Origin of the sequence: Halobellus sp. Atlit-38R (assembly GCF_003665925.1) — an archaeon.
GTDB classification, from domain to species: domain Archaea; phylum Halobacteriota; class Halobacteria; order Halobacteriales; family Haloferacaceae; genus Haloquadratum; species Haloquadratum inordinatus.
On the sequence record NZ_QXIJ01000001.1, the window covers coordinates 277,755 to 333,157 of the forward strand.

The window sequence follows — 55,403 nt, forward strand, 5'->3', positions numbered from 1 at the left end:
CGCCGCGGGCGTCGTACTTCCCCATCGACGCGACCACGACGAGCGGCGCGTGGCCGACGGCGTCGACGATCGCGTCGGGATCGGTCTCCGTCACGACGGCCGCGTCGCCGACGTCGTCGCTTCCGTCCGGAGCGACGACCGTCACGTCGACCGCGAGTTCGGCCGCGAGTCGAGCGAGCGACCGGGCGACGGGCGAGTCGCCGACGATGAGGAGATCGGGCGTCGTGTTCACCGGCTCGATGAACAGTTCGAGGACGCCTTCGCTGTGACAGTGCATCGGGAAGGCCTCGAGCCCCGGGCGGGCGATCTCCTCGGGGTCGGGCGCGATGCCGACCAGCCGTGGCTCGCCGTCCTCGATCGCGGCCGCCGACTCGCTGATCGCCGTCGTCTGCGCGCAGGCCGCGCCGCCGATCCAGCCGTGGAGCTCGCCGTCGGCTGTCACGACCGCGCGGTCGCCGACGTTCGCCGACACCGGCGGCTCGCGGCGAACGATCGTCACGCGAGCGTACGTCTCCCCGCGCGCTGTGAGTTGTGCTTCCAGTTCGGCGACGTCGCCGTCGGTGACGTCGACCGGGCGCGCGCCCTCGTCGTTCGCTCCTGTCTGGTCGTTTTCGTTCCGTGTCATCTGTCGGTGTGTGATTCGCGGCGGCGACCCCGCAGCGCCCCGCCGCGCTGACAGCCCGTCTCAGTCGTCGGCTGGTTCGTCACTCTGTCCGCCCTCGAAGTCGAAACTGACGTTCTGGCTCGGGTCGAGGGCCAAGCCGGCCTCGTTCAGCGACTCCCATACTCGGTCCGGCGTCATCGGCATCTCGACGTGCGTGACGCTCGCGTGCGACATCGCGTCGACTACTGCGTTGACGATCGCCGGCGGCGACCCGACCGTGGGCGACTCACCGACGCCTTTCGCGCCGATCGGGTGGTGCGGCGACGGCGTGACGGTGTGTCCCGTCTCGAAGTTGGGGATCTCGTTGGCCGTCGGCAGCAGGTAGTTCATGAAGTCCCCGCCGGTGACGTTCCCGTTGTCGTCGTAGGTGACGTGTTCCAGCATCGCCGTCCCGATGCCCTGCGCGAGGCCGCCGTGGATCTGGCCCTCGATGATCATCGGGTTGATTCGGTTGCCGCAGTCGTCGACGGCGACGAACTTCTCGAAGTCGACTTCGCCGGTCTCGCGGTCGACCTCGACGACGACGATGTACGATCCGAACGGGTACGTCATCTCCGGCGGATCGTAGTAGTTCGTCGCCTCGAGCCCCGGTTCTTCGCTGCCGGGGTGGTTCATATACGCCCCCGCGGCGATCTCCGTGATGGTGATCGAGCGGTCGGGTGCGCCGGCGACGTGGAACTCGCCGGACTGGCGGTCCCACTGGATGTCTTCCTCGGCCGCTTCGAGTTCGTTGGCGGCGATCGACTTCGCTTTGTCCCGGACCTTCCGGGCGGCGACGGCGGCCGCGGCGCCTGCAACGGGCGTCGATCGAGAGCCGTAGGTCCCGAGCCCGTACGGCTCGGTGTCGGTGTCGCCGTGTTCGACGACGATGTTGTCGACGTCCATCCCGAGTTCCTCGGCGACGATCTGTGCGAAGGTCGTCTCGTGACCCTGGCCCTGGGTCTGGACGCCGACCCGCAAGACGGCGTTGCCGGTCGGGTTCACGCGGAGGTCCGCGGAGTCGAACATCTCGATGCCGGCGATGTCGCACTGCTTGCCCGGCCCTGCACCGACGATTTCGGTGAACGAGGAGATGCCGATCCCCAGCAGTTTGTCGGCGTCCTCCTCGATCCGGCGCTTTTGTTCCTCGCGGTAGGACTCGTAGTCGGCCATCTCGAGGGCCTTGTCGAGAGCCTTCTCGTAGTCCCCGGAGTCGTAGTTCCAACCGGTCGCGCTCTCGTAGGGGAACGCGTCGGACGGAATGAAGTTGCGGCGGCGGATCTCGGCGGGGTCGACGCCGAGTTCGTCCGCGAGCACTTTCACCATTCGCTCGATCAGGTAGACGGCCTCGGTGACGCGGAACGAACACCGGTAGGCGACGCCGCCCGGTGCGGTGTTCGTGAACACGCCGGTCAGCGACCCGTAGGCCGCCTCGATGTCGTACGAGCCGGTGAAGATGTTGAAGAACCCAGCCGGGAACTTCGAGGGCTGGGCGGCCGCGTTGTACGCGCCGTGGTTCGCGAGCACGTCGACCTTCACGCCCTGGATCACGCCGTCCTCGGTGGCGGCGATCTCGCCCGTCATATCGTAGTCGCGGGCGAATCCCGTCGTCTGAATGTTCTCAGAACGCTCTTCGATCCACTTCACGGGCCGTTCGAGGACGTAGGACGCGGCGGCCGCGACGACGTAGCCCGGGTAGATCGGCACCTTGTTCCCGAAGCCACCGCCGACGTCCGGGCTCACGATGCGGACCTTGTGTTCGGGGATGCCCGACACCTGCGAGAACAGGGTTCGGTGGGCGTGCGGCGCCTGCGACGTCATATGCACCGTCATCTTGTCGTTGCCGGGGTCCCAGTCGGCGACGGCCCCGCAGGTCTCGATCGGGGCCGGGTGGAGCCGCTGGTACTCCATCTGCTCTGTGACGGTGACGTCGGCCTCCGCGAAGGCCTCCTCGGTCGCCTCCTTGTCGCCGGTGTCCCAGTCGAAGATGTGGTTGTCTTCCTGGTCGTCGAGTTCCTCGCGGATGAGCGGAGCGTCGTCTTCGAGTGCCTCCGCGGCGTCGACGACGGGGTCGAGCACCTCGTAGTCGACTTTGACCTTCTCGGCCCCGTCCTTCGCCGTGTAGCGGTCCTCGGCGATGACGGCGGCGACCTCCTGGGACTGGAACTTCACCTTCTCGTTGACGAGCACGTCCTGGGTGTCGTCCATCAGCGTCGGCATCGTCGCCAGGTCGTGTTCGAGCAGATCGTCGGCCGTCAGTACGGCCACGACGCCGTCGAGGTCCATCGCCCGGGAGCCGTCGATGTTCTCGACGCGGGCGTGGGCGTGGGGACTCCGAACGATCTCACAGTGGAGCATCCCCGGTTTCTTGATGTCGTCGACGTAGTTGCCGCGGCCGGTGATGAACCGCTTGTCCTCTTTGCGGGCGACTTCCTCGCCCATCCCGCCGCGCCCGTGGCCGCAGTGCTTCTCCGGTTGGGGGCCGCCGTCGTCGTCGTGTTGGTACTCCTTCGGTTCGGTCGTGAACTCCGAGTCACTGCTCATTCGCTCTCACTTCCCTGGGTGACGTCGTCGAACTGCGGATCCGCGCCCTCGACGTGGGGCGTCGGCGTCTCCCCCGATGGGCCGCCACAGCAGTTCTCGACGCCGCAGTCGAATCCGTCGCCGTCGCCGCCCTCGGCGACGACTCCACCGTCGGCGCCTTCCGTGACGACCCCGCCGTCGGCCGCCGCCTGTTCGTCGAGTTTCTCGGCGGCGTACTCGATCGAACTGACGATGTTCTGATAGCCGGTGCACCGACAGAGGTTACCGCTGATCGCGTCGCGGATCTCGGCCTCGTCGGGGTCTGGGTTCTCGTCGAGGAGCGCTTTCCCCGACATCAACATTCCGGGCGTGCAGTAGCCACACTGCAGGCCGTGCTCCTTGTGGAAGCCCTCCTGCAGCGGGTGGAGGTCCTCGCCCGCCGCGGGGAGCTCCTCCATCCCTTCGACGGTCATAATCTCGCTGCCGTCGGCCTGTGTGGCGAACATCATACAGGACTTGATCGGCTCGCCGTCACGCAGAACAGTGCAGGCCCCACAGTTGCCGGTGTCGCAGCCGATGTGGGTGCCCGTCATATCCAGATCCTCGCGGATCGCGTGGACGAGCAGTCGCCGCGGTTCGACCTCGATGGTTCGTTCGGTGCCGTTGACCGTCAGTGTGATCTCTCGTTGGTCCGTCACGGTGTTGCCCTCCGTTTGACGACCCCCGCACGCTCGGCGGCGTCACCGAGCGCCCGCTGGGTCAGTACGTTTACCATCCGCTCTTTGTACGACGCGTCGCCGTGCTCGTCGGACTCGGGGTTCGACTGTTCGGCGGCGAGTTCGCCCGCTTTCTGGAACAGTTCGGCGCTCGGGCGCTCGCCCTCCAGATGCGCTTCTGCGTCTGCTGCGCGTGCGTTCGTGATGTCGACGGCCGTCATCCCGATTCCGGCGTCCGCGATGGTGCCGTCGTCGTCGAAGCGCAACCGGGCCGCGACGCCGGCCATCGCGTAGTCGCCGGTCTTGCGCTTCAGTTTGTGATAGGCGCTCCCCTCTCGCTCGGCTGGGGTCGGCAGGCGCGCCTCCGTGATGAGTTCGTTCTCGTCGAGCGAGGTGTCGTAGGGGAGCAAGAACAGTTCGTCGACCGGGATGACGCGTTCTCCCTCAGGGCCTTCGGCGACGACCTCGCCGTCGTGGGCGATGAGGACCGACCCCCAATCGCCCTTCGGGTCGGCCTGCGCGATGGACCCGACGATCGTCCCGCGGTTTCTGATCTGTGGGTCGGCGACGAGCGGTGCCGCGTCGGCGAAGCTCCCGTAGTCCTCTGTGACGACGTCTGACTCCTCGATGTCGGCGTGGCGCGCGAGCGCGCCGATCTTGAGGTAGCCGTCGGATTCGTCGAGGTAGTCCAGTTCGTCGATGCCGTTGATGTCGACGACGGTGTCCGGGCGGGCGAGTCGGAACCGAAGCATCGGGACCAGACTCTGCCCGCCTGCGAGGATCGTCGGGTTGTCGAGACTCTCCAGCAGGCTCACCGCCTTGCTGAGTGACGTCGGCTCGTGGTGTTCGAACGGTGCAGCTTTCATAGCATATTACGGAGTCTGTCGGTGACGCCGGTGTTGGTCTCCTCGTCGACGTCTGTCATCTGCTGCTCGATGCTTCCGAAGAAGTTGTTCACGATCTTGTTGGCGACCGGGTTGATGACGCGCGATCCGAGTTGGGCGATCCGCCCCGAAATGTCGGCTTCCGTCCACCACTCGATCCGCGACCCCTCGCCGCCGTCGAGTTCGTGGATCTTCATCCCCGAGTTCATACTGAAACTACTGCCGGACGCGTCGCCACCGCCGGAGGCGAGCATCTCGAACCCCTCGTCGTCACGTTCGTCGATCGTGACTGTCGTCTCGAATCGAGGTTTCACGCTCCCGACGCCGACCTGCATCAGCGCCGCGTACTTCTGGCCGGCGACGAACGCCCGGTCGGCGACGACCTCCGGATCCGCATCCGGAAGCATCTCGACGTCTTCTTCGGCCTCGTACTCGTCGAAGTTGAAGTCGTCGTCCATCGGGGTGATATACTGACACCCCTTCAGCGAATCGCGGACGGCCATCGGATCGGACAGGACGATCCAGGCTTTCTCGGGTGGTACGCCGTCTAACTCGAATTCTCCATCAAATTCCATATTCCTGCGGTCTCGTTGTGTCTGGTCGGTCTCCTGCTGCACGCCGCCACCTTTTAAGTACCCTCGCTATGTGCACACTATTATCACGGTTTATGCAATCAAACAGCACTCCAATAAATGTTTGTGTTAATTCGACGGGCAGCCGAGTACGGAAGCAACTCCCGGGCCGACGCCTATGAGGAGCCGATCCGAGCACGACCACGACGATATGATCGGGTGGGACGAGGGGGCCGAGCGGGTCCGGGCGCTTCGGGACGCCTGGCTCGGTGCCGCCGGAGTCGAAACCGTCTCGATCGACCGGATCGGCGGCCGGACGCTCGCCGAACCGCTCGACGCACCGGTCGACGTACCCGCACAGAGCCACGCGACGATGGACGGCTTCGCATTCGACGCGACCGACGAGTATCCGCTCGACGTCGTCGACGCCGACGTGTTTCCGGAGGACGAGCCGCCGACCTTAGAGGCCGGGCAGGCCGTCCGGATCGCGACCGGCGCACCGCTCCCGCCCGCGGCGAACGCGGTGCTCAAGCGCGAGGAAGCGACGGTCGAAGACGGTCGGCTGACCGGAACCGACCTCGAACCGGGGACGTACGTCTACCAGCGCGGCAGCAACGTCGCCGAGGGCGAGCGTCTCTTCGAGGCCGGCGAGCGGCTCGGCCCGAAGGACGCGCTGCTCTTCGGCGACCTGGGCGTCGAAACCGTCGCGGTCCGCGAACCGCTCTCTGTCGGCCTCCTCGCGACGGGCACGGAGATCCACGAGGGCAAGCATCGCGACCTCGACTCGCCGATGCTCGCCGGCCTCGTGCGCTCGTGGGGCCACGACGCGACCTACGAGGGCAGCGTGCCGGACGACTACGACCGCGTCGAAGCCGAGGTCGGGGCGCTCGCGCGCGACCACGACGTCGTCGTGACGACCGGCGGGACCAGTGTCGGCGACAAAGACTACGTGATCCGGGCGCTCGACGCCCTCGGCGACGTGCTGTTCCACCGGGTTCGCCTCCGCCCCGGGAAGCCCATCGCCGTCGCCGAGTTGCCCGACCACGACGCGGTCGCGTTCGCAATCCCCGGCAAGCCCGTCGGCGCCCACGCGGTGACGACGCTGGTCGCCCGGCCGTTTTTCACCGGGGAGACGTCGCTCCCGGCGGTCGCTGCGCGGATGGCCCGCGACGTCGACATCGCCACGCCCGGGTTCGCGTACGCGATTCCGGTCACGCTCGATGACGGCGTCGCGATGCCGCTCGGCCACGCGGACTCGCCGCTCGCCGTCTACGAGGACGCCTTCGACCCGAGCGTGCTCTCGTCGAGCACCCGGGCGACCCGCGCGGACGGCTTCGTTCTCACGGAGTCCGCCGTCGCCCGCGACGACCGCGTCGACGTCGTCCCCTACTCGGTCGTCGAGTGATGCCGTCGAGAGAGCCGCCGCTCGTCGAACCGCCGTTCGAGACGGGCGACGACACCGTGTCCGGCCGGTCTGACCAGACCGACCAGTCTTCTGGACAGACCCTCCAGTCCACTGGCGGACCCGACCAGCCCGAACGGCCCGCCCGCGGCAGCGCGCGGATCGCCGGCGTCCTCCTCGCAGCGGGGACGAGCGACCGCTTCGGCGAGCGAAACAAACTGCTGGCGTCACACGACGGCGCCCCGCTCGTCAGACACGCGGCGGCGACGCTTGTGGCTTCTACCGTCGATCCGGTCGTGGTTGTCGTCGGCTACGAATCCGAGCGCGTGGTCGACGCGCTCGACGGCCTCGACGTGGAGATCGTCCACAATCCGAGGTATGCGAACGGCCAGGCCTCGTCGGTGCGGGCCGGCATCCGAGCACTCCGCGACCGGCCGGAGCAGGTCGATGCGGCCGTCGTCGCGCTGGGAGATATGCCCTTCGTCGACGTCGCGACGATCGAGACGCTCTGTGACGCCTACGAGGCGGGTGTCGGCGACGCGCTCGCGGCAGCCTACGAGGGCGCCCGGGGGAACCCGGTGCTTTTCGACCGGCGGTTCTTCGACGACTTGGTCGACGTCGCGGGCGACGTCGGCGGGCGCGAGATCCTCCTCGACAGCGACGACAGCGCGCGGGTGGCCGTTCCGGACAGCGGGGTCCGGCGTGACGTGGACGAACCGTCGGACCTCTCCTGAGTTTCGACGTCGACGGCGGTTACTCGCCGTCGGGGTCGTGCTTTTCGACGATGATCCGTCCGTCTTCGACGTGCCACTCGACGCGGTCGCCCGCGCCGACGTCGAGGAAGTTTCGGACCGGCTTGGGGACTGTAGTCAGGTTCTTCTGCGACACCTTCGTGTTCGATAGCGCGCCCATAGGCTACGTTCTCTCGTGGTATTTACATAGGTTACGCTAGGCGGCGTTCGAACCGACTCGTAGGGGTTCTCGTACGTCACCATAGATGTCTCGCCGGACGGTACGGCGAGACTCTCCGCACAGTGACGATACTCCCTATCAGACCGAGGACTTCCAGCGGTGGGCGCCGCCGTCGGAGGCCCTGTCGAAATCGAGATCGTACCGATCGGAGTTCAGGAGGACCTCACCGGGGAGATAGAGATCGTCGTCGACCTTGTTCAGGACGCCGCGTTCGTCCATCGTCGAGAGGACGTCGCCGACGGTCCGTTCCCGACCGGCGACGAGGTTCGCCTCCTCGATGACGGACTCCGTGTCGACCTGCCCTTCGAGTATCGCGAGACGGATCGCCGCCACCCAGGTCGGTTCCCGTTTCAACTCTCGACACATTCCGATAGCCGGTACCGCTCCAACCGAATTAGAGTTTGCGGAGGTGACATCACGTGCGCTGTCCCCCCCACCGACGCCGACACTACTGGTGATCGGTCGTCTCCGCTCGACACTCAGGCCAGATCGAACAACGCTGCGGCCTGTTCCATATCCTTGTCCCCGCGCCCGCTCAGATTGACCAGGATCGTGTCGTGGTCGTCTGCGATCTCCTTTGCGAGCGCGACGGCGTGGCTCGATTCCAGCGCCGGGATGATGCCCTCCTCCTCGGAGAGTTCTCTGAATGCCGCCTTCGCGGCCTCGTCGTCGACCGCGCGGTAGTCACAGCGCCCGACCTCGCGGAACATCGCGTGCTCGGGGCCGACGCCCGGGTAGTCGAGTCCGGCGGACACCGAGTGGACCTCGGTGTCGTCGTGGATAACTCGGGTCTTCATCCCGTGGATGACGTCGTCTTCGCCCTCGGCCAGCGGCGCCGCGTGGCGTTTCGAGCCCGCGCCCTCGCCGCCGCCCTCCGCGCCGTAGAATGCGACCTCGTCGTCGTTGCGGAACGCGTGGAAGAGACCCATCGCGTTGCTGCCGCCGCCGACACAGGCGACCGCCGCGTCCGGAAGCTCGCCCGTGCGCTCTCGGAACTGCTCGCGGGCCTCCTCGCCGATGACGGCCTGGAAGTCCCGGACCATCCGCGGGAAGGGGTCGGGGCCGACGACCGACCCGACGAGGTAGTGCGTGTCGTCGATGTTCTTCGCGAAGTCTTCGAGCGCGGCGTCGACGGCGTCCGAGAGGCCCGCGCCGCCGCGCGTGACTTCGTTGACTTCCGCGCCCATCAGGCGCATCCGGAAGACGTTCATCTGCTGGCGCTCGACGTCTTTCTCGCCCATATAGATCTCCGTGTCGAGGTCGAGCAGCGCGCCGACCATCGCGGTCGCCGTCCCGTGCTGGCCCGCGCCGGTCTCGGCGATGAGCCGCGACTTCCCCGCCTGCTTCGCGAGCAGGGCCTGGCCGAGCGCGTTGTTGATCTTGTGTGCGCCGCCGTGCAGCAGGTCCTCGCGCTTGAAATAGATCTCAGCGCCGTAGCGCTCGCTGAGCCCTTCGGCATGATACAGCGCCGTCGGTCGTCCGGCGTAGTCTCTGAGCAGTTTGTCGAGTTCTGCTTGGAACGCGTCGGTGTCTTTGATATCGTCGTACGCGTTCGCCAACTGTTCGAGCGGTTCCTCCAGCGGCTCGGGGACGTGCCGTCCGCCGTAGCCCTCGAAATCACCTTCTGACATACGGTTTCACCAATTCCTTCCCGGGATATAAACGGTACTCTGGCCGGGGGCGGGCCGCCGGCGGCGCTGGGCGCAGGTGTCGGTCGGGCCAAACCCTTACATCGTCTGCGGAACTCTAGGACTGCGGATACGATCTCGAACGAGTATGAAAAACCGAGCACTCGCCGCGGTCGTCGGCGTCGCCCTCTTTGTGGCGAGCCTCTGGGCGCTCCTCGACCTCGCAAACCTGGTCTCTGTCAGCACCCTGGGGTCACCCGAGGTCCTGCTGATGCTCGTCCCCAGCGGTCTCGCCATCGGGTTCGCCCTGCTGGTGTGGCTGTACTGGTGACGGGTCGCATCGGTCCGTGCGTCCGGAGCGGCCGCGCCCGAATCGCTGCGCCCCCGAATCTCTTTGTGGCTCGCCCGACAGGAAGCGAGCGATGGCAGCGCCCACAATCCGAACGACCCACGTCGGGAGTCTCCCCCGATCCGATCGACTCCGCGCCCTCCTGACTGAGTCCGGGGACCGCGACGAGCAGGCATTCGAGGCGGCCGTCACCGAGTCGATTCGCGCGGTGGTGCGCCGGCAGGCCGAGGTCGGCATCGACGTCGGAAACGACGGCGAACAGAGCCGTATCGCCTACTCGGTGGACGTCACGAACCGACTCTCGGGCTTCGGCGAGGGGACCGTCGAGCGCGCGTGGCCCGCCGACCTCGACGATTTCCCGACGTACGCCGAAGAACTCCTCGGCGACACGGAGAACATCGGCGGGCCGGTCGCCACGGGACCGATCGAGTACGTGGGCGAGGAGGCACTCCAGCAGGATCTCGCGCGGTTCGACGAGGCGGTCGACGCCGAGGGCGTGTCATTCCCCGCGCGGTTCCACACCGCGCCGTCACCCGGTGCAGTCCTCCGATTCACTGAAACCGAGCATCACGACTCTCTCTCGGAGTACATATTCGATCTCGCGGGGGCACTCCAAACCGAGTACGAACTGATCGCCGAGACGGGGGCGATCCTCCAGATCGACGCCCCGGACCTCCTCGCCGGCTTCACGTTGACGTACAAAGACGACTCGGTCGCCGACTTCCGGGACCGGGCGCGAACGCACGTCGAAGCGCTCAACGAGGCCGTCGCCAACGTCCCCGACGAGCAGATCCGACTACACGCCTGCTGGGGGAACTACCCGGGGCCACATCACCACGACGTCGCGCTCGAAGACGTGATCGACGTCTTCTACGAAGCCGACATCGGGGGATTGGTCGTCGAGGGTGCGAACCCACGACACCAACACGAGTACCGAACGTTCGAGGAGCATCCGCTCCCCGACGGCTGGCGGCTGATCCCGGGCGTGATCGACGTGAAGACGAACGTCGTCGAACATCCCGAAGCCGTCGCCGACCGCCTCGAACGATTCGCCGACGCGGTCGGCGATCCCGAGCGGATCGTCGCGGGCGCTGACTGCGGCTTCGAGACGGTCGTCGAGGGCGCGAACGCGGTCCACCCCTCGATCGCCTGGCAGAAACTCGAAGCCCTCGTCGACGGTGCGGAACTGGCGTCCGAGCGGTTGGCCTGACTTCGGCGGCCCGACTGACCAGAAAAAATGACATCTAATGTACTATTCTCCCCATTGCGGTTTCAGTAAATCGGGACGCGAGGCCCCGAACCCCTCGTCACCCCAAGAAGTCGACCACCCAGTTCGCGGCGCTAAGCACGACTAACGCCCCGCCTTCCAGACGCGAGAGGGCCTCGTTCGACCAGAAGAACGCGGTCGCGATGACCGTGAGTCCGAACAGCCACAGCGTCGTGTCGACGGCCGTCCCGACGACCGATAGCGGGCGGACGATCGCTGCCAGACCGAGCACCCCGAGGAGGTTGAAGATGGAACTGCCGACGAGGTTGCCGGCCGAGAGGCCGGCCTGTCCGCGTCGTGCCGCCGCGACCGACGTCGCGAACTCGGGGGCCGACGTGCCGGCGGCGACGATCGTCACGCCGATCACCCACTCGGAGACGCCGGCGAACCGCGCCAGCGCAGCGGCCGAAGAGACGAGAACGTGCGCCGAGACGATGATGCCGGCGAGGCCGGCGACCGCACGGAGGGGATCGAGCCACCAGGACCCACTCGCGTCGCTCGCAGTGCTCTGTTTCAGCTGCTCGCTTCCGGTGCGTACGAGCACTGCGAGGTACCCCCCGAGAAGAACCACGAGAAGCACACCTTCGAGTTGCGAGAGCCGAAGGTCGCTGAGCAACACCAAAGCGAGCCCCGTCGCCCCGATCAACGAGAGGCCGTCCCGACGAACGAGCGCCGTCGAGACCGGCAGGGCGCGGATGAGCGCGACCCCGCCGAGGATGAATCCGAGGTTGAAGATGTTCGATCCGACGACGTTGCCGACAGAGATGTTCGACTTCGACGTGAGCGCCGCGTCGAGCGTGACGGCGAACTCGGGTGCGGAGGTCCCGAATGCGACGACAGTGAGCCCCACCAGCAGGCCCGAGAGACCCAGGCGGCGAGCCACGCCGCCCGCGCCCGCGACGAACTGACCTGCACTGACGGCTAATCCGACGACGGCGACCGCGACGAGGACGGCGTTCGTTGCAGCCGATGCGAGAGCCATCACTGGGAGGTGGTCGGACGGAGGGAAATATCCGTAGGTCTTGCTGCTCGCCGCAACCGTCCCCCGACGACGTGTGATCGTCCATCTCCGCTGTCACAGATGCGCACACAGCAGGACGCTTATTTGACGCAGGAGTGACTATCGGCGTATGTCAGACGAAAAGCGCTGTCCGGACTGTGAGGAACCGCTCACGCAGATGAAACTGCAAGGTTCCAACGCGGTGGGAACGCCGACCATCGTCTCGCAAGAGCCGACAGAGGGGTTCCTCAGCAGCATTCGGTCGGACGAGATCCTCACGCCGGTTCCGTACGTCTGCCCCCAGTGTCGCCGGACGCTGTTCTACGCCGAGGAGTAACCGCCGCAACTCTCAAGCCGAGAGTTCCACACGCCGCGTACTGCACGTCGCGGGCCGAACCGCCACACGCCGCTTACTGCACGTCGGCGTCGTCGAGCGGCCGAACGTCGATCCCGTCGGGGTCCGCACGGACCTGCACCTCGTGGTACTGGAACGACACGTGTGCGCGAGTGTCGTCTCTATCTGCGCTGTCCACGCTCGGGTCGAGAATGCGGTTCAACGCGTCGGGATCGACGACTTCGTGCAGCGGCGGCATCTCGGATATCTCGGAGTCCGTCACCGTGGCGACGGCGTCGACGATCGCCGCACTCGGTCGGCCGTCCTGATCCCACTCGAAGTGGACTGCCTCGTCCTCCGAGATCGACGAGTCGGGTGGCCGTGAATCGTTACTGACCATCAGAAGCACGAGCCCTTGCTACGACACGATCGCGGACAGTCCCAAAACCCGTCGTCTGATCCCCACTGTTGCCCGTCACTACCCGATCAACAACAGTATTGCACATAATTGTTTGTGTATCTCTCAAAGTTTCACAGCGGATTTCGCGTGTGGCGTACCCCGTTTTCGTCAGTTCGACGGCGTGTCGGTGGCCGTCTGTGTCGTCACCTGATCTTTGGCTTGCTGGAACGTCTCTGCCGGCAGCAGGCCGTTCACCATCTCGAACGAGAGCGCGTCGATGAGTGCCGTCGCGGGGCCGGAGACGAGGAGGACGCTGAACTGCTCGATCGAGTCTTCGATCGTCAGTCCCGATTCAGCGGCCTGCTCTTCGAAGGAACTCACCGCCGCCGAGCGGAGTTCGGACTGTGCCGTGCGGAACTGCTCCTGTGCCTCCGTCTGAGAGATGTTGCCCGATTCGAGCTGCGATCGGATCTCGTCTTCCCGCTGCTGCAGTTGTTCTTGGTCCGGCTGGACCGCGACGGTAACCGTCGCACCGTTCGACCCGGTGGTCTCGGTCGTCTCGCCGTCTGTCTGCTGCGCGTTACACCCCGCCAGAGAGAGCGCGGCACCGGTTCCTGCGATTTCGAGGAATCGGCGGCGGCCAGTGTCGAATTCCATTCCCCTAGATGTTTGCGGAGATTCTGATAACCGTGGCGAAGTCCCACCGGCGACGCGGGAGCGTGAACGAATCACACTCTCGGGTCACCTTTCACTCGCTAGTTGGGCGTCGTCACTCCCTCCTCGGGGCCACCGGCAGACAAGTGGTCGAACTCACCCGTCGGAATCGTGCCGTCGGTCCAGGCCAGCCGATCCTCCGTCTCGACGTCGAGTCCGTCGTACGCGCCGAAGCGCTCGGACTCGGCGTCGACGAACGCGGCCAGTTCGCCGCTTTCGGCGGTTGCGGCGTCGACGTAGGTGTTCGCGAACGTCAGGTGGGTCGTCTCTTGGCCGAACCGCCACGCTTTGAGCTGGCCGGTGATGTCGTCCGCTCGGAAGCCCCGCCTCGTCGACCCGTCCGTCGCCTCCGGGAAGCACCACAGCGCGTGGGGGGCGTCGACGGTGCTGAACATCGACGCGACGTACTCGTTGCCGTCGGCGTACTGGCTCGTCTCCGACGTCGTCGCGTCGATGATCGCCTTTGCGTAGTCGATGCCGTCGCCCTCCAGCATTGGCGACACCGACAGAAACGCGTCCGACGAGGCGGCGTAGCCGTAGTCCGTGCCGTAGAGGTCGAATCCCTTGTAGCGCTCCGGCTCCGGCCAGGGCGTCGCTGTCGCCGTCGTCGGTGTGCGCGTCGTCGCTGAAGTCGCCGACGAGTCGTCACTGGTGATCCGCTCGCCGACGGCCTCCGGGTCGAACGATCCGAGGGCCAACTCCATCACGTGGTCGATCTGGACTGTCGCCACGATGTCGGCGGCGTCGACGAACTCGCCGGAGACGGGCTGCAGCATCTGCCCTTCGAGTCGATCGTAGGCGTTTGGGTGGATGGCGTCCCGATACGAACGAATCGCTGCCACGTCGAAGTATCGCACGCCGTACCCATCCGGCAGCGGAGTCGTCGTCGGGTCCGGCAGCCACTGTCTGAACTCCTTCCGAGCCTCACCGGACTGCGTCGCTGCCGGGGTCGACGTCGTGGTCGCGGCCTCGTCAGGACTCGTTTCCGTGGATGTCGGCTGTCCGCCGAGACATCCGGCAGTCGACGCGAGCGTCCCGCTACCGAGTGCGACTCCGAGGGTCTTGAGGAGGGTGCGTCGTGATCGGGGCACACCTGTGCTCGTCGGAGAACCGGAATAAGCTTTGTTCAGTCCGCTCACAGGAACGACGGGGCGCTACGCGGTTGTTAGACGACGGACCAGACGCTCGCGGTCCCTGGTCACGACGGAGGAATACGAATGGACTCGCCGGGATTTGAACCCGGGGCCTCTCCCATGCCAAGGGAGTGATCTACCCCTGATCTACGAGCCCTCGAACGCATCTTTCCGTATTCCGCTTTCGTTCTTAAGGGCTTCGACTTGCGGGGCATCGACGCCGGGTCGCAATCCTTTTGTCGCCGACACGGATGAGTTCAGACGGGAACAGCACGGCCGCAAATCTGACTCGCCGCGCTCGTCGCGGCTTGGGATTGCGGAAGTGCGACGCTGCCGACATCGTCGGCACGTCACATCGCGTATTCTGCGGTCTGTGCCGTTCCAACCAGATAACAATGGCACGAATGCACACCCGCCGCCGTGGCTCGTCCGGTTCGGACAAGCCGGTGGCAGACGAACCCCCGGAGTGGAGTGACGTCGACGCCGAAGACGTCGAAGCGCGCGTCGTCGAACTTGCAGAGCAGGGTCACGAACCCAGCCAGATCGGTCTCAAACTCCGCGACGAAGGCGTCAAGGGCGTTCCGATCCCCGACGTCAAGCTCGCGACCGGCAAGAAGGTCACTACGATCCTCGACGAGAACGACGCGGCCCCGGAGCTCCCCGAGGACCTCCGGAACCTGATGGAGCGCGCCGTGCGCCTCCGTCGCCACGTCAACGAGAACCAGCAGGACATGCAGAACAAGCGTGCCCTGCAGAACACCGAGTCCAAGATCCGTCGGCTCGTCGACTACTACCGTGGCGACGCGCTCGACGAGGACTTCACGTACACCTTCGACGTCGCCGTCGAACTCCTCGAAGAGTAACCCACACACACCGCACCGATGGCCTCCCGATCCGACGCCGGCACGTCCGCGGACGCCCCCACCGAGAGCGTGGCGTCTGCGCTGTCGGCGGCGGCGTTCGTCCGCGTCGTCTGTCACGCCGACGGCGACGCGCTCGCGGCCGCTGGCCTCCTCGCTCGCGGCCTCCGAAGCGCCGACGTACCGTTCCAGGTGCGCGTGGCGTCGCTCGACGCCGCCGCGCCGACAGCAGACGACGGCGTCTTCGTCGCTGTCGGGACGGAACACCCCGACGCGGACGTGACGATTATGCCGGCCGATGGTCCCGTCAGTCGCCGCGCGTACGACGTCGCACTCGCGCTCGGTCGTGACGACGGCGCCCGCGACGACGCGGTCGCGTCCGACGTGACGCTGGCGCTTGCCGGCGTCGCTGCCGCCGGGGCGCATCCCGGCTCGGTCGCCGGATCGCTCGTCGAGGCCGCCGACGGAATGGGCGCGATCGAGCGACGCCCCGGCGTGGCGATCCCCGTCGACGACGTCGTCGACGGCCTGACCCACTCGGCGCTGCTCCGCGCGCCGTTCTCCGGCGACGCGGACGCCGTCGAATCGGCGCTCGCCTCGCTGGCGGATCCGGCAGCGCCCGACGCAGAGACGCGGCGGTCGATCGCCTCGCTCGTCGCATTTGCGGTCGCGGGCGACGACGCCGCGACGCCGCGAGCCGCGACAGCAGTCGAACGGCCGCTTCGCCCGTACGCGACGCCCGACGGCCCGATGGCGACGCTCGGCGGCTTCGCCGACGTGTTGCACGCCGTCGCCGTCGAGCGCCCCGGGACCGGCGTCGCGCTCGCCCTCGGACACGGCGGCCGCGAGGCCGCGCTCGACGCGTGGCGCACGCACGGCACAGCCGTTCACCGAGCGATCGACGACGGCCACACCGGCCGCTACGACGGCGTGTTCGTCGTCCGCGGCGACGTCGGCAGCGATCCCGACGCCCGCGACGACAGCACGACGCCGGGCCGACTGGCGACGGTCGCGCGACTCGTTCGCGACTTCCGGTCGCCGGAGCCGCTCGTCGTCGCGCTCGACGACGGGGTGGCCGCGCTGTCGGCTCGTGAGACGGGTGCCGCGGACGCTGCTGCGGCGCTCGCGTCGGAGTTCACCTCGGCGGACGCGGCGTGGACCGGCGACGCGACGCGCGCGACCGCTCGTTTCGACGCGGACGCGGCAGACGCAGACGTTATCGCCGCGATCAGGGAGGCAGTGCGATGAGTAGCGACGTGGACCGCTCCACGGGGGAGGCACCGAGATGACGAACGCAAACGATTCGGACGCGGCGCGCGAGTGTGCGTCGCGGACGGCCCGCCTGCGGACGACGCACGCCGACGCCGAGACGGTGGCGGCGGCGATCCGTCCGGACAACACCGACTCGATGGAGGTGGTCGTCGAGGGCGAGACGCTCGTGACGACGATCACCCGCGAGACGACCGGCGGGCTGCAGTCCACGGTGGACGACACCGTGGTCAACCTGACGGTGGCAGACGCCATCGTCGACACGACCCAGACATACTATGAGTGAACGATCAGTTTCGAAGCAGAAGCGCGGAAAGCGATGGTACACCCTCATCGCGCCGGAGCAGTTCGACCGCACCGAACTCGGCTCGACCTTCGCGGACGAGCCCGAGAAGGTCTACGGACGGACCGTCGAGGTGACCCTCGGCGACATCACCGGCGATCAGGGTGAAAACAACACGAAGCTCACCTTCAAGGTGAACGACGTCTCCAGCGACGCGGCCTACACCGAGTTCATCAAGCACGAACTCGCACGCGACTACGTTCGCAGCCTCGTTCGCCGCGGCGCCTCGAAGGTCGACGTCGCGATCACGGTGCTGACGACGGACGACTACCGCGTCCAGCTCCAGCCCGTCGCCTTCACGACGAAGAAGGCCGACCGCAGCCAGGAGAAGGCGATTCGGCGCGTGATGATCGACCTCGTCGAGGAAGCCGCCTCCGAACGGACCTTCGCCGAACTCATCGACAGCGTCATCGAAGGACGGCTGTCCTCTGCGATCTACGGCGACGCGAAGACCATCTACCCGCTCCGCCGGGTCGAGGTCCAGAAGCTCACCCTCGAAGCGCGACCCGAAGAGGTCGCCGCCGAGGAAGAGGCCGCCGTCGACGTCGACGAAGAAGACGTCGCAGTCGACGAGTAACGCGGTTTTCAGGCGACTTTCCGTTTCTTTTTCGCCCGCGAGCCGCCGGCTCGCGCGTCGGTCACGGCCTCGGAAAACCTCCCAGATGCCTACTCTTCGACGGTGATGGTCCCGACCATCCCCGCCTGCTCGTGTGGGATGCAGAAGTACAGGTACTCGCCGGGCACCTCGAACGTGTGGGACCACGCCTCGCCGCTGTCGATGACGCCGCCGAACTCCTCGCGGAACCCTTTCTCGGCCGCCTTCGTCGTCTCGTAGTCTCCGCTGGCGAAGAACTCGGCGTCCTCGGGAATCCGGTCGTCGTAGGCGGTGACCGTGTGCCCGCGCGAACTCGTGTTTTGCCAGACGACGGTGTCGCCGGGCGAGATGGTGAACGTCGGCGGGTCGAACGCGACCGCGGTCATTCCGATGTCGTACTCGCCCGCTGCGCCCGCAGCACATCCCGCGAGGCTCGTCGCCGCTGCCGCGCCGAGTCCGGCGAGCACGCGCCGACGGGAGACGCCCTCGTCCCCCGGCGCTCTCGTTCCTCTCATACTCCGGTTTCAGGGAGCGAGCGCTAAATGTGGCCCGGTCCGGACGGATGTGGCCGCAACCGCGCGGACGTTCCTGTCTCCGAACGGATACGACCGGATCCGGATGTAAAGAGGTAAACCGATCCTCCGAGTCGGCCGAGGTATGAAGCCGCGGTTCGTCGGTCGACTGGGCCTCGCCGACGCGGTGACGGTCTCGAACGCCGCGCTCGGGTTCGTCGCCGCCGTCGCGACGACAGTCGACGTCGAACTCGCGGCCCGGATTCTCTTGCTCGCTGCCATCGCCGACGCACTGGACGGCGTCGTCGCCCGTCGCCGCGGCGGGACGGCAGTCGGCCCGTATCTCGACTCGCTGGCAGACGTCGCGTCCTTCGGCGTCGCGCCCGCGCTCTTGGTCGCGATGACGGTGGCGGGGTCGTGGGGGCTCGGCGAGCCAAGGGGGCTCCTCGCGCTCGTCGGAACGGCGCTCTTCGTCGCGGCCGCGGTGACGCGGCTGGGACTCTACACCGCCTACGACAGCGACGCAGCAGAGACCGAAGGCGTCCAGACGACGCTCGCGGCGACGATTCTCGGAGCGACCGTCCTCGCCGGGTTCACGAGTCCGATCGTGCTCGTGCCGATGGTCTATCTGCTCGCGGCGCTGATGCTCGCGCCGATCACGTATCCCGACCTGCACGCGCAGGATGCGCTCGTGATGGGCGTCGTGCAGGCGGCAGCGATTCTGCTCTGTGGGCCGACGGGGCGGCGATTCGTCGGGTCCCTCGGCGAGGGGTTCGCCTATGGATTACTGTTCCTCTCGCTCGCCTACTTGGTGCTCGGGCCGCGGTTCTACTGGCGGCGTGACTGACCCTGCGACAGTCGGCGACTCGGTTCGAGTCGGTTCACATCCCCATATCGTCGGCGTCGTCGGGGACCGGAAGGTCGTGCGGCGAGACGCCGAGTAGCTCTGCGGCGTGATCGAGCGCCATATCGAACCCGTAGTAGCGTTCGAGTTCGTCGCCGTCCGCGCTGGGACGGACTTTCAGCATCGCGTAGCCCTCGATGTTCTGTGCGATCGCGGCCGTCTTGCCACCGGATTCGAACGTCAGCACTCGCTCGGTCTCGGTCTCGCGGTAGCGCGCGGTGATGCCGTTCGCCGTCGCCTCCGTAGTCGACATACCCGCCCTTGGGAGGCGGGGGAGTCGAACCTACCGGTTCGGGTCCGCCTGTCCGTGGACGGACGGTCCAGACGAGAGGGAAGTGCCTTGGTGGGTGGTGAATCCGGTAGCTTGGAAACGAAAGTGTCGTGTGCGCGCGAACCGATCTGCCGACGATGTCGAGGTGGCTCCAGAGCGGGCGACGACGAGACCTGTGTGCGCTGCTCTACGAAGCGGGGACGCTCCGCGGACAGAAACTGAAGACGACGCTCGAACGACACTACGACGTGCGGCTCGATCCGCAGTCGTTCTACGGGACGCTCGACGCGCTCGTCGATCGAGGGCTCATCGAGCGCGAAACGCAGGGGATTCACGACGTCTATCGTCTCACCGACGCCGGCGTCGAGGGCGTCGAATCGCACTTCGCCTGGCTCTCGGCCCGGGTCGACGGGCATTCGGACACGGCTCGCAACTGTGACTCCGGGGAGTGATTTTATCACAGCCGTCGTCCGAGTAGCTATCAGATGTCCGGCGATAGTTCAGTCTCCAGCGGCTCTCAGGTTCTCGACGGAATGCTCGGTGGGGGATACCCGACGAATCGATCGACACTTCTCACTGGTGGTCCCGGAAGCGGCAAATCGACGCTCTCGATGCAGTTTCTCCAGGCTGGCCTCGACGCCGGCGAGGACTGCCTCTTCATCAGTACCGAACAGACCATCGGCGAACTGCGCCAGTCCTTCGCGGACTTCGAGTTCGACCTCCACCACGAGAACCTCTCGATCACGTCGATTCACGCCGGCGCGGGCCGGACGATCGAGGGCGGAGAAGACGATCTGACGCTGCAGACGCTGACCGAAGACGAGGACGGCGAGATCCTCTCACAGGGGTTCAATCCACCGTTCACCGGCGAGTACATCCGGCAGTATCTCGAACGGTTCGCGCCGGTCGACCGCGTCGTCCTCGACAGCGTCTCCGGGCTCTCGGTCATCACCGACAGCCCCCAGCGCTTCCGGCGCTCCGTGCTGGATCTGATCCGCTTTTTCTCCGACGAGTTCCAGGCGACGAGCCTGTTCACCGCCGAGCGCACCGGCGACAACGAGGCGACGAACGCGCTCCGATTCACCACGCACGGCGTCGTCGAACTCACTCAGCGGAACGTCGAGGACGACCCGCATCACTTCCTCCGCATCGCGAAGATGCGCGGTGTCGACTACGACCGCCGGGAGATGGAAGTCGAGTTCGGGTCGGCGGGTCTGCGAATCGCGCCGAAGCGCCGGTCGCAACCGCCCGAGCTGAAAGATCACAGGCACCGCCCGATCGGCATCGGCGGCCTCGACGCACTCGCCGGCGGCGGCCTCGTCCGCGGGACCGGCGTCCTGCTCGAACACGACGGGCGTGCGAACCTGACGGCGCTCTTCAGCGTGCTCCTGAAGCACGGCCTCGAAACCGACGACCGAGTCGTTCTCGTACCGACGATCGAACTCCGGGAGAACCGGACCGCCCAGTTGCTCGACGGGCAGGGCTACGACATCGAGAACGTACTCGAGACGGGACGGCTCGCAGTCGTCGACCTCGTCGGCACGTGGAACGACGACCGGCCGAACGTCTTCACACCCGAGCACGACCACGAGACGGTGATGAACCTCCTCGCCCGACTCTACGACGACGTCGAGGGGACGATCTACTCGCTCGTGAACGCCGACGCGATGGTCCACACTCTCGGCCCGGCGGACGCGCGACGGGTCCGCTACTTCGAGGAGTCCGAACTCCTCGATCCCGACAGTGCGCTGTGTCACGTGCTGAATCCGAACACCGTCGAGGACCGCATCGCCGCCTTCTACCGCGACTCCGCGGAACAGACACTGGATACGTGGGTCGGCGACGCTGGCCTGCAGTACATCGCGCTCCGGAAGTCACCGTGCGGCTTCGTCGGCACCACGTCGCTCGTCGAGTACGTCGAGGAGCCACCGTACGTCCGTGTGCAACACCCGCCGCAGACGCGTGAGAACCCCTACGCCGAGGCGAATCCGTACGCTGCCGGTGACGACCGGATGGAGTAACGGCGGCATACCGTTCGGTAAATCCGAATCTATTCTCACCGCCCACCGAACAGTGGTCAATTCGCTTACAGTAGCTCGTAAGAGGGCCGAACAGCCTGCTCGCGTGCGACTCGTCCACAGAGTCCTCTGTTTCTCTCGTATCGCACAATACTCCGATCGACCCCACGAAGCTTTTTATGCCGCCCTCCGTAGGAGTTGACACTCCGAATGTCTCAGCAGGATGAACGCCCCCGAGTCGACCAAGCCGACCTCCAGTGGTGTCACGAGTCGGTCCAAGGGGTTTCTCGCACCTTCGCGCTCACGGTGGACGTGCTCGATGAACCGATGTCCTCGTACATCTGTCTCGGGTACCTCGTCTGCCGGATCGCAGACACCGTCGAAGACGCCTCGCACATCCCACCGGCCGAACAGGCGACGCTGCTCCGCACGTACGACGCCGTCCTCGACCCCGAGGACGAGACGACGGCGGAGTCGTTCGTCGATTCCGTCGAGCCCCACCTCCCCGAGGAGGACGCGATGACCGACGACTGGGCAGTCGTTCGCGACTCCCCCCGCGTCCTCCGCACGTTCCAGAGCCTCCCCGAAGACGTCCAGCGGGCGATCGTCCCGCCGGCGAGAGAACTCGTCCAGGGGATGGTCGAGTTCGTCGAGCGCTACGAGGACGACGGCGGCCTCCGCATCCAGACTCGCAGCGAACTCGAAGAGTACTGTTACTACGCCGCCGGCACCGTCGGGAACCTCATCACGAACCTCGTGACGCGGCACGACGTCGCCGCCGACCGCCGCCGTCGGCTGTACGACACCGCCGAGGAGTTCGGTCTGCTCCTCCAGCTCGTCAACATCTCGAAAGACGTCTACGACGACTACACGGCCGAGGACAACGTCTACCTCCCGGCGGAGTGGCTCCAGGACGCCGGCGTCCCCCAGGAGGAGGTCTTAGACGACGAGCACGAGGCGAGCGCGGCGTCAGTCGTCCGCCGAACCGCCGAGTTCGCGGGTTCGTTCCTAGACGACGCTCAGACGTACCTCGAAACGGTGCCGCTCCGCGACGGCAACACTCTCGAAGCGTGGGCCATTCCGTTCTTGCTCGCCGTCGGTACCCTCAGAGAACTCCTCGCGCGTCCCGAAGACGCGCTCTCGGCGACCGGCGTGAAGATCTCCAGACAGGAGGTTCTCGCCGTCGTCACCGAGATGAGCAGTGGAGGGGACCGCGAGGCACTCGGCGAACTTCGCGAGGACATCTCGGCGGGTCCGTACCACCGCACGCCGTCGAGCGCCGACTGACGGAGCGACCCCGTCAGATACAGTCGCCTGCTCGCCGCGGTCACGATCACGCGTCGCAACCGGCGAAGACCGCGGGGTTTCGAGCGCGGCCGGCGCCGGCTGAGGCAAATATCGTCGTATGTTTTGGGAGGGTTTTTAGTCGTCGGATCGAAACCCACGCCTATGGGTACCGAAGAAGCACACGACGACCACGGACACCACCTCCCTGCGGTCGAGGACTGGCCCCGTGGGTTTGGTGAAGCGAGCTGGTGGCCGTTCGTCACCGCGGTCGGAGGAGCAGGCGTCTACGTCGCGGCCGCGCTGTACATCCTCGGTCGCGGCGACGGCGCTATCGTCAGCCCGCTCGCCGGCCCGATGGCGCTCGTCGCGACGGTCGGCGTGTTCCTCGTTGGACTGTACGGCTGGGTGTATCACGCGTTCGTGGTGAAGTTCTGGTCACGCGAAGCGAGTTCACAGAGCGCGAACAAACTCCGCTGGGGAATGCTCGCGTTCCTCGGCTCCGAACTGGCGACGTTCGGCGCGCTGTTCGGATACTACTTCTACATCCGCGCCGGCGACTGGGCGTCGATCTTCACGGGCGTCCCGAACCTGACAGGATCGCTCATCCTGATCAACACGACGATCCTGGTCGTCTCGTCGATCACGCTGCACTACGCACACGTCGCGATCCGGAACGGCGACCGGCAGAACTTCCTCATCGGCCTCGCGATGACGCTGCTCTTGGGCGTGATCTTCATCGGCGGCCAGATCTACGAGTACTACGAGTTCATCGTCCACGCGGACTTCACCCTCACGTCCGGGTTCTTCGCGTCGGCGTTCTTCGGCCTCACCGGACTTCACGGACTCCACGTCAGCCTCGGCGCGGTCCTCCTCGGGATCGTCTTCGTCCGCGCGCTGATGGGTCAGTACTCCGCTGAACGCCACGTGTCGGTCAGTACGGCCTCGATGTACTGGCACTTCGTCGACGTCGTCTGGATCTTCCTCGTCGTCGTCCTGTACGTCGGCGCGGAAGTCGGCGTCTGATCGAACGGTCGTCCGGACGCGTCGGACGCTCCGTCTCGGGCCCGGATGGGCCCGACACTTTTTGTGGCGATGCACTGACGTACAGCCGTGACGAACAGTCGCGTCGCCGACACACTGATGCGCTACGCCGCACACGCCGGACCAGCGGGCGCGCTCGTCGCGATTACTGCGATCCTCGCGGCCACGTGGCGGTCCGCGACCTTCTCTTGGGCGGGAAGTGCGCTCTCGGATCTCGGAACCGCGTCCGGGACAGCACTACTGTTCAACGGCGGCCTCATCGCCGGCGGCGCCGTCGGTATCGCGTACGCACTCGCGCTCCGGCGCTCCTCGATCGCGGTCGCGAGTAGCTACGCGCTGTCGATCGTCTCGATGAGTCTCGTTCTTCCTGCTCGCGACGGCGACGGTGTCCGTGGACGGGTGGTTGCGGCGGGCGACCACGGCCGGCCGACTCGGCCTCGCGCTCGCTGTGAGCCACCTGCTCGGCTGGCTCGTCTGGCTTCTCGGCATCCGCCCGGGTCCGGGCCTGGCGCTCCCAGAACTGGGCGGCGTCGTGATGTTCGGCGGCTGGGTCGTCTTTCTCGCCCCGCCCGTCCGAAGCGGAGGCTAACGGAACCTCACTGCCGACCCCGAAACCGGATCAGTTTTCACACCTGTCGATCGAGTGTCGGGTATGACCGAGGAAGAGACGGACGAACCGACGGTCCCGATCGTCTGTGAGGAGTGCGGAACGACGTCGCGGGTGGCGCTCTCGCAACTCCGAACGTCCCTGGAGAAACACAACGAGCACCGGCACGACGGCGAGGAGATCGCGCAGGTAGATCCGGTGATCGCCGACGAACTGGCCAACGCCGTCGCTGACGACCTCGGGTTGCTGGACGAGGAGTAAGCGAGCGTCGGGGCTCGATGGCCGTCGAGCGGCGCGGCTCAGGACGGATGGAACGACGACGTTCCGAGCAGGCCGATGACCAGTCGACCGCCGGATCGTCGTTCGAACAAACCAAGGCGCTGACAGCGCCAGATGGTGATTCAGCAGCATCGATAAAAAGAGTACCGCCGAACCGACCGCATTCCACCGCCTGGACGGACATTCACGCTGTTTATACGCGCCGCCCGCCCAGACGAGGTATGCTCACCTTCATCGGCCTCGGACTGTACGACGAGCGCTCGATCACCGTCGAGGGCCGAGAGGCGCTCGCCGACGCCGACCGGGCGGTCGCCGAGTTCTACACGAGCCACCTCGTGGGGGCGACTGTCGGCGAACTGTCGGCCTACCACGATATCGACATCGACGTCCGGGACCGCGCGGGCGTCGAGCAACATCCCGAAGGCGTTCTCGACGCTGCCGAAGACGAACACGTCGCGTTCCTCACCGCCGGCGACACGATGATCTCGACGACGCACGTCGACCTGCGACTCCGCGCGATCGAGCGCGGTATCGACACCCGCGTGATCCACGGCGTTACCGCACAGACGGCCGCGAGCGGACTCACAGGACTCCAGAACTACCGCTTCGGAAAGGCCGTCACGCTGCCGTTCCCGTACGCGCACGGCGCCGACGGCGTCCCCCAGAGCGTCGTCGACTCGATCGAGGCGAACCGCGAGCGCGGCCTCCACACCGTGGTCTATCTCGACATCAAGGCCGAGCGCGAGGAGTACATGACCGCCGACGTCGCCGCGGAGATGCTCGCTGCGGACTGGCAGGACGTGCTCGGCGTCGTCGTCGCTCGCGCCGGGAGCCCAGAGCCGACGGTCGTCGCCGACCGACTCTCGGAGCTGGCCACGGAGGATTTCGGCGACCCGCTTCACCTGCTCGTGATCCCCGGCGACCTCCACCACGTCGAGTCCGACGCGCTCGCGACGCTCGGCGGGGCGCCGGCCGACGTGCTCGAAGCAAACGAAGTGTAGCGGGCCCGACTCTTCTGAGTTCGCTCGCCGATCAGGCCCCTGACCGCTCCAGTCCGAGTTCGGATTCGAGGTCGTACTCGTCGCCGGTCAGCATAAACAGGACGTCCTCGATGACCGTCAGGAGTTCCGGGAGTTCGCGGACGACCAGATAGGTGATTCCGACGAGGACGACGACCGCGAGGACCTGGCTGATGATCCGATCGGAGATGAAAAACGAGACCATATACGGGTCCGACGAACCGAACAGGAACATAATCTCGTCGACGAACCACTGCATGTACTGCTTGCCGAAGGCGATCGTGATGAACGTCGTCCGCAGGAGGTTCAGCGCGTAGATGATCGGCACGGCGATGGCCATCGCGCGAAGCTTTCGGCGCAACGGGGCCTTCACCGCGGCGATCAGGCCGGCGAAGATGGCGATGCTCCCGAGCCCCGTACACGCGAGGACGACCGCCACAGTCAGCCGATGGGAGCCGTCGAAGAACAGGAACGTGTTCAGATAGCCCTGTTCGCCGACGATCATCTCGGGGTGGTAGCCGAGCGCGTTCACGAGAAAGCCGGTCTGTGCGGCGACGGTCTCCATCAGGACGCCGCGCGGGGCCGGGACCGCGACACCGAGCAGCGAGAACGCGGGGATCGTCTCGAAGGGCAGGTAGATCAGCCCCATCACTGCGACCGCTCGCGAGAGCACGTACAGCGAGTCGCGGCCGTTCCACAGCAGGTAGCCGGCGTACAGCGACGCCGGGACGGCCGCGACCGCGAGCACGCCCTCGACGTAGCTCTTGTGGACGAACGCGAAGTGTGGCACCAACTGGAGCCAGAAGACGGCGAAGCCGACCCACGCGGCGACGGTCGCATAGCGCGCGAGCCGCTGATTTCGGTCTTCCGAGAGCACTCCGACGGCGAACGTCAGGATCACGACCCACGCGAGCGCGTCGGAGAGCAACCCGGGCATATGGGGTTGAACGGATCTGACGAATAAATCCCTTGTCGTTCCGTGTGGCGATTGCGTCCGACCGACGCTTCGGCTTAGGGTTCGAGAATCTCGATCTCGTGGCCGTCCTGATCCGTCGTGAACGCGTAGCGGTCCTCACAGGAGGCGGGGTCGCGGTAGTCCTCGGCCCCGCGCTCCATCAGCGTGTCCCAGTAGCCGTGGAGGTCGTCCGCGCGCACGCAGAGGTGGCCCCAGGCGTCGCCCATCGTGTACGACCGCCCGTCGTAGTTGTACGTGAGTTCGACCGACATCGCGGCGTCGGCGGCGCCCTCGGGCTTCATAAAGTAGTTCGCGAAGGTATCCGACTCCCAGCGACCAGTGTGCTCGTACTCGAATTTCCGCGTCCAGAAGCCGAGCGCCTCGTCGGCGTCCTCGACGCGGATCATCGTGTGGTCGAGACTCCACTTCGCGCCCTGATCGGGATCGCGCTGGACGATTTCGACTTCGTGGCCGTCGGGGTCCTTCACGAACGCGTAGCGGCCACCACAGGACTCGGGGTCGCGGTAGTCCTCGACGCCCTCGTCCATCAGCTGTTCGTAGTGGGCTTCGAGTTCGCCCTCGGGGACGCGAACGGCGATGTGGCCCCAGGCGTCGCCCATCTCGTAGGTCCGGTCGTCGTGGTTGTAGGTGAGTTCGAGCATCGCACCTTCCTCGTGCATCTCCTCGGGGCCGAGGTAGACGTTGGTGAAGGTGTCGGCCTCCCAGCGACCCTTCTCCTCGTAGTTCAGGTGCGTCGTGTACCAATCGAGAGACTCCTCGAGGTCTTCGACGCGCATCATCACGTGGTCGAGTACTCCGGACATACGCGAACGAACGGACGCCGCGGGCAAAAAGGGTGCTGAAGCGGCCCCCAGCGGGCTCGGGGACGTCGATTCGACAGAGCCCGCCCCGTTCACGAGGCGTCGAACTGCCGCCGCAGTCGCGCCTGGACCCGCGACCAGTAACACCACCACACGACGACGAGGAGCGCCGCCGTGCCGGTCGGCCACGCGGTCCGCGTCGGCTGGACGGAGAACCCCCACGCGAGTCGGAGTTGCGCGATCGCGGCCACGACGAGGAGGCCCGCAGTGACCCGCGGGTCCTCGTGACCGGTCCGCCAGCCGATCACGGCGCTCACGAGCGCGAGCGCGTACAACACGACCGACAGCGGCCACGCGAGGATGTACTCCGGCAGGCCTTGCGTGTACACGAACAGGAAGTCGGGCAGCGTCGTCACCGAGAGGGGGTTCGTGTTGAACAGCCCCCACGCGAAGAGGAACGTGGCGTCGCGGCCGCTGAAGACCTGCACCGACCACGGGACGAAGAGGAGCGCGAGGAGGACGGCGACGGTTCGTGCGGTGGTGCGAGACACGGCTCTACTCCGTACCGTATCCGCAAGAAGGACACGGTCAGCGTCCGCCTACGGGGTTGGACAGGCACTCTCGTTGTCGACTGTTCGGGGCGGACGCTCGACGGAGTTCGAACCGTACGTGAAGTCGTAGACGATGCGCTCCTCGATCGATGGCCGCCCGAATCCACTACGATCGCGGTGGACGACGACGCGGCGCGGCAGGTGCGTCTCCGGTGAGAGATACAGCATCGCGCGGAGTTCGTCCGCGTTCCGGTTCAACTGCTCGACGTCCCCCTCGCCGGGGATCGAGAGCGAAACCGAGGCGAGTTTCGACTGGTCGGGCACGACCTCGACGACGCGCACTGCTTCTCCGCCGACGGTGCTCGTACCCCGATCGTACACGCGAGAGAACTCGAACAGTTGCCGCTGACCGCCGAGGATCGTGCGAGTCGTCCACGACTGGTTCTGTGGGAGTTCCGTCGCATAGGAGACGTTCGCGACGTTGACGTACCGCGAGTACGGACACGGCGTGTAGCGCGTCCGTCCCTGCAGAAATCGTGTCTCATGGTCGTCTGCGAGTCCGATCTCGGTCCGATACCTGCGCTCGGAGCGGTTGAATCCGCCGTGGCCCCAGTAGCTCGCTTGCTTCTCTTCGCCGCCGCGTTCGACGGTGACGCTCCCACCGACGGTAAACGAGTAGGCGGGTACCTCCGCCGTCGCGTTCGCCGTCTGATGGGCCAACCGTTCGGCTGTCGGATCGCTGGGTGGTCGAGAGTCGAATATGCCAGCGACGTACGCCCCACCGAGGAGCGCGGTGACGATCCCGAGGATAGCCAGTGACTGCTTCGTGGAGGGCACGCCAGGCAGTCTCCCAGCGGACGAAAAAAGCGTTACTTCCGGGCGACGACGCGCAGGACGTCCTCGTCCTGCAGTTCGTGGTCGCGGCCGACCTGTTGTTCGTCGTGCTTCGCGCTCGGACCGGTGACGCGGGCGAAGCGGAACCGTTCGTCGAGGGTGCCCCCGAGTTTTCTGAGCGCGTCGTCGACGGTGTTCTCGCCTTTCATCAGGACGAGCGGTTCGTCGTAGTCGACGCCGCGACCGGGCTTGTCCATATACACTCTGATCAGGCCGAGCGCCTCCCAGACCTTCTCTTTGAGGGCGTCGAGCCCCTTCTCGGCCTCGGCGCTGATGAAGATCGCTTCCTCGGGGTCGACGCCGACGTCCCGGAGGTTCTCCTCGACCGTCGGCAGGTAGTCGCGGTCGATGAGGTCCGCCTTGTTGACGGCGACGATCGAGGGCAGGTAGACGCGGTTGTCCATGATGCCGTCGATGAGTTCGTCGATCGTGATGTCGCCGCGGACGGTCACGTCGGCGTTGACGTAGCCGTGCTCGCGGAGGACGCTCGCGATCGTGTCGTCGTCGAGCGAGACGTCGTCGGAAGTCGTCACCTGAATGCCGCCCTTCCCGCGCTTGGAGATCGTGATGTTCGGCTTCGACGTGTCCAGGCGGATCTTGTTGTCGTAGAGTTCCCGCTGGAGGCGCTCGTAGCGCTCGATCTCGAACACCGAGAGCATAAAGACCACGAGGTCGGCGGTGCGGACGACAGAGAGCACTTCCTTCCCGCCGCCGCGCCCGCCGGCGGCCCCCTCGATGAGGCCCGGGACGTCGAGGATCTGGATGTTCGCGCCGTTGTGCTTCAGCATCCCGGGGTTGACGTCGAGCGTCGTGAACTCGTACTCGCCGACCTCGCTGTCGGCGTTCGTGAGCGCGTTGATCAGCGTGGACTTGCCGACGCTCGGAAAGCCGACGAGCGCGACGGTCGCGTCGCCGGTCTTCTCGACCGCGTAGCCGTGACCGCCGCCGCTGGAGGACCGATTTTCGAGTTTCTCTTTCTTCTCCGCGAGCTTCGCCTTCAGCCGGCCGATGTGCTCTTCGGTGGCTTTGTTGTAGGGCGTGTTCGCGATCTCCTCGCGGAGTTCGTCGATCTCTTCCTCCAGTCCCATCGGTTATGAATCTACGATCTGCGTCGAAAAAGGTGTTCTTTCCGAATTACGGCTCGGTCCCGTCGACTCCCTGGCACAAATCGAAGCCCTTTGTACCTCTCGGGACGTAGAGCCGATAATGGACGCTGAACCGGGACTTTCGGAGCAGTATCGGATGGCGAGCCCGTGGCCGCTGTTCATCGCGCTCGGGGTTCCGATTGCGGAACTCGGGATCCTCTTCGGGCTGTTTCCGCTCTCTGTCGGGGGATTGCTCCTGTTCGGCGGGAGCGTGGCTGGGATGGCCACAGAATCGAGTTACGCGCGGACGCCGTGGCGCGCGATGGTCGTCGTCGCGATCCCGCTCGCGGCGCTGGGGTTGGGATTCATCTACACCAGCATCAACCTCCCCGACCGCGGGTTCGCGATCATCGCCGCTGCCGTGATCCTCGTCGCTGGCGGTCTCGCGGGGTCGCTCTTCGCACAGGACACTGAGGAACCGGCGTACTAGTCGACCGACGCGCCGAACCGCTGGGACCGGCCGCGGCGAGACCCCGGCGCTGAGGTGGGCTCGGACCGCACGGAATCAATAACCTATTTTATTCTCCACCGGAAGAACCACCTATGGCGAACAAGATCTTCGATCGGGATACCCTGCTCGACCTGACGGTCAATATGGTCCCGCTGTTCATCATGGCGTTCTTCATCGTCGCTTTCGCCGTGGTCACACCGTTCGGGGTCGACCCGCTCGCGTCATCGCTTCAGTTCGGACTAGTAGCCGTTCCGTTCGTGCTGCTAGCGATTCTGACGTACTTTGCCGGGCGTGCCGTCGCCGGGAGTGAAATGACGGGCGAACTCTATCTGCCCGGCCAGGCAGGCGTCGAGGGTGCCAAACCGCTCGGTGAAGACGGCGAACTGATGAATCAATTCGACGAAGACGAAGAGCCCGAAGCGGCCGTCGAAGGCGAGGCCGACACCGACGACGCTGCGAGCGAAGACGAAGCCTAACGCGCTTCGAATCGACTTCTTCCCCTTTGCTGGACCGGTCGATCAGCGCCTGCGGTGTGAGTCGATTCGGAGGCACCATCACGGCGTCCCGAACCTTTCATTACCTTCCGTTACTCAGACACCCCTATGGAGGTCAACGGACAGTTAGCACTGACGGTTCTAATGGGGATCCTCCTCGTTGCCGTCGCCGCGTGGATCGCGCGGGTCGAAAACTGGCGCTCGTACAGCCCGATCGCTGGGGGCGGCGGGTACGGGCAGCAGGATAGCTACGTTTCCGAAGAGAAACCGTCTGGTATCATTCGCTGGTTAACGACAGTCGATCACAAGGACATCGGAATCCTGTACGGTGCGTACGGGCTCACGGCGTTCGCCGTGGGCGGCCTGATGGTCGTTCTGATGCGGGTCGAACTCTTCGACCCCGGGATGTCGCTCATCTCGAACACGTTCTACAACTCGCTGCTGACGAGTCACGGCATCACGATGCTGTTCCTGTTCGGGACGCCCATTCTGGCGGCGTTCTCGAACTATCTGGTGCCGCTTCTGATCGGCGCAGACGATATGGCGTTCCCGCGGATCAACGCCATCGCGTTCTGGCTGCTGCCGCCGGCGGCACTGCTCATCTGGGCGGGCTTCTTCCCGCTTCCGGACGTGCTCCCGGCACAGACTGCTTGGACGATGTACACGCCGCTGTCGGCGGGCGTCGGAGCCGGTAATCAAGCGAACGCCGGCGTCGACCTGATGCTGCTCGGCCTGCACCTCTCGGGCGTCTCGGCGACAATGGGTGCGATCAACTTCATCGCGACCATCTTCACCGAGCGCGGCGACGAGGTCTCGTGGGCGAACCTCGACATCTTCTCGTGGACGATCCTCACGCAGTCGGGGCTCATCCTGTTCGCGTTCCCGCTTCTCGGCAGCGCGCTCGTGATGCTGCTTTTCGACCGGAACTTCGGCACGACGTTCTTCTCCGGTGAGGGCGGCGCGATCCTCTGGCAGCACCTGTTCTGGTTCTTCGGACACCCGGAGGTCTACATCCTGGTGCTCCCGCCGATGGGGATCGTGAGCTACGTGATCCCGCGGTTCTCGGGACGCCGCCTCTTCGGGTTCAAGTTCGTCGTGTACTCCACGCTCGCGATCGGGGTGCTCTCCTTCGGCGTCTGGGCGCACCACATGTTCGCGACGGGCATCGACCCGCGACTTCGGGCCTCGTTCATGGCCGTCTCGTTGGCCATCGCGATTCCGAGCGCGGTGAAGACGTTCAACTGGATCACGACGATGTGGAACGGCCGGATCCGTCTGACGACGCCGATGCTGTTCTCGGTCGGCTTCGTCGCTAACTTCATCATCGGCGGCGTCACGGGCGTCTTCCTGGCGTCTATCCCGGTCGACTTAGTCCTCCACGACACCTACTACGTCGTGGGGCACTTCCACTACGTCATTATGGGTGCGATCGGCTTTGCGGTGTTCTCGGGACTGTACTACTGGTTCCCGCTGTACACCGATCGGATGTACCAGAAGACGCTCGCTAAGGCGCACTTCTGGCTCACGATGGTCGGGACGAACCTGACGTTCTTCGCGATGATCCTGCTCGGTTACGGCGGGATGCCGCGCCGCTACGCGACGTACCTGCCGCAGTTCGCGACGATGCACCAGCTCGCGACTGTCGGTGCGCTGCTGCTGCTGGCCGGACAGGTCATCTTCGTCTGGAACTTCGTCCAGTCGTGGCTCGAAGGGCCGAAAGTCGAGGACGGTGACCCGTGGAACCTTCGGGAATCCGGCCTCTACACGGCCGAGTGGGACTGGTACGACAAGAAACAGCAGACGGCGATTGCTGACGGCGGAGAAGAGAGCGACGAGACAGCGCTGACCGACGGCGGTCAGCCCGAAGGCGACGCGGACGACCGCGACGACGCCTAAACCGCTCGATCACTTCTTCACGTTTTTATTTTCGAATAGCGGCCGCGCTGTCGATCGGTCGTCGACAGGTGTCGCGGCCAGCGCGCTACGGGACGTACGACTCTGCCTGTGGACTCGCAGTCCGAGAAAGGAGACTCGACCGGCGTGTCTGTTAGACGGCGAGGAAGAGTCCGGTCGCGAACATCAGTACGGCGATTGCACCGAGGACGACTCCGAGGAGGTCCCTATCGCTCATATCGTCTCTTCGGTGCGCGCGGTCAAAGGTGCGTCGGTTGGCTGGCAACGATCGTGAACGGGTGGCTTAACCGCCCGCGTCGCCGAGGGAAACGCGTGAGCGAGACCGACATCTCGAACCAGCCTGGCGACGACGGCCGCGAAGGCGACGCCGGTGGGCGCAGCGGGAGTCGATTCGTCCTCGGACTGTACGCCGCGCTCGTCGCCGTGGGAGCCGCAGTCGGATTTCTGACCGCGACGTTCGTCGAGGGGCTTCAACAGCCAATGTTTCTCTTCGTCGTCCCGTTTCCGGCGACGCCGCTCGGCTTCGCGGCCTTCGGCGGACTGACCCTCGCGCTCGTCCTCGGTGTCCCCCTCGCGCTCGTCATCTACGTCTCCCGCGAGATCGACAGCGAGGGCTAATCAGGGCGCTGTCCGCGCCCGTCGACAGCGACGCGCTGGGAGCTTCCCGCCCCGCGACCCTTTTTATCCCAGGCGGCTGTAGTCCCACCGACGATGGACGTAGACGAACACGCCGAGGAGCTCGCCTCCGCCCTCGGGGTTGACAAAGCGGAGGTCAAATCCGACCTGGAGAATCTCGTATCGTACAGCGTCCCGATTGAGGAAGCCAAACAGAGCATCCGCCGGAAACACGGCGGCGACGACGGCGGCGGTGCGACCCCGACGACGAAAGACGTCGCCGACGTCACGACCGAGGACGGCAACGTCACCGTGACGGTGCGCGTGCTCTCGGTCGGTCGGCGCTCGATCCAGTATCAGGGCGAAGAGCAAGTCATCCGCGAGGGGGAGTTTGCGGATGCGACGGGGAAACTCTCCTATACGGCCTGGGAGGACTTCGGCTTCGAGCCCGGCGATTCGATCACCGTCGGCAACGCGGGAGTCCGCGAGTGGGACGGCGAACCGGAACTGAACATCGGCCAATCGTCGACCGTCGCGGTCGAGACGACACCGGTCGAAGTGCCCTACGAGACCGGCGGCGACACCGCCCTCGTCGACCTCCGATCGGGCGACCGCGGCCGCAACGTCGAGGTTCGCGTGCTCGAATCCGAGGAGCGCGTCATCGACGGACGGAGCGGAGAGACGACTATCCGTTCGGGCGTCGTCGCCGACGAGACCGGGCGACTGCCATTCACCGACTGGCAGGCCCGCTCGGAACTCCGCGAGGGTCACGCCTTCCGCTTCGAGGACGTGTACGTTCGGGAGTTCCGCGGCGTCCCGCAGGTGAACCTCTCTGAGTTCACGACAATCACCCCGCTGGCGCGCGAGGTCGAAGTCGACGACGAGGCGCCGCGGATGCACGTCGCCGAGGCGGTCGCCTCCGGCGGCCTGTTCGACGTCGAACTCGTCGGCAACGTCCTCGAAGTCCGCGACGGCTCGGGACTCATCGAGCGCTGTCCGGACTGCGGACGCGTGCTCCAGAACGGCCAGTGTCGGGTCCACGGCGACGTCGACGGCGAAGACGACATGCGCGTGAAAGCGATCGTCGACGACGGAACCGGGACGGTGACGGTGATCCTCGATCGCGAACTTACCGAGGACCTCTACGGCGGCACGATGGAAGACGCTATGGCGGCCGCCCGCGACGCGATGGACAAGGAAGTCGTCGCCGACGAGATCAGAGAGACCGTCGTCGGTCACGAGTTCCGCGTCCGAGGGAACCTTTCGGTCGACGATTACGGCGCGAGCGTCGAGGCGAGCGAGTTCGAGCGCGCGACGGAGGACCCGGCCGCGCGTGCGACTGCGCTGTTGACGGAGGTGCGGCCGTGAGCGACGCCGAGAACCGCCGCGAGGTGGCCCGACGCCTCTTCGCCGCGGAGTTCGACGACGCGACGCTCTCGTACTCCGAGGGCGAGGAGGAGCGCGCGCCCAACTACGTCGTGACGCCCACCGGCGCGCGGATCAATCGTCTGTTCGCCGTCGGCGCGCTCACCGAGGTCGAACAGGTCAACGACGACATCGTCCGCGGCCGGATCGCCGATCCGACGGGCGTGTTCGTCACCTACGCGGGCCAGTATCAGCCGGACGCGATGGGCTTTCTCGACCGCGCCGCGCCGCCGTGCTTCGTCTCGCTCACCGGGAAAGCGCGGACGTACCAGCCCGACGACTCCGATCGAATCTTCACCTCGGTCCGCCCCGAGAGCCTCAACGAGGTCGACGCGGACACGCGCGACCGCTGGGTCGTCGCTGCCGCAGAGGCGACGCTCGAACGCGTCGCGACGACCGCGGCCGCGCTGGCGATGGACGCCCGCGGCGAGGACCTGCGCGCGGCGCTCGAATCGCGTGGCGTCGACGCCGCGCTCGCCCAAGGCGTCGCGCTCGCGGTCGATCACTACGAACCGACCGAACACTACCTCGAAGCCGTGCGGACGATGGCCGTACAGGCGCTCGAACTGGTCGCCGACGAACGCGACTCCGTCGAGACGCCGTCGGTCGCCCCCGACGAAGCCGGACCGGACGAACTCGGCCCGCTGCCGACCGTCGCGGCCGCGTCGGCCGCACCGGGAGACACTGCTGCGTCGGTCACGGCGGAGTCGGCTGCAGCGACCGATACTGAGGCCGCAGCCGACTCCGTTGCTTCCGACGCGACCGAGTCGTCCGCGCCAGAATCCGCGGACGCGACGCCGGCGGACACGGCGCCAACGGACACGGCATCGGAGGAAGGCGCCGAAGCCACCGACACGGGCGCCGCCGCTCCCAACGCGGAGCCCACTACGGCCGACACAGAGACCACCGGGACCGCGACCGACGCCTCGGAGACAACGACCTCGACGGATGCGGCGGACGCTGGCGAGGCGACCGACGCAGCCGACGCGGTCGACAGGGACGCCGGAACCGCAGACGCTGACCTCGGCGGCACGGCTGCCGACACGCAGGCGACGCCGGGCGCAGGGTCGACCGAAACGGACGATCTCGGCGGAACGGACGATCTCGGCGACTTCGGCGCCGATGCCAGAGATGCTGATCTCGCTGACGAAGCGACGAGCGAGAGCGAGTCCGACTTCGAGACCGATTCGGATCTCGGTTCGGATACCGACGCGGACCCCGGTGCCGACGCCGGCCTCGACGAGGGCGAGATGTACGAACTCGACGAGGACGAGCGCGCAGAGATCGAAGCCGAGTTCGGCACCGAGTTCTCGACCGGCAACGAGGTCGACGAGCCCGGCGAAGCGGGCATCGACGTGCCGGACGTCGACGAGCTGGAATCGGAAGGCAGTCCGGCCGAGGAGGCGGCAGCGACGGCCGACGACACCGCATCGGACACAGGCGATTCGCTCACGGCAGATGCGGACGACAAAGCCCCTACAGAGCCCGCTGCGGAGTCCACTCCAGACTCACCGCCGGAGCAGCCGTCCGCCGAACCGGACGCGACTCCCGCGGCTGACGCCGACGACGCCGCACAGGAATCGGCCGCTGACGTCGACCTCGAAGGCGCCGCGGTGTCCGTGATGGCCGATCTCGACGACGGCGACGGGGCCGACCGCGAGGCCGTCGTCGCGACGGTCGTCGAGGAGTACGGCGTCGACCCAGACGACGTCGAAGACGCCATCCAGGAGGCGCTGATGAGCGGCCAGTGCTACGAGCCCGCCGAAGGGAGCCTGAAGGCGATCTGAGCCGTGCCGCGTGATTCCGGGGCGTCCGACGACGCCGACGCGGCCGCCGGCTCACTCGCCCCGACAGGAACGTCTGCGGACGGCTCCGCCGGCGGCACAGCGCAGCGGTCGCTCGTCGAGCCCGTCCCGGGAGCCCCGGCCGCTGTCGCCCGCCTAGGTGAGGAAACGGCGCTCGTCGTCGCCGACTACCACGCAGGCATCGAGGCCGGCCTCCGCTACGAGCGCGGCGTCGAACTCGACAGCAACGCGGCCGTCCGCCGCGTGCGCCTGCTCGGCCTCCTCGACCGAGTCGATCCGGATCGGCTCGTCGTCCTCGGGGATCTGAGCCACCGGATCGGGAACCCCGAGGGCGAGGAGGCCGACGAACTCGACGAACTGCTGGCGGCGGTACTCGATCGCGTGCCCGTGACGCTCGTCCGCGGGAACCACGACGGCGGCGTCGCAGAGCGCTTCGGTTCGGACAGCGGCGCGGGTGAGGCACCGAGCGACCACGCGAACCGACTCTCCGTCAGCGAAAGCGGCGGCGTTCGTCTCGGTCGCGTCGGCTTCGTCCACGGCCACACCTGGCCGTCCCGCGAGGTCGTCGAGAGCGACGTGGTCTGTATGGGCCACGAACACCCCGCTGTCCGGCTCGAAGACACCGTCGGCGGCGGGCGCAAAGAGCGCGCGTGGCTCCGCGGGCCGCTCCGGCCCGAGCCGTTCGCCGAGCAGTTGAATCTCGCTGTCGAAGACCTCGACTGGCACGACCCCGAACTCGTGATCGTGCCCGCATTCAACGACCGATCGGGCGGGACGTGGGTGAACGTCGACGGCCAGGGCTTTCTCGCGCCGTTCCTACCCGAGGCGCTCGTCGACGCCGACACCGACGCGTATCTCCTCGACGGCACACGGCTGGGGCCGTTCCGATCGGTGTAGGTGTCGGCAGGCTGGGCCGGACGCGCCGCGCCCTACACTGCGCCCACGAGTACACCCAGCGCGAAGAGGGCCGCTCCCGCGACTGCCGCGACGACGACGAGGTTCCACTCCTCGGGGCCGCCAGCCCGCTCGGGCTCGACGAGCGCGTAGCCGGCGCCAGCAACGAGGGCCGCGCTGCCGACGGTTCCGGCGACCGATCCCGGTTGTGACGCGCTGGCCGTCGGTGCGAACGTCGCTATCGAGAGCAGGCCGTACGTGAAGAGGGCGAGCCAGAACGCTCGTCGGGGATCCATACGACACCTGTCCCTCTCGGAGACAAAAACCGTCGTGGGTCGAACGCCGACGCCGACGGCCGGCGTGGCGCTTCGTAACTAGCTGTTTGCCACTATCACTGGCTGGTCAGCACCTCCTCAAAGGCTGGTCGGCACCTCGCCACGGGCTAGCCGGCGCCTCGTTTTTCCGTCTTCGGCGGCAATGCTATGTATGCGAATGTCAAGCAAGGTGCTGCTCGCCGGCGTGCTGGTGTTCGTGATTCCACTTCCCGGAACGTTCCTCCTCGGTGGTCTCGTTCTCGCGCTCGGTGGAGGACTTCGGTTGCTCGGCGCGTGAACAGGTCTCTCCTGGGCGGGTCGGCGTCCGAACGCTGCCCTTAATCCGGTCGCGCCGGTAGTGAACGCGATGGCTGACGGCACGTCAGCGCAGGGAATGGACGCGTTCACGGCGCTCGGCGAGTCGGTTCGAAGGGCGCTCTCCGAGCGCGGATTCACGACGCCGACAGAGCCACAGCGCAGAGCGATCCCGCCGCTGGCCTCGGGGGAGAACGCGCTCGTGATCGCCCCAACCGGGACTGGGAAGACCGAGACGGCGATGCTGCCCGTCTTCGACGCGATCGTTCGCTCCGACTCCGAGGAGCGTGAGGGGCTCTCAGCGCTGTATATCACTCCGTTGCGGGCGCTCAACCGGGATATGCGGCAACGGCTGGAGTGGTGGGGCGAGACCCTGGGTGTAGAGATCGACGTCAGACACGGCGATACGACGCAGTATCAGCGGCAGAAGCAGGCCGACGACCCGCCGGACGTCCTCGTCACGACGCCCGAGACGCTCCAGGCGATGCTGACGGGCAAGAAGCTCCGCCGGGCGCTCTCGGACGTTCGTCACGTCGTCGTCGACGAGGTCCACGAACTCGCCTCCGCGAAGCGGGGCGCGCAGTTGACCGTCGGTCTCGAACGTTTACGAGAGCTTGCGGGGCCGTTCCAGCGGATCGGCCTCTCGGCGACTGTCGGGTCGCCCGCGGAGGTGGGGAAGTTCCTCACCGGCGATCGGGGCTTCGAGATCGTCGAGGTCGACGTCGGCAGCGATGTCTCTTTCACCGTCACACACCCCGAGGTGACACCCGAGGACGAGCAGTTGGCGGGCCAGCTCGCGACCGACGCCGAGATCGCGAGCCACGTCCGCGTGATTCGCGACATCGTCCGCGACAACGAGTCGACGCTGGTGTTCGTCAACACGCGGCAGACGGCGGAGGCGCTCGGCTCGCGGTTCAAGAAGCTCGACGAGCCGATCGAGGTCCACCACGGCTCCCTCTCGAAGGACGTCCGCATCGACGTCGAAGACCGCTTCAAGGCCGGCGACCTCGACGCGCTCGTCTGCACGTCGTCGATGGAACTCGGCATCGACGTCGGGCGCGTCGATCACGTCGTCCAGTACGGGAGCCCGAGAGAAGTCTCGCGACTGCTTCAGCGCGTCGGCCGCGCCGGCCACCGCCGCGACGAGGTCTCACGCGGAACGCTCGTCACCGCCGAACCGGACGACACGCTCGAAGCACTCGCGATCGCCCGGCGCGCGGAGGCCGGCGCGGTCGAACCCGCGCGGATCCACCACGCCAGCCTCGACACCGTCGCGAACCAGATCGTCGGCGTCGTGATGGACGAGGGCGAGGTTTCGGCCCGTCGCGCCTACGAGCTCGTGACCGCCGCGTATCCGTTCTCGGACCTCGACGAGGAGACCTTCCGAGAGGTCGTGCGCGAACTCTCGAAGAATCGACTGCTCTGGCTCGAGGAGGACGCCGACCGCCTGGAGAAATCCGGCGGGACCTGGCAGTACTTCTACGCCAACCTCTCGATGATCCCAGACGAGGAGACCTACGAGGTCCACGACATCTCCTCGCGCGGCCAGATCGGGACGCTCGACGAGCGCTTCGTCGTCAACTTCGCCGAGCCGGGGGCCGCGTTCGTCCAGCGCGGCGAGATGTGGCGCATCAACGATATCGACGACGACGAGGCGCGAGTGAACGTCACGCCGATCGAAGATCCCAGCGGCGAGGTGCCCTCCTGGACCGGCTCCGAGATTCCGGTCCCGGCCCGCGTCGCGAACGAGGTGGGCGAGATTCGCGACGTCGCGGCCGGGCAGTTCGAGCGCGGCGCGTCGCGAGAGGCCGTCGCCCGCGATCTGAGCGCTCGGTACCCGACCGACGTCGACACGCTCGCGGCCGCGCTCGACCCGATCGAGCGGCAGGTCGAGACGGGCCATCCGATCCCGACCGCCGACCGGCTCGTCGTCGAAGGGCAAGCCCGGACCGTCGTCGTGAACAGTTGCTACGGGCACCGGGTGAACGAGACGCTCGGGCGGCTGCTCGCGGCGCTCGTCGGCCAGCGAACCGGCTCCTCCGTGGGAATGGAGGTCAGCCCGTATCGGATCGAACTCGAAGTGCCGACGCGTGCGTCCCTCCGCGACGTCACCGAGGTGGTGGAGACGACCGATCCGAGCCACGTCGAAGCCGTCCTCGAACTCGCGCTGAAGAACTCCGACGCGCTGAAGTTCACGCTGGCGCAGGTCGCCGCGAAGTTCGGCGCGCTCAAGCGCTATCAGGGCCGCGAACGCTTCGGCGCGGATCGGCTGCTGGCCGCGCTCGAAGACACGCCGGTCTACGACGAGGCCGTCAGGGAGGTCTTCCACGTCGACCTCGCTGTCGACGAAACCGCGGATCTGCTCGATCGACTCCGCGACGACGAGACGAACGTCCGACTGGAGACGGCCCGCGAGCGTACCCCGATCGGGACCGGTGGCCGGTCCAGCGGGCGCGAGCTCCTCGTTCCGGAGAACGCCGACGCGAGCGTGATCGAGGCCGTGAAAGAACGCATCCGGAACGACCGCGTGCGCCTGCTCTGTCTGCACTGTGCGGACTGGGAGCGGAAGACGAAGGTGCGTCGCGTTCGCGACCAGCCCGAGTGCCCCGAGTGCGGGGCGACCCGCATCGCGTGTCTGAACCCCTGGGACGAGGAGACCGTCACTGCGGTCCGCGCGGACGCCGACGACCGCGACGACGAGGCCGAGCGTCTCGTGCAGCGCGCGTATCGCTCGGCGAGCCTCGTTCAGAGCCACGGCAAACAGGCCGTCATCGCGCTGGCGGCCCGCGGCGTGGGGCCACAGACCGCCGCCAGAATCATCGGGAAGCTACGGGAAGACGAGGCCGACTTCTACCGCGACATCCTCGAACAGGAGCGCCAGTACGCCCGGACGCAGTCCTTCTGGGACTGATCTCGGTCGCGGAATGCGTCGAAAGAGTCAAAAAAGTCGAACGCGGTCGCCCGCGACCGCTCACGCCGACGGCTCGACGGCGTCGAGCGCCCCCTCGAAGTCCTCGCGTGTCAGGCGCACCTCGTCGGCGTGTTCGTTCGCGCGCTCGCCCTCGTAGGCGTCGGCGACGCGCTCGATCGCCCGCATCGACGCCTCGCGGACGACGGCGGCAACGTCAGCGCCGGAGTAGCCGTCGGTCATCGCCGCCAGTTCGTCGCGGTCGATGTCGTCCGCGAGCGGTTTTCCGTCGAGGTGGACGTCGAGGATCTCACGGCGGGCCGCCTCGTCCGGGGCGGGGACGTGCACGTGCGATTCCAAGCGGCCGGGTCGGAGCAGTGCGGGATCGAGCGCGCCCTTCCGGTTCGTCGCCGCGAGTACGACGAGGTTCGGCTGATCGGCGAGTCGGTCGAGTTCGGTGAGTAGCTGAGAGACGACGCGCTCGCCGACGCCGGAGTCGCCGCCCGCCGCGTCGCGGTTCGTCGCGACGGCGTCGATCTCGTCGAAGAAGACGATCGAGGGCGCGGCCTGTCTGGCGCGCTCGAACACCTCGCGCACCGCTTTCTCGGACTCGCCGACGTAGCGATCCAGGAGTTCCGGGCCGGCCACTTGGACGAAGTTCACGCCGCTCTCGCCCGCGATTGCCCGCGCGAGGAGCGTCTTTCCAGTTCCAGGGGGGCCGTGCAGCAGCACCCCCGTCGGCGGGTCCGCCTTCGCGGCGTCGAACAGCGGGCCGTACGTCAGCGGCCACGTCACGGCGCGTTCGAGCGTCCGCTTCGCATCGTCGAGCCCACCGACGTCCGCGAACGTCGTCGTCGGCGACTCCGCGACGTACTCGCGCATCGCCGAGGGTTCGACCGCCGCCATCGCGGCCTCGACGTCGGCGCGAGTCACCTGGAGGTCCGCGATGGGTGCGTTCACGTCCTCGCGACGCCCGCGACGCAGCGCGGTCATCGCGGCCTCCGTCGTCAGCGATTCGAGGTCGGCGCCGACGAAGCCGTGCGTCCGGGCGGCGAGGCGGTCGACGTCGACGTCGTCGGCCAGTGGCATCCGTCGGGTGTGGACTTCGAGGATCTCGCGGCGCCCCTGTTCGTTGGGGACGCCGATCTCGATCTCGCGGTCGAAGCGCCCGCCGCGCCGCAGCGCGGGATCGAGCGTGTCCACGCGGTTCGTCGCGCCGATCACGACGACGTCGCCGCGGGCGTCGAGGCCGTCCATCAGCGAGAGCAGTTGTCCGACGACGCGGTTCTCGACGTCGCCGCCGTCGTCGCGCTTGCCCGCGATCGAGTCGATCTCGTCGAAGAAGACGATCGCCGGCGCGTTCTCGCGGGCCTGGGCGAACTTCTCGCGGAGTTTCTCCTCGGATTCGCCCTTGTACTTCGACATAATCTCCGGGCCGGAGACGTCGATAAACGTCGCGTCGACCTCGCTGGCGACCGCCTTCGCGATCAGCGTCTTGCCGGTCCCGGGCGGGCCGTGCAACAGTACGCCTTTCGGCGGGTCGATCCCCAGATGCGCGAACACCTCCGGCTCCGAGAGCGGGAGTTCGATCATCTCCCTGACGAGGTCGAGTTCCTCGTCGAGACCGCCGATGTCCTCGTAGGTGACTGTCGGCGTCGACCCCGACCCGCTCGTGCGACCGCGCTGGTCGTCGCCGGCGGCGGTCGGTGTGCCGCTGGCCGAATCGCTCCCCGAGATCGAGGAGACGACGCGACTCAGCCTGCCTTCGCGCGTCAGTCGGAGTTTCGTCGCGTCCGTGACGCGGACCATCCCGTCCGGCGTCGTCTCGCTCACGACGAACGGGTCGTCGCTCAGCGACTCGAAGTGGATCTGACCGCCGGGTTTGATCGGCCGGTCGCGGATCGCGCGCTTTATCAGTTCGACCGCGCGCTCGTCGTCCTCGAAGGCGACGTCGCCCGGCATCGACAGCGTCACCGAGACGGCGCCCTCGACGTCGACTTTCCGGACGCGAACGGTCTCGTCGATCTTCGCCCCGGCGTTCGCTCGGGTGTCGGCGTCGACGAGGACGACGTGGTCGGGCACGTCCCCGCCGGCCGGCCACACTTTCGCCACCGTCTCTCGCTCGCCTGCGACCACGACGGTGTCGCCGCTGAGGACGCCCAGTCGGCGCCGCGCCGGTTCCGGCAGCCGGGCGATACCTCGGCCGGCGTCTCGCTTTTCGGCCCCGCGAACGGTCAGTTCGAGGCCCTCGTCCGCGCTCATACCTCTGCTTCGGCGCGCCCGCTCTTTTGTCTTGCCCGGGGTCGCCCGACGCCGCGGGGGAAGGGTTTTGAATCGTGGCATCCTCTCGCACGATATGGTGTCGACCGTCGAGCGGGACGGGCAGACGTGGTATCAGTGCGACGAGTGCGGACTGTTGCTCGACGACGAGACAGACGCCAAGGCTCACGAGGAGAACTGCGACGCGGAGGAACCGTCGTATCTACAGTAAGCGGGGAGTGCTGGAGACGGTGAGCGACTCCGCCGAGCGGTGCGCCCCGAGCACACGCGCCGCGTCGTGACCGCGATCACTGAAACACCAGCCAGCCGGCGGTCGCCACGACGGCCGCGAGGATCGCGAGGATGATGAGCGTCAGGAACACCTCGCCGACCGTCGTGATCACACCGAGGCCGACGACGAGCGCGACGACCGTGAGCGCGCCGAACGCCAGGCCCTCCCGGGGTGCGACGTCGGCTTCCGAGACGAGACGCTGGGCCTCGTCGGCCGCCGAGCGCGCTCGTTGTTCCCACTCCGAGCGGCTAGATTGACGACGCCCGCCGGTGGTGGCGGGTCCGGTCGCCTTCCGGTTCCCACCGCCGCCTGACGCGCTGTTTCCGGTTTCGGTCGTCGCACTCGTCGTCGACCGCGACGTCTGCCCGTCGGTCGTCGGCCCTCCCGACACCCCGTCTGTGCGTCCTTCGGCCGTGCCTGTGCTGGTCGTCGACGCTGCGCCGGTCGTCGATACTGCATCATCCGCCCCGCTCGAAGCCGCCGACGCTTCCGGGTCCTGCGCCGTCCGCGCCTCCGCGCTCTCGACGCTCCGACGTGCGCTGTCGTCACCGCTCGGAGACCGCTGGCTGCTCGGAGAACGCCGGCCGCTCGAACCCCCAGCCGAGTTGGCTTCGACGACGACGTTCACGTACTCCATCTCGGCGCCGTAGCCCGAGACGATCTTGAGCCGCCCGCTGACCTGTTCTCGGTCCGCGGCGACGCCGACCGGGATCCGGATCGTCTCCTCACCCTCGACGTAGTGGTTCACGGCGTCGATCCGCGCGACTTCCGAGAGAGCGTCGTCGAGGTGGATGTGGACGTGCACGGGGCCACCGGCGTTCCGGAGATAGATGTGAAACGGCCCGCTGACGGTGTGTGCGTCCGGCGCGTCGATCGCGTGGACTGCCTCCCCGTTCAGTTCCACCTGGAGCGACTCTGACACGTCCACACCGTCGTAGCGAACGTGTAAAAGCGTTCAGGTGACTCGGGGCGGAGGTCACAGTACTGCGATCACCGTCCGCTCTGCGGGGCCGCCGCTCTGACAGAGTTTTATTGCCCAGTGACAGGAATGGGAAGACGATGGCGACGATCGAGGTCCAGGGGTTGACGAAAGCGTACGGCGACACGCTGGCCAACGACGACCTCGAATTTTCGATCGAGCGCGGGGAGATATTCGGCTATCTCGGTCCCAACGGCTCCGGGAAGTCGACGACGATCCGGCAACTGATGGGATTTCAATCGCCGACCGCTGGCACCGCGACCCTGTTCGGCGCCGACATTCGGGACCAGGACGCGCTGCGCGAGGTGAAGTCCCGAATCGGCTTCCTTCCCGGGGAGCCAGCGTTCAACGGCTCGGTCACGGGCGAAGTGTTCCTCGACTACCAGGCGCGACTGAAGGGCGACTCACGGCGCGCGGAACTGCTCGAACTGTTCACGCCGCCGCTGGACCGGAAGATCCGCGAGTACTCGACGGGGAACAAACAGATGCTGGGGCTCGTCCAGGCGTTTATGCACGACCCCGATCTGGTGATAATGGACGAGCCCACGTCGGGGCTGGACCCGCTCAAACAGGAGGCGTTCAACCGCTTCCTCCGCCGGGAGCGCGACGACGGGCTGACGGTCTTCTTCTCCTCGCACGTCCTCGGCGAGGTCCGTCGCGTCTGCGACCGGGTCGGAATCATCCGAGAGGGTCGCCTCGTCACTGTCGAGACCGTCGACGACCTCCTCCAGCGCGGGGGCAAACGGGTCCGCGTGCACACCGATCCGCCGCTGACGAAAGCCGACCTCGGCCTGGACGGCGTCGTCGACTTCGAGGCAGAGGGTCGACAGGCGCAGTTCACTTTCACCGGCGACTACGACGAACTGTTCGAGGCGCTCTCGCAGCACCGCATCGTCGACGTCGAGATCGACGAACCGCCGATCGAAGAGGTGTTTATGCACTACTACGGCGGGCCGCAGCGAACGGAGGAACGCAACGATGCGACTTGACACGGCCCGTTACGAGGCCAGACAACGCGTCCGGGGGTCGCTCGCGCTGGCAGCGCTGCTCGGCGCGTTCTCGATCCTTATCGTCTATCTCTACCCCTCGATCGCCGAGGCGGGCGCCGACATCGACGCGCTGATCGAGGCGTTCCCCGAGTCGTTTCAGGAGGGACTCGGCGTCGAGGCCTACTCGACCATCGAGGGCTTCATCGCCGCGGAGCTGTATCAGTTCATCTGGATCCTCCTGCTCGGCCTCTATATGGCGTACGCCGCGGGCGGCACGTTCGCCGGCGACATCGAGTCGAAACGGCTCTATCTCGTCCTCGCGACGCCGGTGTCGCGAACGCGGGTCGTCGTAGAGAAGACGATCGCGCTCTTGACGCCGCTTTTGGTCCTCAATCTCGTGATCCCGCTCGTCGTCTTCGCCAGCACCGTCGCGATCGACTACCCGCTGGATCCGGTCTACCTGCTCGCGGTGCACGTGCTCTCGATTCCGTACCACCTCGTCTGTCTCGGCATCGGTCAACTGCTCTCGGTCACGTTCAGCCGCGGCAACACCGCACAGCTGGGCGGCATCGCGACGGTCTTCCTGCTCTTTCTCCTCGACTCGGTCACGGTCGGCACCGAACTCGAGTGGCTCGGCGACGTCAGCCCGACGCGGTACATCGACCCGACGGAGATCCTGCTCCACGAGAACATCTACGTCGGTGACTCGCTCCTGCTTTTCGCTGTCACGCTCCTCCTGCTGTTTCTCAGCGTCGTTCGCTTCCACGACCGCGATCTCTGACTGTCGTCGTCTGAGCTGTGGGCCCTGACGACACATTTTAAATGGAACCGCGTAGTCTGTCTGTACGTTGACAACGTTTCGAGCCCCCCTCGGATTGGTCCTCCTGCTCGTCGTGGTGGCGGCGGTTCCGGTTCCGATCACCGCCATCGAGAACGTCACGGGTTCGCCGGACGTGTCCGTCCAGAGCCCCGACAACGAGTTTGTCCCGGGTCAGGAGGCGTCGCTTCCGGTCTACGTCTCGAACGAAGGGAGCCTGCAGTCGTCCGGCCCGGCCGAGTACGTCGCGCGCGTGACGACTGCCAGAGCGCTGACGCTGCAGGTGCGGAGCGGAGACACCCCGATCGAAGTGAACACGGCCCGATATCCGGTCGGCAACGTCCCCGAGGGGACGGCCGGGCCGATTCCGGTCTCGATTACGGTCCCGGAGGACACGCCGCCGGGTACGTATCGGCTCCCGGTACGCGTCCGTTACAGCTACGCGCCGAAGGTCGAGTACGGGTCCGGGACTGACGGCCCCGAGTACCGATACGTCGACCTCGCGCGGACGCTCTCGCTCTCGGTCGTCGTCGAGGACCGCCCGCAGTTCCAGGTCGTCAACGTGTCCTCGACGGCCCGGGTCGGCAGTTACGGCCCGCTCTCGATGACGGTCCGGAACACGGGCACCGAAGCCGCCCGCGACGCCACCCTTCAACTCCGTTCGCCGGACGACGAGGTCACGTTCGGCACCGGCGCTGCGAAATCCGAAGCGTACTCCGGGGTGTGGGGCCCCGGCGAGAACCGGACGTTCCAGTTCCGGGCGCGGTTCGCCACCGACGCCCAGCAGCGCGAGTACCCGCTCAGGGCCTCCGTCTCCTACACCGATCCCGATGGCATCCAGCGCACGTCGCCGCCGTTGACGGCGGGCGTCACGCCGCGTGAGGAAGTCACATTCGCCGTGGAGAACCTCACGAGCACGCTGTACGTCGGTGAGCCCGGGACGATCAGCGGGTCAGTCAGGAACACCGGTCCGGTCCCCGTCGACAACGCCGTGCTCGTCTATCGCTCGTCGAACCCGAACGTCGTGCCGGTCGACAGCGAATCCGCGCTCGGCCGCCTCGAACCGGGCGAACGGAGCGACTTCAGGTTCGAGGTCGACGTCGCGGCGGACGCGACCGCGACCGACCGGCAGTTGAATCTCTCCGTGCGGTATCGCGACGCGCAGAACAACCGCCAGGTGAGCGACGAACTCGAACCAACGGTGCCGGTGTTGCCGGAACGCGACTGGCTGGCGGTCACGCCACAAAACGCCACGTTCGGCATCGACACGGACAATCGGCTGACGGTCCGCGTCCGCAACACGGAACATATGACCCTCTCCGACGTTCGTGCCCGGCTCGAAACCGAACCGCCGTTCTCCTCGGAGGCGCGGACGGCGTACGTCCAGCGGCTCGACCCCGGCGATACAGAGACGCTCGCGTTTGCGGTCACGGTCTCCGAAGACGCGGTGCCGACGCGCTCGTCGGTCTCGGTGAACGTCACGGCCGAGCGCCCCGACGGAAAAGAGATCGTCCTCGACTCCTACGTGGTTCCGGTGACCGTCGTCGAAGAGACCAGCGCGAGCGATACGACGCTTCTCGCGGCCGGCGTGCTCATCGTCGTACTTATCCTCGGCGTCGGCTGGTGGTGGCTCAACAGGCGCTAGGCGGCGGCAGAAGCGGGTGTCGACGAGAGCGGAATCCGCTACTCTTCGTCGCGCATATCCGGCGGCAGCAGATTCGGGATGCCGTCCTCGATGGGGTAGACCTCGCCCGTGACAGTGCCGACGAGTCGACCCTCGATGATCTCCTCGCCGTCGCGTTCGTCGACTTCGAGTTCGAGGTCGCTCTTGTCGAGGGGGTCACAGAGGATGTCCATCAGTGACTCTTTCATCACGCTACGAGAGGAAAGCGGCGGTGAAAAGGCTACGGGTTCGCCGACAGTACTCGGCGTGCGCCGAGCACTATCGGGCTACTGCTGGAAGGGGTTCTCCAGTTCGATCGTCTGTGCGCGGTCGGGACCGACGCCGACGGCGTAGATCGGTGCGCCGACCTCCTCGGAGAGGTAGTCGAGGTACGCCTGTGCGTTCTCCGGGATCGCATCGTAGCCCTCGGCGGCGACGGCCGACCAGTCGACCTCCGGCCACGGCTCGAACTCGCGGAGGTTCGGTTCACACTCGCCCCAGCGCTCGGTCGTCGCGGGCATCGTGAGCAACTCCTCGCCGTCGAGGTCGTAGGAGTGGCCCACCTTCACTTCGTCGAGGCCCGCGAGGACGTCGATGTGGTTCACGGCGAGGCCGGTGAAGCCGTTCGCGCGAGCGGCGTGGCGGAGCATCGGCACGTCGAGCCAACCGATCCGGCGCGGTCGGCCGGTGACGGTGCCGAACTCGCCGCCCTTCTCGCGGATGTAATCGGCGAGGTCCTCGTCGTCGCCGGTCAGTTCGGTCGGGAGCGGCCCGGTGCCGACGCGCGAGAGGTACGCCTTGACGATGCCGACGACTTCCCCGCGACCGACGACCGTGGGGCCGACGCCCGTGCCGGTCGCCGCGCCGCCCGCGGTCGGGTTCGAGGAGGTGACGTACGGGTAGATCCCGTGGTCGATGTCGATCGAGGTGCCCTGTGCGCCCTCGAATAAGACGTTCTCGCCGTTATCGACGTGCGAGCCGAGGAACTCCCCGGCGTTGACGGTCATCGACTCCTCTTGCAGGCGCTCGCCGATCGCCTTGTACTCCTCGAAGACGGCGTCGACGTCGAACGCCTCGCCGGCCTCGACGCCGAAGACGTCCTCGGCGAGGGCGCGCTTTTGCGGCACGACGTATTCGAGGCGCTCGCGGAGGACCTCCGCATCGAGCAGGTCGCCGACGCGAATCCCGCGTCGGCCCGCCTTGTCCTCGTAGGTGGGGCCGATGCCGCGGCCGGTCGTGCCGGCGTCGAGGTCGGAGTCGGATTTGGCCTCCTCCTCGATGCCGTCCAGCACGCGGTGATACGGCATAATGACGTGTGCGCGTCGCGCCACGCGAACGTCGGGGTCGAGGCCGCGCTCGCGGAGTTCGTCGATCTCGTCGAACAGCGTGTTCGGGTTGACGACGCATCCGTTGCCGAGCACGCCGACCTTGTCGCGGACGGCGCCGCTCGGAACCAGCGAAAGCTTGTATTCGTCGCCGTCTTCGACGACGGTGTGGCCGGCGTTGTCGCCGCCCTGATACCGGGCGACCACGTCGGCGTCGCCTCCCCACAGGTCGACGAGAGCGCCCTTGCCCTCGTCGCCCAGTTGGGAGCCGACGATCGTGACGGTCATACACGGCGGTTCTGCGCGCCCCGTGAAACCCATTACGGTCCGCCGCCGCGAGATAGTCACGAAAGTGGATACCACTGCAGAAGGATCGACGCACCTGCCCACTTCCGTGTAGAACAGGGCGGCCCACGAGTCGCGAGAGACGCACCGTCCGTTCTCTGGGCCGGTGCCGCCAGCGACTCCCGACCCGAATCGTTAATTACGCTCCCATTCGTACGGTGTGATACCCACTGTGCCGCGTTTTGTCGGGGAAGAGGGTAACATTTAAATCCTGCCCAGACAAGTTAACAGATGACATGATAGACCGACTCGAAAAGGAAGTGGATATGCTTGAACGGCATTTGCAGGTCCTGAAAATGGTCATCGAGAGCGAACCGATCGGGATCGTGAAGATGTCGAACGAGACCGGCTACCCACACCACAAAGTCCGCTACTCGCTGCGCGTCCTCGAAGAAGAGAACCTCATCGAACCGTCCAGCCAGGGTGCGATCACGACCGAGCGGACCGCCGAATTCGTCGACGAACTCGACGAGAAACTCGATCAGATCGTCGACAAACTCGACGAGATGAAGATCGAAGAGGCCGTCGAAGTCGAAAGCTGAAGCCGTAACCGTCCCGCCCACGTCTCGTCTCTGTCTCGTTTTGCTTACAGATCCGGGACGTTCAGGTGGAACTCCCCGTTTCGCGCCTCGACCAGACAGAGGTGGTAGCCGCGCTTTCGCGAGAGCTTCACGTGCGATAGCTTCTTCGACCGCGAGAGCAGGCCGCCGCCCGTCTCCTCGGAAACCGTCTCTAAGGCACCGGGTTCGTAGAACGACTCGGTGACGTAGAAGCCCGCCGCCAGCGACTCGTCGTTCGAGGCGATCGTGCCCGTGTTCTCGACCAGCGAGCCGACCATCGCCTCGGTGGTCGCGTTCCGCGAGGCGTTGATGTCCGCGACGAACAGCGGATCGCCCATCTTGTCCCGGAAGATGACGTCGAAGTCACGCTGCTCGACGCCGTCGGGGGTGTCGACGCCGACAGTCCCCGACAACTCGACGCGGTCGATCTCCGGAATCGCGTCGAAGACGCCCGCGAGCCCCGACTGATTGCCGGTCTCGCCGATCTCGTAGAGGAGGTCAGTCACGACCCACTGTGCGAAGGCGTACTCGGTGCTGTCGTGGAGGAACGCCTCGTATGGCTGCCCGTCGACGGCGAGCCCGCCGGTCTCGAAGGTGGTGTGGTGTTCGAGTCGGAGGTTGTCGCTGACGTCGGCCCGCGACGCCGCGCCGTCGTGGGCGTGCTCCAGCGTCGCCTCGCCTTTCCGGTCGTAGCGGACGAAGAGGTTCGTCCCCGAGAGCGCCTGGTCGACAGACATCGACTGTGAGGGAGCGCCGCCGGTGTCGCCGCCCAGCCGTTCGAGTTCGTTCTCCAGGCGCTCGACTTCCGCTTCGAGCGTCTCGCGTTCGGCTTCGAGTTCCTCGACGCGCTCGCGGTACTCCTCGCGTTCGGCTTCCAGTTCGTCGATCTGCTCGCGCTGTTTCGTTCGCGCCTCGGCCAGTTCGTCGCGCTCTGATTCCAGGGACTGAACGCGCTCTTTCGCTTTCGACAGGCGCTTTTCGAGCCGTTCGACGTTCGGCTGTTCGCCCTCCGCTGCTGAGCGCGTGCTCGCCTGTGTGGTCGGTGCCGAGTCCGCCGTTTCGGAGGCGCTCGATCGGCCCCGGGCGGCTTTCTGTGCGGTCCGCTTTCGCTCCATCTGCGCGGCGCGTTCGCCCGCCGATCGGCGATCCTGCTCGGCGCCCGCGGCCTGTGCTGTCGTCCCGTTCGAGCTCGACTCGCTGGGGTCGAGCGACGGGATCGTCTTCGCCTCCCGCCAGCGTTCCTCGTCGGAGAAGACCCCGTCTGCGGCGGCACCTTTCTGCGTCGGTCCCGCGACGGTGGCATCGCCCGTGTCGCCCGCACCCGACGCCGTCTCCGAGGATGGCTCCGACGGCTGGCGATCGTCCGGCCGTGTGGCTCTAGAGCCGGTGTCAGTCGCGTGTTCGTCTGCGGCACTCGTCTCTCCTTCCGCCTCGGTGCTGTCCGCAGTCCGGCCCTCGGGAGCGGTAGCGCCGGGTGAATCAGTGCTCGCAGGGTCGCCACCCCGGGGAGCGTCCGATGGCTCGCTGGCTTCCGCGTCCGCCGTCGCCGGTCCCCCGCCGGAACCGTCGTCTGTCTGGGCGTCGTCCGCTGTCGGGGTGTCTGCTGTCGACGCCTCGCCCGCTGCTGTCGGGTCGTCTGCCGTCGCTTCGGCTGCAGAGCCGGGAGTTGCCGCCGCATCAGGATCCGCTGTCGCGGTCGGCTCCTCGTCGTCGGCCGCTGCCGTGGCGTCGTCGGCGGTCTCTGTCGCGTCCTCGGTCGCCTCGCTGGCTCCGTCCTCGGCACTCGACGCGTCGTCTTCGGCCGTCTCCGCCTCGTCGGTCGCCAGTTCCGGGATGTCGACGATCTCGACGTCGACGTCGACGACCTCGTAGATCCCGACCTCGTCGGCGGCCGTCTCGAAGGCCTCCTCGCCGGTGACGAGTCGCTCGGAGCTCCCGACGAAGGCGGCGCTCATCGATTTGCCCCCGTGGTAGACGACGTAGTAATCCCCCGAGAGAACGTTTTCCGAGAGCTCGATGTAGCCGGTGAACCCGCCGTTCGAGAGCGTCTGGTCGGCGTCCGAGAGCGGTGTCTTGTTCGTGTAGTACCTCGCTTGCGTCTCTCCCCCGCGTTCCTGCATCGAAAAGAGCAGCGGGAGGCTCGGGTCTGCCGCGCGGTACGCGGTCAGCTCAGCGTCCTCGAAGTCCCCGATTTCCCCCTCGAAAACGCCGACGACGCGGCCGTTCAGGAAGAACGCCCACGCCATCCCGGCAGAGACGGCTCCGGTGAACTCCGCGTCCGCGAGCTCGTGGAGCCCCTCGTATCCGTCCGGTGTGGCGACCGTCTCCCAGTCGGTCACCACATCGATAGTTCGACTGTTCATCCCTGTGTGTATCACAGAATCCAGATCAAATACTTTCCGGAGAGCTAGGCCCTCGACCGGCAGGAGCCAGGTACACGGGCGCAGGCTCCCGATCTCGCGAACCGGCGTCAGACAATCGTCGGACGCCCCGGGCACTCTCCGGCTTCGGACGGGTCTGGAACGGCTGCTTCGGCGAACTTTTCCTCTCGGACCGTAAGCCACTGGTATGGCAGACGGTTCGACCTGGTCGCCCTCGGAGGCCCAGCGACGGCTCGGTCTCTACCTCGGCATCGCGATCGGTGCCGTCGTGTTCTACACCGTGCTCTACCGATGGACGATGGCGGCCTTCGAGGGCGTCACCGTGGGCTGGGTCGAATCGGCGCACATCGTCGTGGAGACGTTCACGACGACGGGCTACGGGGAGGACGCGAGCCTCTGGAGTGCGACCCCGACGTACCTGCTCTCGATGGCGATGCAGTTCACCGGCGTCGCGCTCATCTTCACGACGCTGCCGCTTTTCGTCGTCCCGCTCGTGGAGCGGGCGCTCGAACGCAACCCGCCGCGGGAGACGTCGCTGACCGGGCACGTGATCGTCACGCCGCTCACCGCCCACGGCGAGATCCTCATCAGCGAACTCGAAGCGAAGGGGATCGCATATCTCGTGCTCGAACCGGATCGCGAGCGCGCTCGCGAACTCCACGGCGAGTACGAAGTCGTCCACGGCGACCCCGAGTCGGTGTCGGATCTCCGCGCGGCGAACGCCGACGCTGCGGTCGCCCTCGTCGCCGACAGCGACGACCAGACGAACGCCAGCGTGGTGCTGACGGCCGAGCAACTGGATTCGGACGTGCGGATCGTCAGCCTCGTGGAGGACCCAGACGTCGCGGACTACCACCGATACGCTGGGGCCGACGACGTCGTCCTCCCGCGGCAGTTGCTCGGCGAAAGCCTCGCGCGCAAGGCCGCCTCGCCCATCGTTCCAAGCGACGACGCGATCCCGCTCGGCGACGGCTTCGAGATCGCGGAAGTGTTGATCCATCCCGACAGCAAACTCGAAGGCCGGACGATCGCCGAATGCGAGGTCGGTCGGCGCACGGGCGCGAACATCATCGGGCTGTGGTCGCGCGGCGAGTTCGTCACGCCGCCCTCCCCGCACACGGTCCTCGACGGTCGTACCACGCTTCTCGTCACCGGCCAGGAGGAACAGCTCTCGCGGCTCAGAGACCTCGCTCGCTCGGAGGCGCGGCGACACCGACAGGGACGGGTCGTCGTCGCCGGTCACGGCGAAGTCGGCGCGACGGCCGCCGAGGCGCTGACCGACGCGAACGTTCCGCACGTCGTCATCGATCAGCGGGACGAGTCGGGCGTCGACGTCGTCGGCGACGTTACCGACCCGGAGACGCTTCGTCGAGCGGGGATCACCGACGCTGAGAGCGTCCTCATCGCGCTCGACGACGACACGACCGCCATCTTCGCGACGCTCGTCGTCGAACGCCTGGCTCCCGACGCGGAGATCATCGTTCGGGCCAACGACGCCGCCAGCGTTCCGAAGATCTACCGGGCGGGCGCGGAGTACGTCCTGGCGCTCTCGACGGTCAGCGGGCGGATGCTGGCGTCGAACCTCACCGACGAGGAGGTCATCGCGCCGCAGTCACAAGTCGAGATCGTTCGGGTCGACGCGCCCGGTCTGGCCGGTATGTCGCTCGCCGACGCGGACGTCCGCGCCCGGACCGGGAGTACCGTGCTGGCGGTCGAACGCGGCGACGACCTCCGGACCGACGTCGGCCCGGAATTCACCGTTCGGTCGGGCGACACGGTCGTCGTCGCCGGGACCGACGACGCCGTCAATCGATTCAACGAGACGTTCGGCTGATTCGACCGAGCGGCGTCACCGGGCACCCAGCGCCCGCTCAGGGCCGCCGCTTGCCGATCTCGACGATCGCGTTCGCGAGGACGTCGATCCCGACGCCGATGCTCGCCTCGTCGACGTCGAAGGTATCGGTGTGGTGACCGCTCGGATGGTCCGTGCCGACCCCGACGTACGCCGCCTTTCCGCCGCGTTCCTGTACGTACTGCATCAGATACGTCGCGTCCTCACTGCCGCCCAGGTGGTCCGAGTCGAGAACAGACATCACTCCGTCGGTGGTTCGGGCGACGTCGCCGACGACAGCGGCGAGTCCCCGGTCGCTCGCCGTCGACGGAGCACGCCCCGCAGTGGTCACGTCGACCTCGCAGTCGTGCATCGCTGCGGCCGAGCGGAGCACGCGCCGGGCTTTCTCGTCCATATACTCCATCAGTTCGGTGGTGTCGCCGCGCACCTCGCCCTCGATGGCGACGCGCTCGGGGACGATGTTCGTCGCCGTCCCGCCCTCGATGACGCCGACGTTGACGCGGGTCGCGCCGGCGGCGTGCCGCGGGATGCCGTAGAGGTTCTGGATCGCCGCCGCGGCCGCCTGCATCGCGTTCCGGCCCGTCTCGGGCGCGATGCCGGCGTGGGCCGGCGCGCCCTCGAACTCCGCTTCGAACTGTGAGACTGCGAGGAAGCCGTCGATGCCGGCGACGATCTCGCCGGAGGGGTGACCGAGGCCGATGTGCACGGCGAGCAGGTAGTCGACGTCGTCGAGGTGCCCCGAGTTCGCCATCGGCTCGCCGCCGACGATCCGCTCTTCGCCGGGCTGGAAGAACACCTTCAGCGTGCCCTGGAAGTCGCTGTCGAGGACCGAATCGAGGACGCCAATTCCGATCGTCGCGTGGGCGTCGTGGCCGCAGGCGTGCATATAGCCCTCGTT

58 protein-coding genes and 1 tRNA gene (2 of these 59 cut by a window edge) are annotated in these 55,403 nt (G+C 66.8%); 32 read left to right on the top strand and 27 right to left on the bottom strand.

Annotated elements, in window-relative coordinates:
* The 5 genes in view from D3D02_RS01425 to D3D02_RS01445 are tightly spaced (at most 60 nt apart) and all read right to left on the bottom strand, a layout consistent with a single transcriptional unit that may run on beyond the window.
* A protein-coding gene (locus tag D3D02_RS01425; RefSeq protein WP_121568211.1) for an XdhC family protein crosses the window boundary here: on the bottom strand, positions 1-625 show its 5' portion. Its footprint begins 494 nt before the window's first position; only the first 625 of its 1,119 coding nucleotides appear in the window; its start codon is at positions 623-625; the stop codon falls past the left edge of the window.
* A 60-nt stretch (positions 626-685) separates the two neighbouring features.
* A complete protein-coding gene (locus tag D3D02_RS01430) occupies positions 686-3,187 on the bottom strand; it encodes an aerobic carbon-monoxide dehydrogenase large subunit (RefSeq protein WP_121568212.1) in 2,502 nt (833 codons plus the stop codon).
* On the bottom strand, positions 3,184-3,864 hold the full coding sequence (locus tag D3D02_RS01435) for a (2Fe-2S)-binding protein (RefSeq protein WP_121568213.1): 681 nt from the start codon (positions 3,862-3,864) through the stop codon (positions 3,184-3,186). Before D3D02_RS01435 ends, D3D02_RS01430 begins: the two co-directional genes overlap by 4 nt.
* A complete protein-coding gene (locus D3D02_RS01440) occupies positions 3,861-4,748 on the bottom strand; it encodes a xanthine dehydrogenase family protein subunit M (RefSeq protein WP_121568214.1) in 888 nt (295 codons plus the stop codon). The genes D3D02_RS01435 and D3D02_RS01440 overlap by 4 nt, the downstream gene beginning before the upstream one ends.
* Complete coding sequence (locus D3D02_RS01445) at positions 4,745-5,341, bottom strand: CoxG family protein (RefSeq protein ID WP_121568215.1); 597 nt, start codon at positions 5,339-5,341, stop codon at positions 4,745-4,747. The genes D3D02_RS01440 and D3D02_RS01445 overlap by 4 nt, the downstream gene beginning before the upstream one ends.
* Before the next feature lie 175 nt (positions 5,342-5,516).
* Here D3D02_RS01445 and D3D02_RS01450 point away from each other — a divergent pair, with 175 nt between their 5' ends.
* Positions 5,517-6,743 carry a molybdopterin molybdotransferase MoeA gene (locus D3D02_RS01450; RefSeq protein WP_121568216.1) on the top strand — a complete coding sequence of 409 codons (1,227 nt, stop codon included), beginning with the start codon at positions 5,517-5,519 and terminating at the stop codon, positions 6,741-6,743.
* The gene (locus D3D02_RS01455; RefSeq protein ID WP_121568217.1) at positions 6,743-7,474 is read left to right on the top strand and encodes an NTP transferase domain-containing protein; all 732 of its coding nucleotides are present in this window, start codon (positions 6,743-6,745) and stop codon (positions 7,472-7,474) included. The genes D3D02_RS01450 and D3D02_RS01455 overlap by 1 nt, the downstream gene beginning before the upstream one ends.
* 19 nt (positions 7,475-7,493) lie before the next feature.
* On the opposite strand, the gene D3D02_RS01460 is transcribed toward D3D02_RS01455, so the two are convergent.
* The 3 genes from D3D02_RS01460 to trpB form a co-directional block, all read right to left on the bottom strand.
* Positions 7,494-7,652: an AbrB/MazE/SpoVT family DNA-binding domain-containing protein gene (locus tag D3D02_RS01460; RefSeq protein WP_121568218.1), complete on the bottom strand. Its 159-nt coding sequence runs from the start codon at positions 7,650-7,652 to the stop codon at positions 7,494-7,496.
* 138 nt (positions 7,653-7,790) lie between these two features.
* Positions 7,791-8,078 carry a hypothetical protein gene (locus D3D02_RS01465; RefSeq protein WP_121568219.1) on the bottom strand — a complete coding sequence of 96 codons (288 nt, stop codon included), beginning with the start codon at positions 8,076-8,078 and terminating at the stop codon, positions 7,791-7,793.
* A 113-nt stretch (positions 8,079-8,191) separates the two neighbouring features.
* Positions 8,192-9,343 carry a tryptophan synthase subunit beta gene (gene trpB / locus D3D02_RS01470; protein ID WP_121568220.1) on the bottom strand — a complete coding sequence of 384 codons (1,152 nt, stop codon included), beginning with the start codon at positions 9,341-9,343 and terminating at the stop codon, positions 8,192-8,194.
* Between the two features lie 145 nt (positions 9,344-9,488).
* Here trpB and D3D02_RS01475 point away from each other — a divergent pair, with 145 nt between their 5' ends.
* Both D3D02_RS01475 and D3D02_RS01480 read left to right on the top strand, forming a co-directional pair.
* Positions 9,489-9,671 carry a hypothetical protein gene (locus D3D02_RS01475; protein WP_121568221.1) on the top strand — a complete coding sequence of 61 codons (183 nt, stop codon included), beginning with the start codon at positions 9,489-9,491 and terminating at the stop codon, positions 9,669-9,671.
* 91 nt (positions 9,672-9,762) lie between these two features.
* Positions 9,763-10,899 carry a cobalamin-independent methionine synthase II family protein gene (locus D3D02_RS01480; protein ID WP_121568222.1) on the top strand — a complete coding sequence of 379 codons (1,137 nt, stop codon included), beginning with the start codon at positions 9,763-9,765 and terminating at the stop codon, positions 10,897-10,899.
* 97 nt (positions 10,900-10,996) lie between these two features.
* Here the strand turns inward: D3D02_RS01480 and D3D02_RS01485 are convergent, their stop codons facing one another.
* Positions 10,997-11,938, bottom strand: a complete 942-nt coding sequence (locus D3D02_RS01485) for a calcium/sodium antiporter (RefSeq protein ID WP_121568223.1) — start codon at positions 11,936-11,938, stop codon at positions 10,997-10,999.
* A 148-nt stretch (positions 11,939-12,086) separates the two neighbouring features.
* Here D3D02_RS01485 and D3D02_RS01490 point away from each other — a divergent pair, with 148 nt between their 5' ends.
* Positions 12,087-12,293 (top strand): hypothetical protein, encoded by a 207-nt coding sequence (locus D3D02_RS01490; RefSeq protein WP_121568224.1) that lies wholly within the window; start codon positions 12,087-12,089, stop codon positions 12,291-12,293.
* Positions 12,294-12,366: 73 nt separating this feature from the next.
* On the opposite strand, the gene D3D02_RS01495 is transcribed toward D3D02_RS01490, so the two are convergent.
* The 4 genes from D3D02_RS01495 to D3D02_RS01510 all read right to left on the bottom strand — a co-directional run bounded on the left by D3D02_RS01495 (position 12,367) and on the right by D3D02_RS01510 (position 14,694).
* Positions 12,367-12,690, bottom strand: a complete 324-nt coding sequence (locus tag D3D02_RS01495; protein ID WP_121568225.1) for a HalOD1 output domain-containing protein — start codon at positions 12,688-12,690, stop codon at positions 12,367-12,369.
* Positions 12,691-12,858: 168 nt separating this feature from the next.
* A complete protein-coding gene (locus D3D02_RS01500) occupies positions 12,859-13,347 on the bottom strand; it encodes a hypothetical protein (RefSeq protein WP_121568226.1) in 489 nt (162 codons plus the stop codon).
* Between the two features lie 98 nt (positions 13,348-13,445).
* Positions 13,446-14,495 (bottom strand): hypothetical protein, encoded by a 1,050-nt coding sequence (locus D3D02_RS01505; protein WP_121568227.1) that lies wholly within the window; start codon positions 14,493-14,495, stop codon positions 13,446-13,448.
* A gap of 127 nt (positions 14,496-14,622) precedes the next feature.
* Positions 14,623-14,694: transfer RNA gene (locus tag D3D02_RS01510), tRNA-Ala, on the bottom strand.
* Between the two features lie 238 nt (positions 14,695-14,932).
* On the opposite strand from D3D02_RS01510, the gene D3D02_RS01515 reads away from it, so the two are divergent.
* Genes D3D02_RS01515 through D3D02_RS01530 form a run of 4 tightly spaced genes read left to right on the top strand, consistent with a single transcriptional unit; the run spans position 14,933 to position 17,586 of the window.
* A complete protein-coding gene (locus tag D3D02_RS01515) occupies positions 14,933-15,400 on the top strand; it encodes a 30S ribosomal protein S15 (protein ID WP_121568228.1) in 468 nt (155 codons plus the stop codon).
* An 18-nt stretch (positions 15,401-15,418) separates the two neighbouring features.
* Positions 15,419-16,645 (top strand): hypothetical protein, encoded by a 1,227-nt coding sequence (locus D3D02_RS01520; protein ID WP_121568229.1) that lies wholly within the window; start codon positions 15,419-15,421, stop codon positions 16,643-16,645.
* 37 nt (positions 16,646-16,682) lie between these two features.
* On the top strand, positions 16,683-16,952 hold the full coding sequence (locus D3D02_RS01525) for a KEOPS complex subunit Pcc1 (protein ID WP_121568230.1): 270 nt from the start codon (positions 16,683-16,685) through the stop codon (positions 16,950-16,952).
* The gene (locus D3D02_RS01530) at positions 16,945-17,586 is read left to right on the top strand and encodes a 30S ribosomal protein S3ae (protein ID WP_121568231.1); all 642 of its coding nucleotides are present in this window, start codon (positions 16,945-16,947) and stop codon (positions 17,584-17,586) included. The genes D3D02_RS01525 and D3D02_RS01530 overlap by 8 nt, the downstream gene beginning before the upstream one ends.
* Positions 17,587-17,675: 89 nt before the next feature.
* Here the strand turns inward: D3D02_RS01530 and D3D02_RS01535 are convergent, their stop codons facing one another.
* On the bottom strand, positions 17,676-18,119 hold the full coding sequence (locus D3D02_RS01535) for a plastocyanin/azurin family copper-binding protein (protein WP_121568232.1): 444 nt from the start codon (positions 18,117-18,119) through the stop codon (positions 17,676-17,678).
* 142 nt (positions 18,120-18,261) lie between these two features.
* Between D3D02_RS01535 and D3D02_RS01540 the strand changes: the two genes are divergently transcribed.
* On the top strand, positions 18,262-18,963 hold the full coding sequence (locus D3D02_RS01540) for a protein sorting system archaetidylserine synthase (protein ID WP_121568233.1): 702 nt from the start codon (positions 18,262-18,264) through the stop codon (positions 18,961-18,963).
* A 34-nt stretch (positions 18,964-18,997) separates the two neighbouring features.
* Here the strand turns inward: D3D02_RS01540 and D3D02_RS01545 are convergent, their stop codons facing one another.
* Positions 18,998-19,273 carry a hypothetical protein gene (locus tag D3D02_RS01545; protein WP_121568234.1) on the bottom strand — a complete coding sequence of 92 codons (276 nt, stop codon included), beginning with the start codon at positions 19,271-19,273 and terminating at the stop codon, positions 18,998-19,000.
* 155 nt (positions 19,274-19,428) lie between these two features.
* Between D3D02_RS01545 and D3D02_RS01550 the strand changes: the two genes are divergently transcribed.
* The 7 genes from D3D02_RS01550 (at position 19,429) to dph5 (ending at position 25,524) form a co-directional block, all read left to right on the top strand.
* Entirely contained in the window at positions 19,429-19,743 is a 315-nt protein-coding gene (locus tag D3D02_RS01550) for a PadR family transcriptional regulator (RefSeq protein ID WP_121568235.1), read from the top strand.
* A gap of 33 nt (positions 19,744-19,776) precedes the next feature.
* The gene (locus tag D3D02_RS01555) at positions 19,777-21,312 is read left to right on the top strand and encodes an ATPase domain-containing protein (RefSeq protein WP_121568236.1); all 1,536 of its coding nucleotides are present in this window, start codon (positions 19,777-19,779) and stop codon (positions 21,310-21,312) included.
* A 207-nt stretch (positions 21,313-21,519) separates the two neighbouring features.
* Positions 21,520-22,596, top strand: coding sequence for a phytoene/squalene synthase family protein (locus D3D02_RS01560; protein WP_121568237.1), 1,077 nt, complete (start codon positions 21,520-21,522; stop codon positions 22,594-22,596).
* 162 nt (positions 22,597-22,758) lie between these two features.
* Complete coding sequence (locus D3D02_RS01565; RefSeq protein WP_121568238.1) at positions 22,759-23,619, top strand: heme-copper oxidase subunit III; 861 nt, start codon at positions 22,759-22,761, stop codon at positions 23,617-23,619.
* Positions 23,620-24,022: 403 nt separating this feature from the next.
* Positions 24,023-24,226 (top strand): hypothetical protein, encoded by a 204-nt coding sequence (locus D3D02_RS01570; protein ID WP_121568239.1) that lies wholly within the window; start codon positions 24,023-24,025, stop codon positions 24,224-24,226.
* Between the two features lie 63 nt (positions 24,227-24,289).
* Positions 24,290-24,505 carry a hypothetical protein gene (locus D3D02_RS01575; protein WP_121568240.1) on the top strand — a complete coding sequence of 72 codons (216 nt, stop codon included), beginning with the start codon at positions 24,290-24,292 and terminating at the stop codon, positions 24,503-24,505.
* 239 nt (positions 24,506-24,744) lie between these two features.
* Positions 24,745-25,524 carry a diphthine synthase gene (dph5, locus tag D3D02_RS01580; RefSeq protein WP_121568241.1) on the top strand — a complete coding sequence of 260 codons (780 nt, stop codon included), beginning with the start codon at positions 24,745-24,747 and terminating at the stop codon, positions 25,522-25,524.
* A 31-nt stretch (positions 25,525-25,555) separates the two neighbouring features.
* Here the strand turns inward: dph5 and artA are convergent, their stop codons facing one another.
* From artA to D3D02_RS01605, 5 genes are all read right to left on the bottom strand, one after another.
* Positions 25,556-26,479, bottom strand: coding sequence for an archaeosortase A (gene artA / locus D3D02_RS01585; protein ID WP_121568242.1), 924 nt, complete (start codon positions 26,477-26,479; stop codon positions 25,556-25,558).
* A 74-nt stretch (positions 26,480-26,553) separates the two neighbouring features.
* Positions 26,554-27,321, bottom strand: a complete 768-nt coding sequence (locus tag D3D02_RS01590; protein ID WP_121568243.1) for a VOC family protein — start codon at positions 27,319-27,321, stop codon at positions 26,554-26,556.
* A gap of 89 nt (positions 27,322-27,410) precedes the next feature.
* On the bottom strand, positions 27,411-27,869 hold the full coding sequence (locus D3D02_RS01595) for a TIGR04206 family protein (RefSeq protein WP_121568244.1): 459 nt from the start codon (positions 27,867-27,869) through the stop codon (positions 27,411-27,413).
* Positions 27,870-27,917: 48 nt separating this feature from the next.
* Positions 27,918-28,706, bottom strand: a complete 789-nt coding sequence (locus D3D02_RS01600) for a hypothetical protein (RefSeq protein ID WP_121568245.1) — start codon at positions 28,704-28,706, stop codon at positions 27,918-27,920.
* A 32-nt stretch (positions 28,707-28,738) separates the two neighbouring features.
* Entirely contained in the window at positions 28,739-29,851 is a 1,113-nt protein-coding gene (locus D3D02_RS01605) for a GTP-binding protein (RefSeq protein WP_121568246.1), read from the bottom strand.
* 118 nt (positions 29,852-29,969) lie between these two features.
* Between D3D02_RS01605 and D3D02_RS01610 the strand changes: the two genes are divergently transcribed.
* From D3D02_RS01610 to D3D02_RS01640, 7 genes are all read left to right on the top strand, one after another.
* Positions 29,970-30,338, top strand: coding sequence for a cox cluster protein (locus tag D3D02_RS01610; RefSeq protein ID WP_121568247.1), 369 nt, complete (start codon positions 29,970-29,972; stop codon positions 30,336-30,338).
* A gap of 113 nt (positions 30,339-30,451) precedes the next feature.
* Positions 30,452-30,835, top strand: coding sequence for a DUF6684 family protein (locus tag D3D02_RS01615; RefSeq protein ID WP_115821743.1), 384 nt, complete (start codon positions 30,452-30,454; stop codon positions 30,833-30,835).
* Positions 30,836-30,997: 162 nt separating this feature from the next.
* On the top strand, positions 30,998-32,749 hold the full coding sequence (locus D3D02_RS01620; protein ID WP_121568423.1) for a cbb3-type cytochrome c oxidase subunit I: 1,752 nt from the start codon (positions 30,998-31,000) through the stop codon (positions 32,747-32,749).
* A gap of 345 nt (positions 32,750-33,094) precedes the next feature.
* Positions 33,095-33,385 carry a cox cluster protein gene (locus D3D02_RS01625; RefSeq protein WP_121568424.1) on the top strand — a complete coding sequence of 97 codons (291 nt, stop codon included), beginning with the start codon at positions 33,095-33,097 and terminating at the stop codon, positions 33,383-33,385.
* Positions 33,386-33,478: 93 nt separating this feature from the next.
* Positions 33,479-34,750 carry a Single-stranded DNA binding protein gene (locus D3D02_RS01630; RefSeq protein ID WP_121568248.1) on the top strand — a complete coding sequence of 424 codons (1,272 nt, stop codon included), beginning with the start codon at positions 33,479-33,481 and terminating at the stop codon, positions 34,748-34,750.
* Positions 34,747-36,594: a hypothetical protein gene (locus D3D02_RS01635; protein WP_121568249.1), complete on the top strand. Its 1,848-nt coding sequence runs from the start codon at positions 34,747-34,749 to the stop codon at positions 36,592-36,594. Before D3D02_RS01630 ends, D3D02_RS01635 begins: the two co-directional genes overlap by 4 nt.
* A 3-nt stretch (positions 36,595-36,597) precedes the next feature.
* Positions 36,598-37,509 (top strand): metallophosphoesterase, encoded by a 912-nt coding sequence (locus D3D02_RS01640; RefSeq protein WP_121568250.1) that lies wholly within the window; start codon positions 36,598-36,600, stop codon positions 37,507-37,509.
* 32 nt (positions 37,510-37,541) lie between these two features.
* Here D3D02_RS01640 and D3D02_RS01645 read toward each other — a convergent pair whose 3' ends face one another.
* Positions 37,542-37,802 (bottom strand): hypothetical protein, encoded by a 261-nt coding sequence (locus D3D02_RS01645; protein WP_121568251.1) that lies wholly within the window; start codon positions 37,800-37,802, stop codon positions 37,542-37,544.
* 190 nt (positions 37,803-37,992) lie between these two features.
* On the opposite strand from D3D02_RS01645, the gene D3D02_RS21445 reads away from it, so the two are divergent.
* Both D3D02_RS21445 and D3D02_RS01650 read left to right on the top strand, forming a co-directional pair.
* Complete coding sequence (locus tag D3D02_RS21445; protein WP_255410139.1) at positions 37,993-38,118, top strand: hypothetical protein; 126 nt, start codon at positions 37,993-37,995, stop codon at positions 38,116-38,118.
* A gap of 69 nt (positions 38,119-38,187) precedes the next feature.
* A complete protein-coding gene (locus tag D3D02_RS01650; protein WP_121568425.1) occupies positions 38,188-41,046 on the top strand; it encodes a DEAD/DEAH box helicase in 2,859 nt (952 codons plus the stop codon).
* Positions 41,047-41,106: 60 nt separating this feature from the next.
* On the opposite strand, the gene D3D02_RS01655 is transcribed toward D3D02_RS01650, so the two are convergent.
* Positions 41,107-43,305 (bottom strand): AAA family ATPase, encoded by a 2,199-nt coding sequence (locus D3D02_RS01655; RefSeq protein WP_121568252.1) that lies wholly within the window; start codon positions 43,303-43,305, stop codon positions 41,107-41,109.
* 94 nt (positions 43,306-43,399) lie between these two features.
* Here D3D02_RS01655 and D3D02_RS21450 point away from each other — a divergent pair, with 94 nt between their 5' ends.
* Positions 43,400-43,534, top strand: coding sequence for a hypothetical protein (locus D3D02_RS21450; protein WP_255410140.1), 135 nt, complete (start codon positions 43,400-43,402; stop codon positions 43,532-43,534).
* A gap of 76 nt (positions 43,535-43,610) precedes the next feature.
* Here the strand turns inward: D3D02_RS21450 and D3D02_RS01660 are convergent, their stop codons facing one another.
* On the bottom strand, positions 43,611-44,516 hold the full coding sequence (locus tag D3D02_RS01660) for a hypothetical protein (protein WP_147435562.1): 906 nt from the start codon (positions 44,514-44,516) through the stop codon (positions 43,611-43,613).
* A gap of 137 nt (positions 44,517-44,653) precedes the next feature.
* Between D3D02_RS01660 and D3D02_RS01665 the strand changes: the two genes are divergently transcribed.
* The 3 genes from D3D02_RS01665 (at position 44,654) to D3D02_RS01675 (ending at position 48,024) form a co-directional block, all read left to right on the top strand.
* On the top strand, positions 44,654-45,562 hold the full coding sequence (locus D3D02_RS01665) for an ABC transporter ATP-binding protein (RefSeq protein WP_121568254.1): 909 nt from the start codon (positions 44,654-44,656) through the stop codon (positions 45,560-45,562).
* The gene (locus D3D02_RS01670) at positions 45,552-46,343 is read left to right on the top strand and encodes an ABC transporter permease (RefSeq protein ID WP_121568255.1); all 792 of its coding nucleotides are present in this window, start codon (positions 45,552-45,554) and stop codon (positions 46,341-46,343) included. The genes D3D02_RS01665 and D3D02_RS01670 overlap by 11 nt, the downstream gene beginning before the upstream one ends.
* A gap of 67 nt (positions 46,344-46,410) precedes the next feature.
* Entirely contained in the window at positions 46,411-48,024 is a 1,614-nt protein-coding gene (locus tag D3D02_RS01675; protein WP_147435563.1) for a COG1361 S-layer family protein, read from the top strand.
* Between the two features lie 38 nt (positions 48,025-48,062).
* Here D3D02_RS01675 and D3D02_RS01680 read toward each other — a convergent pair whose 3' ends face one another.
* A complete protein-coding gene (locus tag D3D02_RS01680) occupies positions 48,063-48,251 on the bottom strand; it encodes a methytransferase partner Trm112 (protein WP_199722983.1) in 189 nt (62 codons plus the stop codon).
* A gap of 78 nt (positions 48,252-48,329) precedes the next feature.
* Positions 48,330-49,655 carry an adenylosuccinate synthase gene (locus D3D02_RS01685; RefSeq protein WP_121568257.1) on the bottom strand — a complete coding sequence of 442 codons (1,326 nt, stop codon included), beginning with the start codon at positions 49,653-49,655 and terminating at the stop codon, positions 48,330-48,332.
* A gap of 293 nt (positions 49,656-49,948) precedes the next feature.
* Between D3D02_RS01685 and D3D02_RS01690 the strand changes: the two genes are divergently transcribed.
* Positions 49,949-50,254: a hypothetical protein gene (locus tag D3D02_RS01690; RefSeq protein WP_049985358.1), complete on the top strand. Its 306-nt coding sequence runs from the start codon at positions 49,949-49,951 to the stop codon at positions 50,252-50,254.
* A gap of 44 nt (positions 50,255-50,298) precedes the next feature.
* Here D3D02_RS01690 and D3D02_RS01695 read toward each other — a convergent pair whose 3' ends face one another.
* Positions 50,299-52,635 carry a hypothetical protein gene (locus D3D02_RS01695; RefSeq protein WP_121568258.1) on the bottom strand — a complete coding sequence of 779 codons (2,337 nt, stop codon included), beginning with the start codon at positions 52,633-52,635 and terminating at the stop codon, positions 50,299-50,301.
* 205 nt (positions 52,636-52,840) lie between these two features.
* On the opposite strand from D3D02_RS01695, the gene D3D02_RS01700 reads away from it, so the two are divergent.
* Positions 52,841-54,487 (top strand): TrkA family potassium uptake protein, encoded by a 1,647-nt coding sequence (locus D3D02_RS01700; protein ID WP_121568259.1) that lies wholly within the window; start codon positions 52,841-52,843, stop codon positions 54,485-54,487.
* A 37-nt stretch (positions 54,488-54,524) separates the two neighbouring features.
* On the opposite strand, the gene D3D02_RS01705 is transcribed toward D3D02_RS01700, so the two are convergent.
* A protein-coding gene (locus tag D3D02_RS01705; RefSeq protein ID WP_121568427.1) for an amidohydrolase crosses the window boundary here: on the bottom strand, positions 54,525-55,403 show its 3' portion. It continues 390 nt past the right edge of the window; 879 of the gene's 1,269 nt are visible here — the last part of the coding sequence; its start codon lies beyond the right edge, outside the window — the gene reads right to left on this strand; the stop codon is at positions 54,525-54,527.

Bases quoted from the DNA above. Each gene is read 5' to 3' on its own strand.
- D3D02_RS01430 (WP_121568212.1), bottom strand. From the start codon at position 3,187: ATGAGCAGTGACTCGGAGTTCACGACCGAACCGAAGGAGTACCAACAC.
- D3D02_RS01440 (WP_121568214.1), bottom strand. From the start codon at position 4,748: ATGAAAGCTGCACCGTTCGAACACCACGAGCCGACGTCACTCAGCAAG.
- D3D02_RS01445 (WP_121568215.1), bottom strand. From the start codon at position 5,341: ATGGAATTTGATGGAGAATTCGAGTTAGACGGCGTACCACCCGAGAAA.
- D3D02_RS01450 (WP_121568216.1), top strand. From the start codon at position 5,517: ATGAGGAGCCGATCCGAGCACGACCACGACGATATGATCGGGTGGGAC.
- D3D02_RS01455 (WP_121568217.1), top strand. From the start codon at position 6,743: ATGCCGTCGAGAGAGCCGCCGCTCGTCGAACCGCCGTTCGAGACGGGC.
- D3D02_RS01460 (WP_121568218.1), bottom strand. From the start codon at position 7,652: ATGGGCGCGCTATCGAACACGAAGGTGTCGCAGAAGAACCTGACTACA.
- D3D02_RS01465 (WP_121568219.1), bottom strand. From the start codon at position 8,078: ATGTGTCGAGAGTTGAAACGGGAACCGACCTGGGTGGCGGCGATCCGT.
- trpB (WP_121568220.1), bottom strand. From the start codon at position 9,343: ATGTCAGAAGGTGATTTCGAGGGCTACGGCGGACGGCACGTCCCCGAG.
- D3D02_RS01475 (WP_121568221.1), top strand. From the start codon at position 9,489: ATGAAAAACCGAGCACTCGCCGCGGTCGTCGGCGTCGCCCTCTTTGTG.
- D3D02_RS01480 (WP_121568222.1), top strand. From the start codon at position 9,763: ATGGCAGCGCCCACAATCCGAACGACCCACGTCGGGAGTCTCCCCCGA.
- D3D02_RS01485 (WP_121568223.1), bottom strand. From the start codon at position 11,938: ATGGCTCTCGCATCGGCTGCAACGAACGCCGTCCTCGTCGCGGTCGCC.
- D3D02_RS01490 (WP_121568224.1), top strand. From the start codon at position 12,087: ATGTCAGACGAAAAGCGCTGTCCGGACTGTGAGGAACCGCTCACGCAG.
- D3D02_RS01495 (WP_121568225.1), bottom strand. From the start codon at position 12,690: ATGGTCAGTAACGATTCACGGCCACCCGACTCGTCGATCTCGGAGGAC.
- D3D02_RS01500 (WP_121568226.1), bottom strand. From the start codon at position 13,347: ATGGAATTCGACACTGGCCGCCGCCGATTCCTCGAAATCGCAGGAACC.
- D3D02_RS01515 (WP_121568228.1), top strand. From the start codon at position 14,933: ATGGCACGAATGCACACCCGCCGCCGTGGCTCGTCCGGTTCGGACAAG.
- D3D02_RS01520 (WP_121568229.1), top strand. From the start codon at position 15,419: ATGGCCTCCCGATCCGACGCCGGCACGTCCGCGGACGCCCCCACCGAG.
- D3D02_RS01525 (WP_121568230.1), top strand. From the start codon at position 16,683: ATGACGAACGCAAACGATTCGGACGCGGCGCGCGAGTGTGCGTCGCGG.
- D3D02_RS01530 (WP_121568231.1), top strand. From the start codon at position 16,945: ATGAGTGAACGATCAGTTTCGAAGCAGAAGCGCGGAAAGCGATGGTAC.
- D3D02_RS01535 (WP_121568232.1), bottom strand. From the start codon at position 18,119: ATGAGAGGAACGAGAGCGCCGGGGGACGAGGGCGTCTCCCGTCGGCGC.
- D3D02_RS01540 (WP_121568233.1), top strand. From the start codon at position 18,262: ATGAAGCCGCGGTTCGTCGGTCGACTGGGCCTCGCCGACGCGGTGACG.
- D3D02_RS01545 (WP_121568234.1), bottom strand. From the start codon at position 19,273: ATGTCGACTACGGAGGCGACGGCGAACGGCATCACCGCGCGCTACCGC.
- D3D02_RS01550 (WP_121568235.1), top strand. From the start codon at position 19,429: ATGTCGAGGTGGCTCCAGAGCGGGCGACGACGAGACCTGTGTGCGCTG.
- D3D02_RS01555 (WP_121568236.1), top strand. From the start codon at position 19,777: ATGTCCGGCGATAGTTCAGTCTCCAGCGGCTCTCAGGTTCTCGACGGA.
- D3D02_RS01560 (WP_121568237.1), top strand. From the start codon at position 21,520: ATGTCTCAGCAGGATGAACGCCCCCGAGTCGACCAAGCCGACCTCCAG.
- D3D02_RS01565 (WP_121568238.1), top strand. From the start codon at position 22,759: ATGGGTACCGAAGAAGCACACGACGACCACGGACACCACCTCCCTGCG.
- D3D02_RS01575 (WP_121568240.1), top strand. From the start codon at position 24,290: ATGACCGAGGAAGAGACGGACGAACCGACGGTCCCGATCGTCTGTGAG.
- dph5 (WP_121568241.1), top strand. From the start codon at position 24,745: ATGCTCACCTTCATCGGCCTCGGACTGTACGACGAGCGCTCGATCACC.
- artA (WP_121568242.1), bottom strand. From the start codon at position 26,479: ATGCCCGGGTTGCTCTCCGACGCGCTCGCGTGGGTCGTGATCCTGACG.
- D3D02_RS01590 (WP_121568243.1), bottom strand. From the start codon at position 27,321: ATGTCCGGAGTACTCGACCACGTGATGATGCGCGTCGAAGACCTCGAG.
- D3D02_RS01605 (WP_121568246.1), bottom strand. From the start codon at position 29,851: ATGGGACTGGAGGAAGAGATCGACGAACTCCGCGAGGAGATCGCGAAC.
- D3D02_RS01610 (WP_121568247.1), top strand. From the start codon at position 29,970: ATGGACGCTGAACCGGGACTTTCGGAGCAGTATCGGATGGCGAGCCCG.
- D3D02_RS01615 (WP_115821743.1), top strand. From the start codon at position 30,452: ATGGCGAACAAGATCTTCGATCGGGATACCCTGCTCGACCTGACGGTC.
- D3D02_RS01620 (WP_121568423.1), top strand. From the start codon at position 30,998: ATGGGGATCCTCCTCGTTGCCGTCGCCGCGTGGATCGCGCGGGTCGAA.
- D3D02_RS01630 (WP_121568248.1), top strand. From the start codon at position 33,479: ATGGACGTAGACGAACACGCCGAGGAGCTCGCCTCCGCCCTCGGGGTT.
- D3D02_RS01645 (WP_121568251.1), bottom strand. From the start codon at position 37,802: ATGGATCCCCGACGAGCGTTCTGGCTCGCCCTCTTCACGTACGGCCTG.
- D3D02_RS21445 (WP_255410139.1), top strand. From the start codon at position 37,993: ATGCGAATGTCAAGCAAGGTGCTGCTCGCCGGCGTGCTGGTGTTCGTG.
- D3D02_RS01650 (WP_121568425.1), top strand. From the start codon at position 38,188: ATGGCTGACGGCACGTCAGCGCAGGGAATGGACGCGTTCACGGCGCTC.
- D3D02_RS01655 (WP_121568252.1), bottom strand. From the start codon at position 43,305: ATGAGCGCGGACGAGGGCCTCGAACTGACCGTTCGCGGGGCCGAAAAG.
- D3D02_RS21450 (WP_255410140.1), top strand. From the start codon at position 43,400: ATGGTGTCGACCGTCGAGCGGGACGGGCAGACGTGGTATCAGTGCGAC.
- D3D02_RS01665 (WP_121568254.1), top strand. From the start codon at position 44,654: ATGGCGACGATCGAGGTCCAGGGGTTGACGAAAGCGTACGGCGACACG.
- D3D02_RS01670 (WP_121568255.1), top strand. From the start codon at position 45,552: ATGCGACTTGACACGGCCCGTTACGAGGCCAGACAACGCGTCCGGGGG.
- D3D02_RS01680 (WP_199722983.1), bottom strand. From the start codon at position 48,251: ATGAAAGAGTCACTGATGGACATCCTCTGTGACCCCCTCGACAAGAGC.
- D3D02_RS01685 (WP_121568257.1), bottom strand. From the start codon at position 49,655: ATGACCGTCACGATCGTCGGCTCCCAACTGGGCGACGAGGGCAAGGGC.
- D3D02_RS01690 (WP_049985358.1), top strand. From the start codon at position 49,949: ATGATAGACCGACTCGAAAAGGAAGTGGATATGCTTGAACGGCATTTG.
- D3D02_RS01695 (WP_121568258.1), bottom strand. From the start codon at position 52,635: ATGAACAGTCGAACTATCGATGTGGTGACCGACTGGGAGACGGTCGCC.
- D3D02_RS01700 (WP_121568259.1), top strand. From the start codon at position 52,841: ATGGCAGACGGTTCGACCTGGTCGCCCTCGGAGGCCCAGCGACGGCTC.